51 protein-coding genes and 2 pseudogenes (2 of these 53 running past the window's edge) are annotated in these 56,538 nt (G+C 70.4%); 23 read left to right on the top strand and 30 right to left on the bottom strand.

The window, feature by feature from the left end:
- Both BIV24_RS20895 and BIV24_RS20890 read left to right on the top strand, forming a co-directional pair.
- A protein-coding gene (locus tag BIV24_RS20895) for a carbohydrate kinase family protein (RefSeq protein WP_071367930.1) crosses the window boundary here: on the top strand, nt 1-13 show its 3' end. It extends 899 nt beyond the left edge of the window; only the last 13 of its 912 coding nucleotides appear in the window; the start codon falls outside the window, past its left edge; its stop codon occupies nt 11-13.
- Between the two features lie 171 nt (nt 14-184).
- Nucleotides 185-757 (top strand): YceI family protein, encoded by a 573-nt coding sequence (locus BIV24_RS20890; RefSeq protein ID WP_071367898.1) that lies wholly within the window; start codon nt 185-187, stop codon nt 755-757.
- A gap of 82 nt (nt 758-839) precedes the next feature.
- On the opposite strand, the gene uvrA is transcribed toward BIV24_RS20890, so the two are convergent.
- Nucleotides 840-3,848, bottom strand: a complete 3,009-nt coding sequence (gene uvrA / locus BIV24_RS20885; protein ID WP_071367897.1) for an excinuclease ABC subunit UvrA — start codon at nt 3,846-3,848, stop codon at nt 840-842.
- A 222-nt stretch (nt 3,849-4,070) separates the two neighbouring features.
- Between uvrA and BIV24_RS20880 the strand changes: the two genes are divergently transcribed.
- Together BIV24_RS20880 and BIV24_RS20875 are read left to right on the top strand one after the other, a co-directional pair.
- Nucleotides 4,071-4,760, top strand: coding sequence for a maleylpyruvate isomerase family mycothiol-dependent enzyme (locus BIV24_RS20880; RefSeq protein WP_071367896.1), 690 nt, complete (start codon nt 4,071-4,073; stop codon nt 4,758-4,760).
- 45 nt (nt 4,761-4,805) lie between these two features.
- A complete protein-coding gene (locus BIV24_RS20875; protein WP_071367895.1) occupies nt 4,806-5,462 on the top strand; it encodes an MBL fold metallo-hydrolase in 657 nt (218 codons plus the stop codon).
- Between the two features lie 117 nt (nt 5,463-5,579).
- Here BIV24_RS20875 and aroQ read toward each other — a convergent pair whose 3' ends face one another.
- The 4 genes from aroQ to BIV24_RS20855 form a co-directional block, all read right to left on the bottom strand.
- On the bottom strand, nt 5,580-6,053 hold the full coding sequence (aroQ, locus tag BIV24_RS20870) for a type II 3-dehydroquinate dehydratase (protein WP_071367894.1): 474 nt from the start codon (nt 6,051-6,053) through the stop codon (nt 5,580-5,582).
- Between the two features lie 281 nt (nt 6,054-6,334).
- The gene (locus BIV24_RS20865; RefSeq protein WP_071367893.1) at nt 6,335-7,342 is read right to left on the bottom strand and encodes a recombinase family protein; all 1,008 of its coding nucleotides are present in this window, start codon (nt 7,340-7,342) and stop codon (nt 6,335-6,337) included.
- Between the two features lie 246 nt (nt 7,343-7,588).
- Complete coding sequence (locus BIV24_RS20860; RefSeq protein WP_218149323.1) at nt 7,589-8,266, bottom strand: response regulator transcription factor; 678 nt, start codon at nt 8,264-8,266, stop codon at nt 7,589-7,591.
- Nucleotides 8,263-9,516 (bottom strand): sensor histidine kinase, encoded by a 1,254-nt coding sequence (locus BIV24_RS20855; protein ID WP_177198773.1) that lies wholly within the window; start codon nt 9,514-9,516, stop codon nt 8,263-8,265. Before BIV24_RS20855 ends, BIV24_RS20860 begins: the two co-directional genes overlap by 4 nt.
- A 125-nt stretch (nt 9,517-9,641) precedes the next feature.
- Here BIV24_RS20855 and BIV24_RS20850 point away from each other — a divergent pair, with 125 nt between their 5' ends.
- Genes BIV24_RS20850 through BIV24_RS20840 form a run of 3 tightly spaced genes read left to right on the top strand, consistent with a single transcriptional unit; the run spans nt 9,642 to nt 12,981 of the window.
- Nucleotides 9,642-10,589 (top strand): ABC transporter ATP-binding protein, encoded by a 948-nt coding sequence (locus tag BIV24_RS20850; RefSeq protein ID WP_071367891.1) that lies wholly within the window; start codon nt 9,642-9,644, stop codon nt 10,587-10,589.
- Nucleotides 10,586-12,148 carry an ABC transporter permease subunit gene (locus tag BIV24_RS20845; protein ID WP_071367890.1) on the top strand — a complete coding sequence of 521 codons (1,563 nt, stop codon included), beginning with the start codon at nt 10,586-10,588 and terminating at the stop codon, nt 12,146-12,148. Before BIV24_RS20850 ends, BIV24_RS20845 begins: the two co-directional genes overlap by 4 nt.
- Nucleotides 12,145-12,981 carry an ABC transporter permease subunit gene (locus BIV24_RS20840; RefSeq protein WP_079168416.1) on the top strand — a complete coding sequence of 279 codons (837 nt, stop codon included), beginning with the start codon at nt 12,145-12,147 and terminating at the stop codon, nt 12,979-12,981. Before BIV24_RS20845 ends, BIV24_RS20840 begins: the two co-directional genes overlap by 4 nt.
- Before the next feature lie 108 nt (nt 12,982-13,089).
- Here the strand turns inward: BIV24_RS20840 and BIV24_RS20835 are convergent.
- Nucleotides 13,090-16,134, bottom strand: a pseudogene (locus BIV24_RS20835) (Tn3 family transposase).
- 217 nt (nt 16,135-16,351) lie between these two features.
- Between BIV24_RS20835 and BIV24_RS20830 the strand changes: the two are divergent.
- A complete protein-coding gene (locus BIV24_RS20830) occupies nt 16,352-17,629 on the top strand; it encodes an MFS transporter (protein ID WP_071367888.1) in 1,278 nt (425 codons plus the stop codon).
- Here the strand turns inward: BIV24_RS20830 and BIV24_RS20825 are convergent.
- The 5 genes from BIV24_RS20825 to BIV24_RS20805 all read right to left on the bottom strand — a co-directional run bounded on the left by BIV24_RS20825 (nt 17,619) and on the right by BIV24_RS20805 (nt 24,921).
- Nucleotides 17,619-18,719 (bottom strand): calcium:cation antiporter, encoded by a 1,101-nt coding sequence (locus BIV24_RS20825; protein WP_071367887.1) that lies wholly within the window; start codon nt 18,717-18,719, stop codon nt 17,619-17,621. The two genes, BIV24_RS20830 and BIV24_RS20825, sit on opposite strands and share 11 nt — an antisense overlap.
- 409 nt (nt 18,720-19,128) lie before the next feature.
- The gene (locus BIV24_RS20820) at nt 19,129-21,090 is read right to left on the bottom strand and encodes a TerD family protein (protein WP_071367886.1); all 1,962 of its coding nucleotides are present in this window, start codon (nt 21,088-21,090) and stop codon (nt 19,129-19,131) included.
- Between the two features lie 54 nt (nt 21,091-21,144).
- Nucleotides 21,145-21,723: a TerD family protein gene (locus BIV24_RS20815; protein WP_071367885.1), complete on the bottom strand. Its 579-nt coding sequence runs from the start codon at nt 21,721-21,723 to the stop codon at nt 21,145-21,147.
- Nucleotides 21,724-21,881: 158 nt separating this feature from the next.
- Nucleotides 21,882-24,014, bottom strand: a complete 2,133-nt coding sequence (gene uvrB / locus BIV24_RS20810) for an excinuclease ABC subunit UvrB (protein WP_071367884.1) — start codon at nt 24,012-24,014, stop codon at nt 21,882-21,884.
- A 40-nt stretch (nt 24,015-24,054) separates the two neighbouring features.
- Complete coding sequence (locus tag BIV24_RS20805; RefSeq protein WP_071367883.1) at nt 24,055-24,921, bottom strand: MHYT domain-containing protein; 867 nt, start codon at nt 24,919-24,921, stop codon at nt 24,055-24,057.
- Between the two features lie 285 nt (nt 24,922-25,206).
- On the opposite strand from BIV24_RS20805, the gene BIV24_RS20800 reads away from it, so the two are divergent.
- Both BIV24_RS20800 and BIV24_RS20795 read left to right on the top strand, forming a co-directional pair.
- A complete protein-coding gene (locus BIV24_RS20800) occupies nt 25,207-26,079 on the top strand; it encodes a glycerophosphodiester phosphodiesterase (RefSeq protein WP_071367882.1) in 873 nt (290 codons plus the stop codon).
- Nucleotides 26,080-26,161: 82 nt separating this feature from the next.
- A complete protein-coding gene (locus BIV24_RS20795) occupies nt 26,162-26,716 on the top strand; it encodes a methylated-DNA--[protein]-cysteine S-methyltransferase (protein ID WP_071367881.1) in 555 nt (184 codons plus the stop codon).
- Between the two features lie 24 nt (nt 26,717-26,740).
- Here the strand turns inward: BIV24_RS20795 and BIV24_RS20790 are convergent, their stop codons facing one another.
- Both BIV24_RS20790 and BIV24_RS20785 read right to left on the bottom strand, forming a co-directional pair.
- Entirely contained in the window at nt 26,741-27,103 is a 363-nt protein-coding gene (locus BIV24_RS20790) for a cupin domain-containing protein (protein WP_071367880.1), read from the bottom strand.
- A gap of 68 nt (nt 27,104-27,171) precedes the next feature.
- Complete coding sequence (locus BIV24_RS20785) at nt 27,172-27,606, bottom strand: VOC family protein (protein WP_071367879.1); 435 nt, start codon at nt 27,604-27,606, stop codon at nt 27,172-27,174.
- A gap of 134 nt (nt 27,607-27,740) precedes the next feature.
- Here BIV24_RS20785 and BIV24_RS20780 point away from each other — a divergent pair, with 134 nt between their 5' ends.
- On the top strand, nt 27,741-28,646 hold the full coding sequence (locus BIV24_RS20780; RefSeq protein ID WP_071367878.1) for a pseudouridine-5'-phosphate glycosidase: 906 nt from the start codon (nt 27,741-27,743) through the stop codon (nt 28,644-28,646).
- 32 nt (nt 28,647-28,678) lie between these two features.
- Here BIV24_RS20780 and BIV24_RS20775 read toward each other — a convergent pair whose 3' ends face one another.
- Nucleotides 28,679-29,473, bottom strand: a complete 795-nt coding sequence (locus BIV24_RS20775; RefSeq protein ID WP_071367877.1) for a methyltransferase — start codon at nt 29,471-29,473, stop codon at nt 28,679-28,681.
- A 233-nt stretch (nt 29,474-29,706) separates the two neighbouring features.
- Between BIV24_RS20775 and corA the strand changes: the two genes are divergently transcribed.
- Nucleotides 29,707-30,825 carry a magnesium/cobalt transporter CorA gene (gene corA, locus BIV24_RS20770; protein WP_071367876.1) on the top strand — a complete coding sequence of 373 codons (1,119 nt, stop codon included), beginning with the start codon at nt 29,707-29,709 and terminating at the stop codon, nt 30,823-30,825.
- Nucleotides 30,826-30,943: 118 nt separating this feature from the next.
- Here corA and BIV24_RS20765 read toward each other — a convergent pair whose 3' ends face one another.
- From BIV24_RS20765 to BIV24_RS20760, 3 genes are all read right to left on the bottom strand, one after another.
- Nucleotides 30,944-31,372: a CBS domain-containing protein gene (locus BIV24_RS20765; protein WP_071367875.1), complete on the bottom strand. Its 429-nt coding sequence runs from the start codon at nt 31,370-31,372 to the stop codon at nt 30,944-30,946.
- A gap of 174 nt (nt 31,373-31,546) precedes the next feature.
- Nucleotides 31,547-31,696, bottom strand: coding sequence for a hypothetical protein (locus BIV24_RS33455; protein ID WP_245766877.1), 150 nt, complete (start codon nt 31,694-31,696; stop codon nt 31,547-31,549).
- Nucleotides 31,697-31,726: 30 nt separating this feature from the next.
- Entirely contained in the window at nt 31,727-32,368 is a 642-nt protein-coding gene (locus tag BIV24_RS20760) for a nucleoside/nucleotide kinase family protein (protein WP_079168414.1), read from the bottom strand.
- 293 nt (nt 32,369-32,661) lie between these two features.
- Between BIV24_RS20760 and BIV24_RS20755 the strand changes: the two genes are divergently transcribed.
- On the top strand, nt 32,662-33,141 hold the full coding sequence (locus tag BIV24_RS20755; protein ID WP_071367873.1) for an anthrone oxygenase family protein: 480 nt from the start codon (nt 32,662-32,664) through the stop codon (nt 33,139-33,141).
- Between the two features lie 105 nt (nt 33,142-33,246).
- Entirely contained in the window at nt 33,247-34,737 is a 1,491-nt protein-coding gene (locus BIV24_RS20750) for a glutamate synthase subunit beta (protein WP_071367928.1), read from the top strand.
- 87 nt (nt 34,738-34,824) lie between these two features.
- Here the strand turns inward: BIV24_RS20750 and BIV24_RS20745 are convergent, their stop codons facing one another.
- A complete protein-coding gene (locus tag BIV24_RS20745) occupies nt 34,825-35,319 on the bottom strand; it encodes a carboxymuconolactone decarboxylase family protein (protein ID WP_071367927.1) in 495 nt (164 codons plus the stop codon).
- 47 nt (nt 35,320-35,366) lie between these two features.
- On the opposite strand from BIV24_RS20745, the pseudogene BIV24_RS20740 reads away from it, so the two are divergent.
- Nucleotides 35,367-35,698 (top strand): annotated as a pseudogene (locus BIV24_RS20740) (GntR family transcriptional regulator); the annotation flags it as partial.
- A gap of 255 nt (nt 35,699-35,953) precedes the next feature.
- Here BIV24_RS20740 and BIV24_RS20735 read toward each other — a convergent pair.
- Together BIV24_RS20735 and BIV24_RS20730 are read right to left on the bottom strand one after the other, a co-directional pair.
- Complete coding sequence (locus tag BIV24_RS20735; RefSeq protein ID WP_071367871.1) at nt 35,954-36,208, bottom strand: DUF397 domain-containing protein; 255 nt, start codon at nt 36,206-36,208, stop codon at nt 35,954-35,956.
- Nucleotides 36,209-37,069: a helix-turn-helix domain-containing protein gene (locus BIV24_RS20730; RefSeq protein WP_071367870.1), complete on the bottom strand. Its 861-nt coding sequence runs from the start codon at nt 37,067-37,069 to the stop codon at nt 36,209-36,211.
- A 279-nt stretch (nt 37,070-37,348) separates the two neighbouring features.
- On the opposite strand from BIV24_RS20730, the gene BIV24_RS20725 reads away from it, so the two are divergent.
- Together BIV24_RS20725 and BIV24_RS20720 are read left to right on the top strand one after the other, a co-directional pair.
- Nucleotides 37,349-38,023 carry an ATP-binding protein gene (locus BIV24_RS20725; protein ID WP_071367869.1) on the top strand — a complete coding sequence of 225 codons (675 nt, stop codon included), beginning with the start codon at nt 37,349-37,351 and terminating at the stop codon, nt 38,021-38,023.
- 5 nt (nt 38,024-38,028) lie between these two features.
- The gene (locus BIV24_RS20720) at nt 38,029-38,472 is read left to right on the top strand and encodes a hypothetical protein (RefSeq protein WP_071367868.1); all 444 of its coding nucleotides are present in this window, start codon (nt 38,029-38,031) and stop codon (nt 38,470-38,472) included.
- A 131-nt stretch (nt 38,473-38,603) separates the two neighbouring features.
- On the opposite strand, the gene BIV24_RS20715 is transcribed toward BIV24_RS20720, so the two are convergent.
- Nucleotides 38,604-39,374: a nucleotidyltransferase domain-containing protein gene (locus BIV24_RS20715; protein WP_071367926.1), complete on the bottom strand. Its 771-nt coding sequence runs from the start codon at nt 39,372-39,374 to the stop codon at nt 38,604-38,606.
- Nucleotides 39,375-39,388: 14 nt separating this feature from the next.
- Nucleotides 39,389-39,571, bottom strand: coding sequence for a hypothetical protein (locus BIV24_RS20710; RefSeq protein ID WP_071367867.1), 183 nt, complete (start codon nt 39,569-39,571; stop codon nt 39,389-39,391).
- A gap of 181 nt (nt 39,572-39,752) precedes the next feature.
- Here BIV24_RS20710 and BIV24_RS20705 point away from each other — a divergent pair, with 181 nt between their 5' ends.
- On the top strand, nt 39,753-40,169 hold the full coding sequence (locus tag BIV24_RS20705; RefSeq protein WP_071367866.1) for a RidA family protein: 417 nt from the start codon (nt 39,753-39,755) through the stop codon (nt 40,167-40,169).
- A 248-nt stretch (nt 40,170-40,417) separates the two neighbouring features.
- Complete coding sequence (locus tag BIV24_RS20700) at nt 40,418-41,113, top strand: RNA-binding S4 domain-containing protein (protein ID WP_079168413.1); 696 nt, start codon at nt 40,418-40,420, stop codon at nt 41,111-41,113.
- Nucleotides 41,114-41,188: 75 nt separating this feature from the next.
- Here the strand turns inward: BIV24_RS20700 and BIV24_RS20695 are convergent, their stop codons facing one another.
- Together BIV24_RS20695 and BIV24_RS20690 are read right to left on the bottom strand one after the other, a co-directional pair.
- A complete protein-coding gene (locus BIV24_RS20695; RefSeq protein WP_071367865.1) occupies nt 41,189-41,644 on the bottom strand; it encodes a DoxX family protein in 456 nt (151 codons plus the stop codon).
- Nucleotides 41,645-41,774: 130 nt separating this feature from the next.
- A complete protein-coding gene (locus BIV24_RS20690) occupies nt 41,775-42,467 on the bottom strand; it encodes a class I SAM-dependent methyltransferase (RefSeq protein WP_071367864.1) in 693 nt (230 codons plus the stop codon).
- A 299-nt stretch (nt 42,468-42,766) separates the two neighbouring features.
- Between BIV24_RS20690 and BIV24_RS20685 the strand changes: the two genes are divergently transcribed.
- Nucleotides 42,767-43,042, top strand: coding sequence for a DUF6343 family protein (locus BIV24_RS20685; RefSeq protein ID WP_071367863.1), 276 nt, complete (start codon nt 42,767-42,769; stop codon nt 43,040-43,042).
- A gap of 38 nt (nt 43,043-43,080) precedes the next feature.
- Here BIV24_RS20685 and BIV24_RS20680 read toward each other — a convergent pair whose 3' ends face one another.
- From BIV24_RS20680 to rpsA, 4 genes are all read right to left on the bottom strand, one after another.
- Complete coding sequence (locus tag BIV24_RS20680) at nt 43,081-43,461, bottom strand: tetratricopeptide repeat protein (protein WP_071367924.1); 381 nt, start codon at nt 43,459-43,461, stop codon at nt 43,081-43,083.
- A 50-nt stretch (nt 43,462-43,511) separates the two neighbouring features.
- The gene (gene coaE, locus BIV24_RS20675) at nt 43,512-44,120 is read right to left on the bottom strand and encodes a dephospho-CoA kinase (RefSeq protein ID WP_071367862.1); all 609 of its coding nucleotides are present in this window, start codon (nt 44,118-44,120) and stop codon (nt 43,512-43,514) included.
- A gap of 135 nt (nt 44,121-44,255) precedes the next feature.
- Nucleotides 44,256-45,194 carry a PAC2 family protein gene (locus BIV24_RS20670; RefSeq protein WP_071367861.1) on the bottom strand — a complete coding sequence of 313 codons (939 nt, stop codon included), beginning with the start codon at nt 45,192-45,194 and terminating at the stop codon, nt 44,256-44,258.
- A 311-nt stretch (nt 45,195-45,505) separates the two neighbouring features.
- Entirely contained in the window at nt 45,506-46,996 is a 1,491-nt protein-coding gene (gene rpsA / locus BIV24_RS20665) for a 30S ribosomal protein S1 (protein WP_071367860.1), read from the bottom strand.
- A 336-nt stretch (nt 46,997-47,332) separates the two neighbouring features.
- On the opposite strand from rpsA, the gene BIV24_RS20660 reads away from it, so the two are divergent.
- Both BIV24_RS20660 and hrpB read left to right on the top strand, forming a co-directional pair.
- Nucleotides 47,333-48,196 (top strand): class I SAM-dependent methyltransferase, encoded by an 864-nt coding sequence (locus BIV24_RS20660; protein ID WP_425442578.1) that lies wholly within the window; start codon nt 47,333-47,335, stop codon nt 48,194-48,196.
- 73 nt (nt 48,197-48,269) lie between these two features.
- On the top strand, nt 48,270-50,804 hold the full coding sequence (gene hrpB, locus BIV24_RS20655) for an ATP-dependent helicase HrpB (protein ID WP_071367922.1): 2,535 nt from the start codon (nt 48,270-48,272) through the stop codon (nt 50,802-50,804).
- A 96-nt stretch (nt 50,805-50,900) separates the two neighbouring features.
- Here hrpB and BIV24_RS20650 read toward each other — a convergent pair whose 3' ends face one another.
- Together BIV24_RS20650 and polA are read right to left on the bottom strand one after the other, a co-directional pair.
- Nucleotides 50,901-52,625, bottom strand: coding sequence for a lytic transglycosylase domain-containing protein (locus BIV24_RS20650; RefSeq protein WP_071367859.1), 1,725 nt, complete (start codon nt 52,623-52,625; stop codon nt 50,901-50,903).
- Between the two features lie 259 nt (nt 52,626-52,884).
- Nucleotides 52,885-55,611, bottom strand: a complete 2,727-nt coding sequence (polA, locus tag BIV24_RS20645) for a DNA polymerase I (protein WP_071367858.1) — start codon at nt 55,609-55,611, stop codon at nt 52,885-52,887.
- A 124-nt stretch (nt 55,612-55,735) separates the two neighbouring features.
- Here polA and BIV24_RS20640 point away from each other — a divergent pair, with 124 nt between their 5' ends.
- Nucleotides 55,736-56,538, top strand: the beginning of a protein-coding gene (locus BIV24_RS20640; RefSeq protein WP_071367857.1) for an FdhF/YdeP family oxidoreductase. It continues 1,492 nt past the right edge of the window; only the first 803 of its 2,295 coding nucleotides appear in the window; it begins with the start codon at nt 55,736-55,738; its stop codon lies off the right edge, out of view.

The following is a 56,538-nucleotide window of genomic DNA, read 5'->3' as shown; positions in this document are numbered from 1 at the left end:
GACGTTCCCGTGAGGCCACGCTCGGCCGCGTACCGCCCGCAGTGCCCGTCCGCCTGACCGGTCCAGGACCGTGGGCGTGGCCGCGATCGAACGTACCAACGCTCCGTCGGCTGAACGTGGCCCTGCCCCTGCCGCCACCGGCGTGGTCCCCGTTCCCGTCCTCCGGTTCCCGGAGTGTGGAGGCATGACTCAGGACACCTCCCCGGACACCACCACCGCTCCCGCCCTCCCGCTGGCCCCCGGACACTGGGCACTCGACCCCCTGTACTCGACCGTCGGCTTCACCGTTCGCCACCTCGGGATCGCCAAGGTGCGGGGCCGCTTCGCCGATGCGAGGGCGGATCTGTACATCGGCGAGACGGCCGCCGAGGTGACGGTGACCGCAGAGATCGCTCTCGCCTCCATCGACACCGGGAACACCGACCGTGACGCGCACACCCGCGGAGCCGGACTCCTCGATGTCGAGAGGCGTCCGACGATGACGTTCCGCTCGACCCGAATCTTCGGTGAGGGCGCGAACTGGGCGATGGAAGGGGACGTGACCATCGGGGACGTGACCCGCCCGGTGACGTTCGCCGTCGAGTTCGGCGGGGTGGTGGACTCCCCCGTGGACAGGCGGAAGCATGCCGGGTTCGAGGCGAGGGGCGAGATCCGGCGCGGCGACTTCGGGCTGGACTTCGGGGCCGGGCTCCTCGGTGACGTGGTCAAGGTCCAGCTGGACATGCAGTTCGTCGCGCCACAGGGACAGGGCCACTGACCGTACGACCAGCGGCGCCCCACGGGAAGTCCCGTGGGGCGCCGCATGACTTGTGCCGTGTCGGGCCGGGCCCTTCGGGCGGTCAGGCCTTGCGCGTCCGCGTGGTCTTCTTCGCGGCCGCCGCCTTCTTGGTCGCCGTGTTGTTGACGGTCTTCACCGTGGTCGTCTTCTTCGCCGTCGACGCGGCCGCGACCCGCTTCCGGGCCGTCGCCTTGCGCGGGGCCTTCACCGGGGCCGCGTCGCTGATGCGCTCGGCGCCGAGGACGTCGCGCAGGAACTTGCCGGTGTGGCTGGCCGAGATCGCGGCCACGTCCTCGGGCGTGCCCTCGGCGACCACGAGGCCGCCGCCCGCGCCGCCCTCGGGTCCCATGTCGACGATCCAGTCGGCGACCTTGATGACGTCGAGGTTGTGCTCGATGACGATGACCGTGTTGCCCTTGTCGACCAACCCGGCGAGCACCTTGAGCAGCTTGCTGATGTCCTCGAAGTGCAGGCCAGTGGTCGGCTCGTCCAGCACGTAGACCGTGCGTCCGGTGGAGCGCTTCTGCAGCTCGCTGGCGAGCTTCACGCGCTGGGCCTCACCACCGGACAGGGTGGTCGCGGACTGGCCGAGGCGGACGTAGCCGAGACCGACGTCGTTCAGCGTCCTGAGATGGCGGGCGATCGCCGGAACGGCCTCGAAGAAGTGCAGGGCCTCCTCGATCGGCATGTTCAGGACCTCGGCGATGGACTTGCCCTTGTAGTGGACCTCCAGGGTCTCCCGGTTGTAGCGGGCGCCGTGGCAGACCTCGCACGGGACGTACACGTCCGGGAGGAAGTTCATCTCGATCTTGATCGTGCCGTCGCCCGCGCAGTTCTCACAGCGTCCGCCCTTGACGTTGAACGAGAAGCGGCCGGGCAGGTAGCCCCGGACCTTCGCCTCGGTCGTCTCCGCGAACAGCCTGCGGACGTGGTCGAACACGCCGGTGTACGTCGCCGGGTTCGACCGCGGGGTGCGGCCGATGGGCGACTGGTCGACGTGCACCACCTTGTCGACGAGGTCGTCTCCGTCCACGCGCGTGTGCCGGCCGGGGACGTTCCTCGCACCGTTCAGCTCGCGGGCCAGGTGTGTGTACAGGATGTCGTTGACCAGCGTCGACTTGCCGGATCCGGAGACCCCCGTGACGGCGGTGAACACGCCCAGCGGGAAGGACACGTCGATGTCCTGGAGGTTGTTCTCCCGGGCGCCGTGCACCGTGAGCTGCCGTGACACATCACGCGGGCGCCGGATGTCGGGAAGCGGGATCGACTTCTTGCCCGACAGGTACTGGCCGGTCTGCGACTCGTCGTTGACGAGCAGCCCCTTCAGGGAGCCGCTGTGCACGACCTTGCCGCCGTGCTCGCCCGCGCCGGGGCCGATGTCGACGACCCAGTCGGCGACCTTGATGGTGTCCTCGTCGTGCTCGACGACGATGAGCGTGTTGCCCATGTCGCGCAGCCGGACCAGGGTCTCGATCAGCCGGTGGTTGTCACGCTGGTGCAGGCCGATGGACGGCTCGTCGAGGACGTAGAGGACACCGACGAGTCCCGAGCCGATCTGGGTGGCCAGGCGGATGCGCTGGGCCTCGCCGCCCGAGAGCGTGCCGGCCGCGCGGTTCAGCGACAGGTAGTCCAGGCCGACGTCGACCAGGAACCGCAGCCGTTCGTTGACCTCCTTCAGGACCCGCTCGGCGATCTTCTTGTCGCGGGCGTCGAGCTTCAGCCCGCGCAGGAAGTCCGCGCAGTCGCTGATCGACATCGCGGAGATCTCGGCGATCGACTTGTCCATGATCGTGACCGCGAGGACGATCGGCTTGAGGCGCGTGCCCTCACAGGTGGGGCACGGCACCTCGCGCATATAGCCCTCGAAGCGCTCGCGGCTGGCGTCGCTCTCGGCCTCGCCGTGCCGGCGCTTCACGAAGGGGACGGCGCCTTCGAAGGGCGTCGTGTAGACGCGCTCGCGCCCGTACCGGTTGCGGTAGCGGACCTCGATCTGTGTCTTGTGCCCGTGGAGCAGGGCCTTCTTGGCACGCTGCGGCAGGCCCGCGAAGGGAATGTCGGTGCGGAATCCCAGCGCGTCCGCGAGGGCGCCGACGAGGCGGCCGAAGTAGTCCTTGGTGTGACCGTGCGACCAGGGGTGGATGGCGCCCTCGTCGAGGGTCTTCTCCTCGTCCGGGACGATCAGCTCGGGGTCGACCTCCATACGCGTGCCGATGCCGGTGCACTCGGGGCAGGCGCCGAAGGGCGAGTTGAAGGAGAAGGAACGGGGCTCCAGCTCCTCGAAGGACAGGTCGTCGTACGGGCAGTACAGGTGCTCCGAGTACATGCGCTCGCGCTCGGGGTCGTCCTCGGGGAGGTCGACGAAGTCGAGCACGACCATGCCGCCGGAGAGGCCGAGCGCGGTCTCCACGGAGTCGGTGAGGCGGCGCTTGGCACTGTCCTTCACCGTGAGGCGGTCGACGACCACCTCGATGGTGTGCTTCTCCTGCTTCTTCAGGGTGGGCGGGTGGGAGAGCTGGATCGTCTCGCCGTCCACGCGCGCGCGGCTGTAGCCCTTGGTCTGGAGGTCGGCGAAGAGGTCGACGAACTCTCCCTTGCGCTCACGCACAAGCGGCGAGAGCACCTGGAAGCGACTCCCCTCCGGCAGCTCCAGCACCCTGTCGACAATGGCCTGCGGCGACTGACGCGAGATCGGGCGGCTGCACTCGGGGCAGTGCGGCTTGCCGATGCGTGCGAAGAGCAGACGCAGGTAGTCGTAGACCTCGGTGATCGTGCCGACCGTCGAGCGCGGGTTGCGCGAGGTCGACTTCTGGTCGATGGAGACCGCCGGCGAGAGGCCCTCGATGAAGTCGACGTCCGGCTTGTCCATCTGACCGAGGAACTGCCGGGCGTACGAGGACAGCGACTCCACGTAACGCCGCTGCCCTTCGGCGAAGATCGTGTCGAAGGCCAGCGAGGACTTGCCCGACCCCGACAGGCCCGTGAAGACGATGAGCGAGTCACGCGGCAGATCGAGCGAGACATTCTTCAGATTGTGCTCGCGCGCGCCACGGACGATGAGACGGTCGGCCACGCCGGTCCGCACCTTTCTTGAGAGAAGCGACAGGGGCGGGGCCCCCGTGTTCCTCAGAGTAGGGGGAGCCACTGACAACGCCGGTCGGATTCCTGGATTCACAACAATCCCCGGCCATCCAGCATGCCCGACGCCTGCCTCGACCATATAGCACGTGCATTCGATTTGCGGCTCCGATCCGCCTCCTTCACCCGAAGGAGTGGTGGAGCTAGGGTCGGCGCCATGATTGATCACGTGCGCGACCTGGCATCTGTACATGACGCGACCGAGCGACTGCTCATCGCAGTCGCCAAACTGGACAACGCCGCGCTGGCCGAACCGTCACGGCTGCCCGGCTGGACCCGCGGCCACATCCTCGCCCACCTCGCCCGCAATGCGGACGCGCTCGTGAACGCCCTTCAGGGACGTCCCATGTACGCCTCCGCGCAGGCCCGGGACACCGACATCGAGCGGGACGCCCCGCGCCCCCTGGACTCCCAGCTCGCCGACCTGCGCGAGAGCGCGGCCCGCTTCCAGACGGCAGGGGCCGCACCCGCGGACTGGTCGCGCACGGTGGAGCTGCGCAACGGCGTCACCGACTCGGCGGCCCGGGTGCCGTTCCGGCGTTGGGTCGAGGTGGCGCTGCACCATGTGGATCTCGGGATCGGGTACGAGCTGGAGGATCTCCCGGAGGAGTTCGTCCTACGGGAGATCGACTTTCTGGTGGAGCGGTTCGGCGGGCACAAGGACCTGCCCTCGACGGGGCTGGCCACCACCGACGACCGGGTCTGGACGACCGGCGGTGGCGCCGAGGGCGGACCGGTCGCCGTGCGCGGTACCGCGCCCGATCTGCTCGGCTGGCTCGCGGGCCGCCGCGACGGATCCACGCTGAGGGTCGGGGGCGGACCGCTGCCGACGCTGCCCCCGCTGTAGCCCACCGGCGCTCCTCGGTCCCGTCCCCCGCTATAGGCTGCCGTCATGACGTACAGCGGAGCGGTGAAGGTCGGCGGCCCCGCCGATGTGCACGAGCTGCAGGACCTGATGATCACGAAGATCGCGGTCGGCCCGATGGACAACAACGCCTATCTGCTGCGCTGCCGGGCCACCGACGAGCAGTTGCTGATCGACGCGGCCAACGACGCGGGGACGCTGCTCGGCATGATCGGTGACGACGGCATCGCGTCCGTCGTCACCACCCATCGGCACGGCGACCACTGGCAGGCGCTCGCCGAGGTCGTGGCGTCCACGCGCGCGCGTACGTACGCGGGACGCGACGACGCCCAGGGCATCCCCGTACCGACCGACGTCCTGGTCGACGACGGCGACACGATCCGCGTGGGGCACGTGGAGCTCATCGCGCGCCATCTGGTGGGCCACACACCGGGCTCGGTCGCCCTCGTCTACGACGACCCGCACGGACACCCGCACGTGTTCACCGGGGACTGCCTCTTCCCGGGCGGTGTGGGCAACACGCACAAGGACCCGAAGGCCTTCGCCAGCCTGATCCACGACGTCGAGACGAAGATCTTCGACGTGCTTCCGGACGAGACCTGGGTCTACCCCGGTCACGGCAACGACACCACGCTGGGCGCCGAGCGGCCGCATCTGCCGGAGTGGCACGCGCGGGGGTGGTGAGCGCCGTCGCACCCCCGACGCGCCGGGTGTGGAGGGCACACGCACACACCCTGTGTGAACGCGTCGCACACGCCGGTACCCCGCGCGGGCGACTGGAAACAGCCCCGCGCGCGATGCTCACGCCTCCGTCTGGGCCGCACCCGCCAGCGTCGCGACCCGCTCCACCGCGAACGCGTACCCCTGCACCCCGCACCCGGCGATGACCCCGTCTGCTCGCAGGGAGACGTACGAATGGTGCCGGAACTGCTCGCGCTGGTGGATGTTGGAGATGTGGACCTCCACGACCGGCAGCCCGTCACAGGTGTTGAGCGCGTCCAGGATCGCGACGGAGGTGTGCGAGTAGGCGGCCGGGTTGATCACGATCCCGGCGTGGTTCAGCCGCGCCTCCTGGATCCACTCCACCAGTTCACCCTCGTGGTTGGACTGCCGGAAGTCCACCGTGCCCCCGTACGCGGCCGCCGCCTTCGCGCACAGGACCTTGATGTCCGCGAGCGTGGCGGAACCGTAGATCTCCGGCTGGCGCTGCCCGAGGAGGTTCAGGTTGGGGCCGTTGAGGATCATGATCGGGGCGTCGGCGAGGGTGCGGGGCACGGTTCCTCCGGTCCGTTCAGGTCTGCCGGCCCTGGGAGGACCGCTGCTCGGCCCCCGGTCTATCACGAGGCGCCGCAGGGGCGGACGGCCCGTGCCTTCCGGAACGCAGACCCGGGGAGGCACTGTACGCGTGTGTGGACGGCTCCGCCCGGCGTATCACCGTGACCTACTGATCCGGGCGCACGCCCGCCCACCCGTATCCCTGCGCCGAGCCCCCGCACGCCCCCGTAACGGCCCTGTTCTCCCGGAGCTACGGCGAAGTGACAAGTAGCTCTCTGTAATCAGCGTGACGCGCGGTCAGGGATAGCGGGGCGGGGTCCGGGGACCTCGCCGACCTGGAGGGCGGCGAAGTCGGCGTGGGCCTGTTCGACGGCTTCGGGGTACGCCTCGCGCTTGGCGTGTTCGGCGAGCGCCCGGTAGATGCTGGCGACGGAGGGGTTCTGTCCCTTGCGCTTGCCGGTGGGGATGATCAGGTCGGGCTGGATCTGCTCGACGGACTCGCCGCCCGCGCGGCGCCGGAGCACGGTGTGGAGCATGTCGTCGGTGATAACCGGGGGTCGGCCGCCGTGCTTGCCTTTTCGGGCCGCGGTGTCGAGCCCTTCGAGCGTGGACTCGCGGATGTTCTCCCGCTCGGTCTCCGCCATCGCTGCGAAGAACGCGAACAGCAGCTTCCCGGGGCCGGTGGGGTCGTAGATGCCGGGCAGGGGTCCGGCGAGCATCTCCAGGACCAAGCCGTGGGCGGTGAGGTGGTCGGCGAGGGCGGTGAGTTCGGCGGCGTCGCGGCCGAGCCGTTTCATCTCGTACACGGTGAAGATGACCCGGCAGTGCGGGGCGTGCGCCTTGACCTTCCGCGCCGTCCTCAGCGCCTCCTCGAACTTCGGGCGGACCCGCACCCGGGTGCTGATCTTCTCGCTGAAGATCTTGTCCCTCGGGATGCCGTGCTTGGCGAGCGCATCGAGCTGGGAGTCGAGTTCCTGCCCGAGGGTCGAACAGCGGGCGTAGCCGATGCGGATGTCCGCGCTCGGCAGGTCCGGGTCGATCGGCGTCGGCGGCGGGGTGCCCGGCCGCCACGGCTGGCCCGGTCCGCGGTCGGCCGGGGTCGGGACCCGCAGCGCCTTCTTCAGCCGGGGCACCATGGTGAAGCGGCGGGTGTGATAAGCGGAGGCGACCGCGCCGCCGCGCGAGCGGCAGGGCGAGCCGGGCTGTGCGTCACACTTCGGACAGGTGTGCTGTTCGACGTCGTCCGCGTCCGACCGGTCGGTTGGGGAAGGCTGCTGAGTGGCCGTCATGGGCCCGGATTTTCGCACAATGCAAGTCTCAGAAGGGGGTCCAGCCCACTTTTGAGTGAGAACGGGTTCTGAGAACGAATCCGAGTCCCCGGGGGTCCGGCGGCCCGTGATTGATCTTGCTCGCGCAAAGGAACGTTTGTGAGAGTAACCGCGTGTGTCAGTCTCCGAAGTCGGCTGCGCAGATGACTGGAGTCGGGTGCACTGGGCACCGCCTCCGCTCGCGGGTCGCCGGCCCCTGGTGGCTGCTCAGTCTGGTGGGACGGCTGGGTCGATGATCCGATACCCCACGCCGGGTGTGGTGGCGATGACCGGGGGGGCGCCGAGTTTGCGGCGCAGGCGGCTGATGGTCACCGTGACGGTGTTGGTGAACGGGTCGGCGTGTTCGTCCCAGACCTGTTCGAGGAGGTTCTCCGTGCTGAGGAAGGCGGGGCTCGCGTTCAGGAGGGCTTCGAGTACCGCGAATTCCTTGATGGAGAGGTCGAGTTGGTGGCCGTCGCGGCTGGCGGTGCGGCGCATCGGGTCGAGTTCGATGCCCGCCGTGCTCAGGGTGCGGGACCGGGCGGCGGGCCGGCGGCGGGCCAGGGCGCGGATGCGCAGGATGAGTTCGGGAAAGTGGAAAGGCTTGGCGAGGTAGTCGTCGGCGCCCAGGGTCAGGCCGCTGACGCGGTCGCCGGGTGAGTCGGCGGCGGTCAGCATCAGGACCATCACGCGGCCGTCCCGCTCGGTGATCATCTGGCAGAGGGTGTCGCCGTGGATGCCTGGCAGGTCGCGGTCGAGCACGACGACGTCGTACGCGTTGACGTCCAGTTTGGCCGCGGCGTCGAGCCCGTCGTGGGCCACGTCCACGGCCATGCCCTGGTCGCGCAGTCCCTCGGCAATGACTTCGGCGAGGGGGCGGGCGTCCTCGACCACCAGGACTCTCAACGCGCCACGCCGCTCTCTGTGTTGGGAACTTCCGCCGTCGCCCTGCCGTCCGTACGGGGGAGGGTGACGGTGACGCGCAGGCCGCCGTCGGGGCGGGCGCGCAGGTCCAGGGTGCCATGGTGGGCCTGGGTGATGGCCGCGACGATGGAGAGGCCGAGGCCGCTGCCCTGGCCGGTGCCGGTCCGGTCGGCGCCAAGGCGGCGGAAGGGCTGCACGAGGTCCGCCACCCGCCGCTGGTCGAGGACCGGTCCGCTGGACTCGACGACGAGGGACACTGCGCCTGCGCCGTCTCCTTCGGCCCCTACCGCGACACTGATCCAGCCCCCGGGGTCGTTGTGCGCGATCGCGTTGTCGACCACGTTGTCGACCGCGCGGCGCAGCAGCGTCTCGCTGCCCCACACCCACGCGGAGCCGTCGATCCGGTTTTCACGCACGGTCAGGCCCTTGGCCGCAATGTCCTTTGCCCGTCCGGTCAGGGCAGTCAGCGCGAGTTGGCCGAGGGTGAGGCGCGCCGAGTCGGTGAACTCGCTGTGCTGGGTGCGAGCCAGGACGAGGAAACTCTCCAGCAGCCGGTCCACCTGGTCGAGTTCGGCGCGCATCCGGGCGGCCAGCGTGGCCGTGGTCTCGGGTACTGGGCCCGGCTTGGCGAGGGCCACGTCCAGGGAGGCCCGCATCGTGGTGAGCGGGGTGCGCAGCTCGTGGGAGGCGTTGGCGACGAAGAGTCGCTGGGCGTCGAAGGAGCCCTCCAGGCGGCCGAGGAGGTCGTCGATGGTGTCGGCGAGGTCCTTCACCTCGTCGCCGGGGCCGCCGATGGCCAGGCGTTCGTGCAGGCTGTCGGCGGTGATCCGGCGCGTGGCCGCTGTCATCACGCGCAGCGGGCGCAGCACCCGGCCGGCGACGAACCAGCCGAGGCCGACCGAGATCACCGCCATGACGCCGAGGGCGATGGCGGAGCCGAGCAGGATCTGCCTGGACTGGGTGTCGTGCGCCTGGGCCAGCTGCTGCTCCAGATCGTCGATGCGGCCCTGGGCCTGTGCCGCCGTGGCTCGCTGATCGGTGCCACCATCGGGGGCGGTCTGGCTGGAGCGCGATCCGCCGGATGCCACCAGGGCCGCGATGGCGAGCAGCGCCGTTCCCGACAGCAGGAACAGAGTCACGTACAAGGCGGTGAAGCGGGTGCGGGCAGTGCCACGGCGCAGGCCGAGCCGGGCAGTCAGGCCCGCGAGTCGTCGGGGCGGACCCCATTTCATCCGCATGCTCCCCTCTCGCCACTGCACCAGGACACGTACCGGGCCAGGCTAAGCCGAGGCGCCTAACAGCGAGATGACAGTGGCCGTTCGGCCCCTGTAACTCGCTCCGTCACAGGGTGGGGCTCATGAGTGATGAGAGTACGAAGGCGACGATCGAGGTCATGGGTTTGCGTAAACGCTTCGGACCACAGCTGGCTCTGGACGGGATGACGTTTACCGTGCGGCCCGGACGGGTGACCGGCTTCGTCGGCCCGAACGGCGCGGGCAAGTCCACCACCATGCGCGTGATCCTGGGTCTTGACGCAGCTGAGGAGGGAAAGGCCCTGGTCGGCGGGGTGCCGTACCGCACCCTGCGTCGCCCGCTTCGGCATCTGGGGGCACTGCTCGACGCCTCCGCGCTGCAGCCGAGCCGCACTGCCCGTAACCACCTGCTGTGGCTGGCCCACTCACAGGGCGTGCCGCCCCGGCGCGTGGACGAGGTCATCGAACAGGCCGGCCTGGGCACGGCGGCCCGGCGCAAGGCCGGCGGCTTCTCGCTGGGCATGCGCCAGCGCCTGGGGATCGCGGCGGCGGTGCTCGGTGACCCGCCGGTCGTCATGCTGGACGAGCCGTTCAACGGCCTCGACCCCGACGGCATCGTGTGGATGCGCGGCTTCCTGGCGGAGCTGGCCCGGCAGGGCCGCGCCGTCCTGGTCTCCAGTCACCTGATGAGCGAACTCGAAGACACCGCGGACCATCTCGTGGTGATCGGCCGCGGCCGGGTCGTCGCGGACACCAGCGTGTCCGAGCTGCTCGCCGAGGCGTCCGGCGGCCGGGTCACCCTGCGTACCTCCGCGCCTCCGCGAGCCGCCCAGGTCCTGCACGGCGCGGGCGCCACCGTTCTCGCCACCGGCCCCGACACCCTCGGCGTCACGGGCCTGCCCGACGAGGAGATCGTTGCCCTGCTCGCCCGGAACGGGGTGCCGTTCTCCCAGGTGTCCGCGCACCGGGCGACGCTCGAAGAGGCGTACATGGAGCTCACCCGGGACGCGGTGGAATACCGGGGCATCCCAACGGGGGAGGCCACGCGATGACCGCCACCCTCGCCCCTCGCCCCCCGGCCACGAGGCGCGCTGAGCGGGGCGGGTTCCTCAGGACGCTGCACGCCGAGTGGACGAAGTTCCGTACGGTACGCGGCTGGGTCCTCGCCATGGCCGGGGCGCTCCTGGCGACGATCGTGGTCGGACTGCTCGGCACGGCCGCCCCCGCCCCCGGTGGTCGCGGCGCCGACTCCGCCTCATATCCGAAGGGCCCCGGCGGCGAGGCCGTCAACGACAGCTTCTACTTCGTCCACAAGACGCTCACCGGCGACGGCACCCTCACCGTTCCCCTGCGGTCCCTGACCGGTGTGGCCGACACCGGGACCGGCAAGACGGCCCAGGGCGCCCAGCCCTGGGCGAAAGCAGGGATCATCGTGAAGGAAAGCCTCACCCAGGGATCCCCGTACGCGGCGGTCATGGCCACCGGCGGTCACGGCGTGCGCATGCAGTACGACTACACGCACGACACGGCGGGCCCTTCCGGCAAGGTCACCCAGGAGTCCCCGCGCTGGCTGCGGCTGGTCCGCTCCGGTGACAGCCTCACCGGTTACGCCTCTACCGACGGCTCCCACTGGACCAAGGTCGGCTATGCGAAGCTGCCTGGGCTTGCGCGCACCGTGCAGGCCGGGCTCTTCGCCACGTCACCGGAGGCGAAGCAGGACACCGCGGCGGGCACGGGCTTCAGCCCCGCCGTGGCCACCGGCACCTTCGGCCGTCCCGGCCTCACCGGTGGCTGGTCCCAGAGTGCGTGGAGCGGCACACAGGTGGGCGGCGACGCGGGCACCTCCGGCAGCTACACGAACACCACTAAGGGCGGCTTCACTCAGACCGACGGCGGCGGGTTCACCGTGACCGGGGCCGGTGACATCGCACCGGTCGTCGGCGGGCCCGTCATGGGCGTCGGCTTCTCCGTCGAGAACTTCCTCGTCGGCACCTTCGCCGGGCTGATCGTGGTGATCGCCGTGGGCACGGTGTTCATCACCGGCGAGTATCGGCGTGGTCTGCTGCGTACGACCATGGCGGCAACTCCCCTGCGGGGCCGGGTGCTTGGTGCCAAGGCGCTGGTGGCCGGGGGCGTCGCGTTCGCCATCGGCCTGGTGGCCGCCGCGATCACCGTTCCCATCGGGGAACACAGCGCGCGCGGCAGGGGCTTCCATGTCTTCCCCGTCACATCGGCGACCGAAGCGCGCGTCATGGTCGGAACCGGCCTGCTCTGCGCAGCCGCCACCGTGCTCGCTCTCGGCGTCGGTGCCCTGCTGCGGCGCAGCGGCACGGCGGTCGCCCTGGTCATCGCGTCGATCGTGCTGCCCTTCCTGCTTGCCACCTCCGGCGTACTGCCCCCGGGCGTCTCGGAGTGGCTGCTGCGGGTGACCCCGGCTGCGGGCTTCGCCGTCCAGCAGACCCTGCCGCAGTACGCGCAGGTGCTCAGCGTGTACGAACCGTCGACCGGCTACTACCCGCTGGCGCCATGGGCCGGCCTCGCCGTGCCGTGCGGATACGCCGCGCTCGCCTTCGGCCTGGCCGTGGTGCGGCTGCGCGGGAGGGACGTATGAGTCTCCTGAGCGGTGCACGACTCGCGAGCACGGCGGACGGCGCGTGGCGAGGGGACTTCGGCCGTGCCTTGTGCGCGGAGTGGACAAAGCTGCGCACCGCAGGGGAAATGGGCAGGTTGCTTCTGCTCGCCGTCGCGCTGACCGTGGCCGTCGGCTGCGGCACCGCCAAGGCCGTGAAGTGCCCGGACGCGGGGTGCAGCCAGGACGCCGTCAAGCTCGCCCTGACCGGCGTCACCGTCGGGCAGGCGGTCATCGCCGTCCTCGCGGTGCTGGCCGTCAGCGGCGAGTACGGCACCGGGATGATCCGCACCACGCTCATGGCAGTGCCGAACCGGATCACCGTACTCACCGCCAAGGCGACGATCCTCACCACGGTCGTCCTCGCCTCCGGGACGGCTGCCGTCCTGGCCTCCCTCCTCGCCGGCCGCTACATCCTGCCCGGCAACGGATTCACCGAGGCGCACGGCTATGCCCCGCTCTCCCTGGCCGACGGCCCGACCCTGCGCGCGGCCGTGGGCTCGGTCCTCTACCTCGTCCTGATCGCCCTGCTCGGCCTCGGCGTGGCGACGGCGGTACGGGAGGCGGCGACCGCCATCGGGATCGTGCTCGGGCTGCTCTACCTCTTCCCGGTCGTCACCCAGGTGGTCAACGACCCGGAGTGGCAGCGCCACCTCCAGCAGATCTCGCCCATGACCGCCGGACTCGCGGTCCAAGCCACCATCCATCTGCACGAGCTGCCCATCGGCCCATGGGCCGGCCTGGGCGTGCTCGCGGCGTGGGCCGCGGCCGCGCTGCTGGTCGGCAGCCTGCTGCTGCACAGGCGCGACGCGTAGCCGAATCGAGCCGCCCGCGAGCACGGTGGCTTCGGGCCCCTCCCCGGCCCGGCGCCTCACCCGGTCAACGATCCAGCCGACCGGGAGCGACGCCGGGCGGGCGGGTCTTCAGGATGCCGACCTGGACCCACCGTCCGCCGCCGATCGGGCGGCTTCCGCTTCGGGCACGGTGCGGGGGCCGGGCACCATGGACGCCGTGGCGGCGAGGGCGAGGTGTGAGTTCATGTCCAGCTCGAACCGACCGTAGGGGTTCACGTGGGTCCAGAACAGCGGGGACAGGGCCCGCCGGTCGGCGTCGGTGAGTCGCTTCTGCCACTTCTCCTCGCTCAGGATGTCCTGGAGGAGCAGGGTGTTGACGTGCACCAGAGCGGACTGGAGCAGGTGCAGGGCGAGCATGGAGACCTCCTGGGACTCCTTGTCGGAGCCGGTCAGGTCGCCGTCCTTGCCGTAGAACAGGTCGTGGTTGGCGGAGTTCCAGTTCTCCACGACCTGGAGGCCGTCGTTGATCTCGCGGCGCAGGTCGGCGTCGGCGAGGTAGTCACAGATGAACGCCGTACGCACCGCCCGCCCGAGTTCCTCGATCGCGCGGTAGGTGGGGTGCTTGGGCCCACCGCGGGTGAAGCGGCGCAGGACCTGCTCGGCCTCGGCAGTGCCCAGGCGCAGGGCGGTGGTGTACTTCACGATCTGGTCATACTGCTGGCGGATCAGGTCCCAGTCGATCGTTTTGGTCGACAGCACCGGCGCCAGGTTCGGCCACGTCTCGTCCTGACCGGCCGCCGGCCGGTACAGCCGCGCCGAGCCGACGTTCTTCAACCGTGGGAGCAGGTTGAAGCCGAGCATGTGGGCGAAGGCGAACCCGACGATGGAAGCGCCGTGCGTGTCGGTGTACTGCCGGTCGATCTCCACGTCCGTGCAGTGCCGCAGCACCCCCTCGATCATCGCGGCGACCTCGGAGGCCGAGCAGGATTTGAGCTGGCTGTAGACGCACAGCGACTTCTTCTCGACGTGCCAGTAGATCATCACCCCGGGCCCGCGGTACCGCTGGTGCCACTCGGTCATGAAGTTGCTGGACCAGGAGCCGAACTTCTTGGAATCGCTCGCGCACGCGGTGCCCTCGCCCCACTACGCCGCATCCCGGGCGGCGAAGGTGGCGTTGACCAGCCGCACCAGCGCCGCACGCAGGTTAGTCCGGTTGACGAACAGGTGCCGTACCCGGCGCAGGACGGCCTCGCTCTCGCCGTGCTTGCCGGTGACCGCGACCCGCTTGATGCCCATGTTCGTACCCAGCGCGAACAGCACCAGCAGCAGCCGACGCCGCAGCACCGCCTTCGGGACCGCCTCCCTGGTGGCGACCGAGGTGAACTCGCCGGTGAAGCCGGTGGCGAACTCGGCCTCCTTGAGGATGTCGATCAGGTCGATGGTGCCCCAGCGGCGTTCGATCTCCGCCTTCAGCGCGACGAGGTTCTCCGGTTCCTCCTGCTTGCCCAGCGGCGAGACCTTGATCCACGGCTCACCGTGCCGACGGACGATGTCCACCCCGCCCGTGGTGCCCAGCTCCAGCGCGGTGTCGAAGCGGGTCAGGGCCTCGCGCAGCCGCTTCTGCAGGGCCTCGATGAACGCTTGCGGGTCCTGTGGCTGGCGGATCGCGTCGTAGTGCACATCGCGGTTGTCCTCGAAGTCCGGCGGCAGATCGTCCTCCGGGTTCCGCCACCGGTTCGCGCCCGGCACCCAGATCTCCCGCCGCCGCAGTGCGTCCCGCAGGCTGACCAGCACGCACAGCTCGTACGGGATGCGCTCGACCCGGCCGCGCTCGTCCACGACCGCCTTGCGCCACTCCTCGCGCACCACCCCGCCCAGCGGGATCTTCTCCGCCTCGTCGAAGAACGCTCCCTCCTTCGCGATGGGCTGGTCCAGATACCGCTTGAGCAGGTCGATGGCGTCCATCACCGGCCGGTAGGCGGTGTTGTTGCACTTCAGCTCCAGCGCGTTCAGCAGCGGCGAAAGCATCCGCCGCCAGTGGTTGGAGTACGACGAGCGCAGCACCGTACGCACCCGGGCCCGGTAGCGGGCCTCGTTCGCCGCGGCCTCCGCGGCCAGGGCCTTCAGCGTGGACTCCCCGGCCACTGGATAGATCACCTTGCGGACCGTGCTGCCCGGCTCCGCGACCGCCGCCTCCGCCAGCCGCAGCAGGATGCCCTCCTTGCCGCGGACCCGCCTGAGCTCCCTGTGGAACTCGCCCTCGACCTTCTTTTCCGCGCGCGTGTTGATCTTCTGCACGAGCTGGATGAACAGCTCCACCAGCGAGTCGGTGATCTCCGTCTCCCGCACGTGGCACAGCGTCGACAGCAGCGTGTACCGCACCGGCCCAGCCGCCGCCCGAAGATCCGAGGGGTACTCCTTCGCCGCCCGCGCCCGCCAGGCCGCCACCAGCTTCTCCGACACGTCCGCGAACAGCTCCGGCGGCAGCTGGAGCCCACGCACACGCTGGAGCTTGTTCACCTCCGCCAGCAGGCTGTCCAGCCCCAGCGCGCCCGGGTCCGCCTTCAGCTCGGTGAAGAAGGTGCCCCCGCCGCCCGCGCTCTCCTCGTCCGCGCCGACGTCCTCGGCGATCAGGTCGTCCAGCCGGGACCTGGTCGCCGCCGACAGCCGGCCCACGGCGGCCGCGCAGAACCGCTCCTCGAAGGTGCTGACCGCCTTGCCCACCAGCCGGGCGATCTGTCCTGGGGCCGGCGGCTCCAGCCGGTCCTTGCGGCAGCGGGCCACCACGGCCTCCGCGAGCCGGTCCCGGTTCAGCTCCACCCCGCACAGCTCGACCGCCAGCCACTCGGCGAGCTGCGCCTGGTCCTCCTCGGAGCACTCACGGAAGCCGAACGCGCCCCGGATCTCCATCCGGTGCCGCTTGATCGCCCGCCCCGACCAGTCGTACGCGGCCCACTCCTCCGCGGGCACCTTCACCTGCTGGGCGACGTACGACACCGCCGGCGTCGGGATCTCCCCGGCGTCCTCCGGGAACCGGGCCTCCACCTCGAAGAACTTCAGTAACAGCGCGAACCCCAACCGGTTCGCCCCCGACTTGTTCCGCAGCCCCTCCTGGTCCTCCTCCAGCAGCGTCCAGACCTCGATCAGGTCCTCCGGCTCCCATTCCTGCCGCACCCCGCGCTCCCTCCGGTCGTCATGACCGGACCAACCTCGCCGAGCACGGCCCCCGATGAGTCCAGAAGATCAAAAACGCCGACAAGCACACCCCAGATCCGCTACAGAGAGCTACTTGTCACTCCGCCGTAGCTTCGGGAGAACAGGGCCGTAACGGGCGATCACCGTGGGTAGTTGACGCGGCATGCACGATGTACGCACTGTAAGGGCTCCTTCCATGCTCCGGCTCGCGGCTGCCTCGCTCGCCGGGACGGCCGTCGAGTTCTACGACTTCTTCGTCTACGGGACCGCGGCCGCCCTGGTCCTGGGACCGCTGTTCTTCCCGACGTTCTCTCCGGCGGCAGGCACGCTGGCGGCATTCGGGACCTTCGGAATCGGCTTCGTGGCGCGTCCGCTCGGCTCGGTGCTGTTCGGGCACATCGGGGACCGGCGGGGGCGACGACCGGTTCTCGTCGCCTCCTTGTTGCTGACCGGAGCCTCAACGGTGGCGGTCGGCTGCGTGCCGACGTACGACACGATCGGTACGGCCGCTCCCGTCCTCCTTCTCGCGCTGCGTTTTCTGCAGGGGCTCGGGCTCGGCGGCGAGTGGGGCGGTGCGGTGCTGCTGACCGCGGAGCACGCACCACCCGGACGGCGCGGGTTGTGGTCGAGCTTTCCGCAGGTCGGACCGTCACTGGGCTTCATGCTGGCCAATGGCGTGATGCTGGGGCTGTCGACGACGCTGTCGGAGGCGCAGTTCGCCTCCTGGGGGTGGCGCATTCCGTTCTGGGGGGCGGGCCTGCTCGCGGCGGCGGGTCTGTGGCTGCGCGGTTCGCTCGCGGAGAGCCCGCGCTTCCTGGAGATCGACGACCACGCGCGCGTGCCGCTCGCCGAGGTCGTGCGCGGCCACTGGCGGCTCGTCCTGCTGACAGCAGGTGCGCTCGCGGCCGGGTACGCGGTCTTCTACGCCGTGACGACCTGGTCCCTGGCGTATGCGACGGAGCGGCTCGGCGTGAGCCGTCCGGTCATGCTGGGCTGTGTCATGGCCACCGTCGTGGTGCAGGGAGCACTGACCCCGCTGCTGGCGCTCCTGGGCGACCGCTGGGGACGGCGGCCCCTGTGTCTGACCGGCTGTGCCGGCGTCGCCCTGTGGATGTTCCCGATGGTCGCACTCCTCGCGACGGGCGAGCCCCTGCTGATGTTCCTGGGCTTCCTCGGCGCGAGTCTCGCCTTCATCACGATGTTCGCCGTGATCGCCGCGTATCTGCCGGAGCTGTACGAGCCTCGGGTGCGCTGCACGGGCGCGGCCGTGGGCTACAACCTCGGCGGAGTACTCGGCGGTGCCCTCACCCCGATCGTGGCCACCGCCCTGGCCGAGCACGGCGGCCGGGTGCCCTGGGGCGTCGGCGCCTATCTGACGGCTTTGGCCCTGCTCAGCCTGGGGTGCTTCGCGCTGCTGCCGGAGACCCGCCCCACTGCCGTCACGGTGCCGGAAGCCACGCCGTCTACGGGTTGACGGCCAGTTCCAGGTACGCCGCGAACAGCACCATGTGGACACCGCCCTGAAGCGGAGTGGCACGCCCGGGCACCACCGTCAGAGAGCTCACGACGACGGTCAGGGCGAGCAGCACCATATGGAGGGGGCCGAGGCCCAGCACGAGCGGTCCGGGGAGCCACAGGGACGCCAGGGCGACGGCGGGGATGGTCAGACCGATGCTGGCCATCGCGGAGCCGAGGGCGAGGTTGAGGCTCGTCTGGACCCGGTCGCGGCGCGCCGCCCGCCACGCGGCGATCGTCTCGGGCAGCAGCACCAGCAGCGCGATGATCACACCGACCACGGCCGGCGGCATGCCGGCCGCCGTCACGCCGGACTCGATGGTGGGCGACACACCCTTGGCCAGTCCGACGACACCTATGAGGGCGAAGCCGAGCAGGACCAGGCTGATGACCGTGGTGCGGGTGGACGGCGCGTCGGCGTGGTCGTCCGCGTGGATCACTTCGCCCTGCCGGGTGACCGGGAGGAAGTAGTCACGGTGACGCACGGTCTGGGTCGTCACGAAGAGGACGTACAGCACCAGTGAGGCAAGGGCTGCGAAGGTGAGCTGCGCCGTGGAGAACTCCGGGCCGGGCTTGCTCGTGGTGAAGGTCGGCAGCACCAGGCTGAGAGAGGCCAGCGTCGCGACGGTGGCGAGGGCGGCGCCGGTGCCCTCGGGGTTGAAGACCGCGGTTTTGTGACGCAGGGAGGCAACGAGGAGGCTGAAGCCCACGACGCCGTTGAGGGTGATCATCACGGCCGCGAAGACGGTGTCGCGGGCCAGGGTCGCGCTCTTGTCGCCACCGTCCACCATGAGGGTGACGATGAGCGCGACCTCGATGATCGTGACGGCGATGGCGAGAACGAGCGAGCCGAAGGGCTCACCGACCCGGTGCGCGACCACTTCGGCGTGGTGAACCGCCGCCAGCACAGCCCCGGCGAGGACCAGTGTCACCACGGCGACGACCGCGCCCGGCAGATGGCGCCCCCAGGTGAAGGCCAGCACGACGACCGCGGCCACCGGCACCACGGCCGTCCACCGCGAGGCGAGTGACCGAAGCCCGACGATCATGTTGCGATCCTGGCAGACAGGCACAGAGACCGCACTCCAGAACTGTTCGCCGCGGCTGTCGTTCCCGTGATGGCCGTTCCTCCGTACTGCGTGGTCATACATCCCTTCCGAGCGCTTCCGGTCGCCGCCTGCGCCTCCGGCGGTACATCACGGCCATGGTCGGCGTCGTCACTACCGGAGGTCGCTTCCATCTGCGAAGTCCGAGAGCGCATGACGCACCTGGCGCCCGCGGGCCGCCCCAGGATCTGACTGATCCGCACTGAGGGGTGCGTCGCAGCGGGGCAGGACTACTCCCCTCCGCGCGTCAGAGAGTATCCGAATCACCAAGGGACGGTAAAGAACTTAAAGGTCGAGTCAACCTCCCTGCTCACGCAGGCTTTACTCGCCCTTGGTCAAGCTCTCGCCCGGGTCAGCGGTTCCAGGAGCGGCGGGCCTCTGCGATCTGGGTGAGCACCCGCTCCAGCACCTGGCTGCCCCGCGGGATGTGTGGCGGCTCGTAGGTCCAGGCATGGCCGACCCAGGGATCCGCGAGGTGGTCGTCGGGCACGGGGGTGAGCCGCAGCAGTGAGCGCCATAGAGGGTCGAGCAGCGGCCCGTAGGCAGCGGCGTCCTCCCGGTCGGCGACCATCATCAGATGGACGCCGACCGCCGGGCCCTCGTCCGCGAGGTAGCGCAGCCGGGTCACGGCCCGGTCGTCGAAGCCGTGCGGGAAGTCGTTGACGATCAGCAGCTGTTCCGCTGTGTCGAGGCCGGGTGGCAGGGAGTCGGGCGCGCCGCCGCGCACCGCCATCTGCACCAGGTCGACGCGCTGGGTGAGGCGGCACAGCAGGTCGGCCACACCCGCGGCGCCGACGGCGGGCGCAGCAGCGAGCACACCGGACTGCACCAGGGGTGCGAGTGCCGGGGCTCCGGAACCGGCCGGGTCGATGACGTGCACCGAGAACTCACCGGGCGGGTGGACAGCGAGCAGCCGTGCCGCATGCGTCACCGCTGTGACCATGGCCAGGCGGCGCAGTTCGTCGGAGTCGGCGAGCGTGTCGGAGGCTCCGGAGCGCCCGCTGTCGATCCACAGCCCGCGCTCCAGTGGCAGTCTGACCAGCATGGGGATGCGCAGGCTCTCGCTCTCGGGCAGGTGCAGATCACCGAGACGCACGGCCATGGGGATCTCCATCGGCACCCGGTAGCCGTGCCAGACCGGGTTGTCCCAGCGCGCGAACGCCGAGGGCAGTGCGGGCTCGACGACATCGGACTCGGCGATCAGCTGGGTGAGGTCCCGGTCGAGCGCGGCCCTGGCCTGGTTGACGAGCTGGGCGTGCCTGGTCTGGGCCGTCTCGCGGGCGGTGGCGCCCTGCCCGCCGACGCGACTGCGCGGGTCGGACAGGAGCTTGTCCAGCTCCTGCTCTCTGCGTGAGTCGGCGAAGTCGACCGCGCTGCGGTACGCCGCCGCTGTGCGCGCCAGATCCTCGAACATGCCCCACACCTGGTTGTAGAGCCGCTCCTCCATGGACCAGCCGGTCGCATCGCCCGCGACGGGCTGCGCGGGCTCTCCGGGCGGAGCCGGGGCCGCGGTCGGCGGGGGTGGCGGTGGCGCGCTCTGCCGACCGGGGTGGTGGTAGTTGATCGGGCCGCCGGAGGCGGGTGACGTGCCGGGGTCCCGCGCGCCGGTGACGTCGTACGGGGATCCCTGCTGCGGCGCGACGGGCGGTCTCTGGTGCGGCGGTACGGGGCCGGAGGTGCCCTGGGGTGCCGCGGGGGCGGTCGTCTGCCGTGTGCGGTCGGACTCCGGCAGGCGCGGCGGGGGCGGGGCAACCGAGCGGGCCAGGCCCTGGATCACCGCTTCGTTGATGCTGTCCGCGAGTTGCCGGGCCTCGGACAGGCCCTGGTCGGTGAGGAGTGCGGCGAGGCCGCCCGCGTACCCCTGGCCGACGGCGCGCACTTTCCATGCGCCCTGTCTGCGGTAGAGCTCCAGCGCGACGACGGCGGACTCCGAGTCCAGGCCGGTGATGGTGTAGCTGGCGACCTCGGAGCCGTCCAGGCCGGTGACCACGACGAAGGGAGCGGCGACGGCGCCGAACCGCACCGGACCGCCGGTCCCCGTCGGCAGGGCGAGCAGCACATTGACCCGGTGCACGCTCTCCGGCAGGGCGTCCAGGTCGAACGCGAGGCGGTGATCGGCCGCCGCCTGTCTGGAGACCTCCAGGCCCGGCAATGTGGGCGTACCCGGGTGGGCCACCCAATCGACGCCGCACACCTTGCCCTGTTCGTCGCTGAGCGTGGCCCCGGCCACGATCGGTTTGCCGGCGGAGACCCGAACCTCGAGTCGGACCTGGGGAAGCGGATGGTTCTGTCCCCGGACCAGCTCGGCCGTCATCGTCTCGTCCCCCTGTGTCGCTCGGTGCGCTCCGTGTCCAGGCCTCCTGTAGCTCTACAGATGGGGCAGGATCGCCGGCATCAGGTCCTGGAAGGTGCGCCCGTTGGCCGGTGTGCCCAAGGCCGTCATGCTCCATCCCGCGCCCGTGCGGTGCACCTTGGCCATGATCTGCGCCGTGTACGGGCCGCCGCCCGCCAGCGTGTAGCGGGCCAGCTCCTGACCGTTGGTCTCGTCGACGAGGCGGCAGAACGCGTTCTGCACCTCCTGGAATGTCTGGCCGGTGAACGAGTTCACGGTGAAGATGATCTGGTCGATGTGGACCGGGACGCGCTGCAGGTCGACGAGGATCGCCTCGTCGTCGCCGCCCTGGCCCACACCGCCGACGAGGTTGTCCCCGGTGTGCCGCACGGAGCCGTCGTCGCTGACGAGGTGGCGGAAGAAGACCACGTCCACGGGCTGCTTGTCCGCGAACAGCACGGCGGACGCGTCGAGGTCGATCTCCCGGGTGCGCGAGCCGAACAGCCCGCGCCGGGGGGCGGCCTGCCAGCCGAGCCCCATGCGCACAGCGGTCAGCGAGCCTCCGTCGTTCTTCTGCAGACTGATGGCCTGACCCTTGGTCAAGTTGACGGTCACGCGCTGTTCCCCTCTCGAGCAGACCCTGTCGGCCGCGGCCTTTGCGGATACCAGAACCCTACGCAGCGGCACTGACAGTGCCGAACCCCGGCTCGCGCTTTGTGTCGGTCTTGCAACACACCGCGCGTGTCCGGGGTCCTGCATGGGCGGCAAGGACGTCAGGCCAACCCCGCCTCCCTCATCTGGCGCAGTTCCTTCTTCATCTCGGAGACCTCGTCGCGCAGCCGTGCCGCGATCTCGAACTGCAGGTCTGCGGCGGCTGCGCGCATCCGTTCCGTCAGCTCCTCGATCTGCTCGGCGAGTTCGGCCGCGGGGCGGTCGGTCGGGACCGCCTCCTTGGCCTTCGCGGCCTTGCCGCCCTTGGCCGCCTTGCCGCTGAGCGAGGGCACGGGGGCCTTGGCGCCTTTGCCGTCCTTCGTCTTGCGGTAGCCCGTGCCGAGCAGCTGCTCCGTGTCGACGTCCTCGCGGGCGATCTGCGCCACGATGTCGTTGATCTTCTTGCGGAGCGGCTGCGGGTCGATGCCGTTCGCGGTGTTGTACGCGACCTGCTTCTCGCGGCGGCGGTTGGTCTCCTCGATGGCCTTCTCCATCGCCGGGGTGATCTTGTCGGCGTACATGTGGACCTGGCCGGAGACGTTGCGCGCGGCCCGGCCGATGGTCTGGATGAGCGAGGTGCCCGAGCGCAGGAAGCCTTCCTTGTCGGCGTCGAGAATCGCCACGAGGGAGACCTCGGGCAGGTCGAGGCCCTCTCGGAGGAGGTTGATGCCGACCAGGACGTCGAACTCGCCGGAGCGCAGCTCGCGCAGCAGCTCCACACGGCGCAGGGTGTCCACATCGCTGTGCAGATAGCGCACCTGGATGCCCAGTTCGAGGAAGTAGTCGGTGAGGTCCTCGGCCATCTTCTTGGTGAGGGTGGTGACCAGGACGCGCTCGTCCTTCTCGGTGCGCTTGCGGATCTCGTGCACCAGGTCGTCGATCTGACCTTCGGTGGGCTTGACCACGACCTCGGGGTCGATGAGACCGGTGGGGCGGATGATCTGCTCGACCTGGCTGTCCGAACGCGAGAGCTCGTACTGCCCGGGGGTCGCCGACAGGTACACCGTCTGGCCGATGCGCTCCTGGAACTCCTCCCACTTCAAGGGACGGTTGTCCAGGGCGGATGGCAGCCGGAAGCCGTGCTCCACGAGGGTGCGCTTACGGGAGGCGTCGCCCTCGTACATCGCGCCGATCTGGGGCACTGTGACGTGCGACTCGTCGATGACGAGCAGGAAGTCGTCCGGGAAGTAGTCCAGCAGCGTGTTCGGCGGGGAGCCGGGCGCCCGGTCGTCGAAGTGCATCGAGTAGTTCTCCACGCCGGAGCAGGTGCCGATCTGGCGAAGCATCTCGATGTCGTACGTCGTGCGCATCCTGAGGCGCTGCTCCTCCAGGAGCTTGTTCTGCTTCCTCAGCTCGGCCAGGCGCTCGTCCAGCTCCTGTTCGATGCCCCTGACGGCCCGCTCCATGCGCTCGGGTCCCGCGATGTAGTGGGAGGCCGGGAAGACGTACAGCTGCTGGTCGTCGCTGATGACCTCGCCGGTGAGCGGGTGGAGGGTGGACAGGGCCTCGATCTCGTCACCGAACATCTCGATGCGGACGGCCAGCTCCTCGTAGACCGGGAAGATCTCGATGGTGTCGCCGCGCACCCGGAAGGTTCCGCGCGCGAACGCCACGTCGTTGCGCGTGTACTGGATGTCGACGAAGCGGCGCAGCAGTTCGTCGCGGTCGATCTCGTCGCCGACGTTGAGGCTGACCATGCGGTCCACGTACTCCTGGGGAGTACCGAGGCCGTAGATGCAGGAGACCGAGGCGACCACGACGACGTCGCGGCGGGTGAGCAGCGAATTGGTCGCGGAGTGGCGCAGGCGCTCCACCTCCTCGTTGATCGAGGAGTCTTTCTCGATGTACGTGTCCGACTGCGGGACGTATGCCTCGGGCTGGTAGTAGTCGTAGTACGAGACGAAGTACTCGACCGCGTTGTTCGGCAGCAGCTCGCGGAACTCATTGGCCAGTTGGGCGGCCAGCGTCTTGTTCGGTGCCATCACCAGGGTGGGGCGCTGAAGCTTCTCGATCATCCACGCGGTGGTGGCGGACTTGCCGGTGCCGGTCGCGCCGAGCAGCACCACGTCCTTCTCACCTGCGCGGATGCGCTTCTCCAGTTCGGCGATGGCCGAGGGCTGGTCGCCGCTCGGCTGGTAGGGGCTGACGACCTCGAAGGGCGCCACCGTGCGTTCGATCTGTGAAACGGGCCGCATGCAGTCCACCGTACGACCCCGCACTGACAACGGGGACGGATCACCTGTTCTGCGGGGTGCGGGAGCCCCGGTGCCCGGCGCGCTGGCCCGAGCGGGAGAGCGGGCGCCGTCCGATGTGGGCGGCCTCGGGATGGGCCGGAACGCCGGGCTTGCGCTCCACGGGGGTCCAGTCGGGTTTGCCCATGACCATCAGAGGATCGAACAGTACGATGACGCCGGCCAGGCACAGGAAGGTGAGCGGGCCGATCATCAGCGGGGCGAGCAGGACGGCGGGCGAGTCACCGCCGGGGGCACCGGTGGAAGGGTGCAGATGGACGCTGAGGGCGGCCATGCCCGTGTAGTGCATACCGCTGACGGCGAGCCCCATGATGAGGCTCGCGCCGACACTCCACAGGAATCCGCGGATCTGTCCGGCCGCCCAGAGGGCGGCGGTGGCGGCGACGACCGCTATGCCGACGGACACGGCGACGGTGGCGGTGTTGTACTCGAGCACGCCGTTCAGGCGCATCCCGGCCATGCCCAGGTAGTGCATCGAGGCGATGCCCAGTCCGGTGATGGTGCCGCCGGTGAAGAGCGCCACTCCGGTCGCCCCCCGGTAGCCGACGATGAAGACGCCGATGCCGACCATGACGATGGCGACGCCGAGACTGGCGAACGTGATCGCCTTGTCGTAGTGGATGGGGGTCTGCTCGACGGTGAACCCCATCATGGCGACGAAGTGCATGGTCCATATGCCGGACCCGATCGTGGCCGAGCCGAGGGCGAGCCAGCCGACCCGCCAGGAGTGGGTGACCAGCATCGATCTGGTGGTGCAGCGCAGACCGAGCGCGCCGCCGAGGCAGGCCATGAGATACGCCACCACCGGTGTGACGAGGCCGTAACTGAAGCCGTCGACCGTGCCTTGCATGCGCGGCGCCCTTCCCACCCTGATGCGTCCCTGAATTCCGGAATTCCGGAAATGCCCCCATCCCCAGGACCGTGACGACGGTCAGGGTTGTGGCAGAGAGTATGACTCTCACCGGAACGGTCGAATGATTTTCCGGCAAAGAATCACCGCGCTGCCCCATTTGTGCTGCGCTTGTGCGTAGTTTCGAGTTACTCCGGTCAATTCCGTGACCGCTCCTTTCCCGCACCTTTTACTCTCTGCTGTCACCCTGGTGCCGTACGCCATCGCCTGACGCAAGGAGAACGCATGCACGCGCGCGCTGCCGCCGTCGCGGCCATCGCAGTCTTCGGGCTCAGCGTCGTCATACTGCCCACGCCCCACGCCGGTGCCACTGGTGGTGACGCTCTGGTCGTCGTCGCCCACCGCGGCGCCTCCGCGTACGCGCCCGAGAACACCCTGGCTGCCATCGACCGGGCCGCAGCCATGGGTTTCGGCTGGGTCGAGAACGATGTGCAGCGCACCAAGGACGGCCGGCTCGTCGTCATCCACGACGACACGCTGGACCGCACCACCGACGCCAAGCGCCTGTTCCCGCACCGGGCGCCCTGGAGGGTGAAGGATTTCACCGCCGCGGAGATCGCACGCCTGGACGCCGGCAGCTGGTTCGGCACCCGGTACGCGGGCACGCACATCCCGACGCTGCGGCAGTACATGGAGCGGGTGTCGCACAACCACCAGAAGCTGGTCCTGGAGATCAAGGCCCCCGAGCTGTACCCGGGCATCGAGCGCGAGATCCTCAAGCTGCTGGCCGACGAAGGCTGGCTCGACCCCGAGCACCTCAAAAACCGGCTGATCGTCCAGAGTTTCAGCGCGGACAGCGTGCGGACGGTCCACGACCTTCGGCCGGGCATCAGGACCGCGTTCCTGGGCACGCCCCGGGTAACGCAGCTGCCTGCGTACGCCCGGTTCGCCGACCAGATCAACTCGGGGGAGACGAAGCTCTCGGCCGGCTACGTCTCCGCGGTGCACGCGGTCAAAGGTCCGCACGACAAGCCGCTGAAGGTCTTCACCTGGACCGTCAACAGCGCGAACGACGCCCGCCGGGTGGCCGGGTTCGGCGTGGACGGCATCATCACGAACGCCCCCGACGTGGTCCGCAGGGCGGTCAGCTCCTCCTGAGTCGGCGCGTGCGCCGGGGCGCGAAGGCCCGTCTCTGCTCGCGCCCCCGGGCATTGTCGGTGCCGCGCCGTACGGTGGGCACATGGACAGTCATGGGCATTACGAGCAGCAGGTGGTGTGGACCGTCGCCGTCACGGACATCGGTCCGCTGCTGTTGGCCGCCACGCGCGACGGGCTGGTGAACGTGGTGTTCCACGCGACGGACGCCGTGCGCGACAGAGCGCTGGAGCGGCTGGCGTCCCGTCTCGGCGCGGAACTCGTGGAGGACCCCGGCTCCCCGCTCCTGGCCGAGGCGATACGCCAGATGGCTGCCTACTTCGCGGGTGAGCGCCGGGACTTCGAGCTGCCCCTGGACTGGTCTTTGATCACCGGGTTCAACCGCCAGGTGCTGCGCGAACTGGCATCCACCGTGCCCTGCGGCACGGTGGTGGGGTACGGCGACCTGGCCGGCCGGGTCGGCCAGCCGGGGGCAGCCCAGGCCGTGGGCATGGCGATGGGCTCGAACCCGCTACCGGTGGTGGTGCCCTGCCACCGGGTCGTCGAGAGCGACGGTGGCATCGGCGGATTCGGAGGCGGGCTGGAGACCAAGCGGAAGCTGCTGGCGTTGGAAGGAGTGCTCCCGGAGCCGTTGTTCTGAGTCGACAGCCCGCGGGCGGGGGCCTCAGAGACTGATGTGGTACGCCTTGCGGAGCGTCTCGTGGACCGTCCAGGTCGTACGGTCGCCCTCACGCAGGACCGCCGCGTCGCCCGGGCCGACCTCGATGACGTCACCGCCCTCGACCTCGATGATGGCGCGGCCGCTGACCACCACGAAGAGTTCGTTCGCCTCGGTGTCGGTGACGACCCCGGGCGTGATCTGCCAGATGCCGCGCACCTGCTTGCCGTCGGCGGACTCCCACAGCACCTTGCCGGTCACGACGGGGTCCCCGGAGACGATCTGGGCCGGGTCGAGCGGCTCCGGTTCCAGTTCGGCATCGGGGATGTGCACGGCGAAGGACGGGGTGGTCTGAGTGTGTGTCGTCATGGCCGGTCACCCTAACCGCAGGTCCTCCCCGCTCTCCGCCCGGGTACGGCCGACGCCCCGTGGGGACGCTACTCGTAGTGGCGTGCCTCGAAGATGTTCCCGTCCGGGTCGCGGAAGTAGAAGCCGCGGCGGGCCGGACCACGGGCACCGAAGGAGCCGTGCGAGAAGTCCGAGACGGGGACGGCCCGGTCCTCCAGGCGTGCCCTCAGGGCCTCGAAATCGTCCCCGTTCAGGGACAGACACACATGGTTGACCGGATGTCCGGCGCTCGCGTCGGCCCCGGGGACCATCTTCATGCGCTCCGCGAGAGAGAGCGGGGCAAGGTCGAGGATGGTCTCCTCATTGACCCGGACGGAGGGGAACGACACCTTGCCCGCGGCGAATTCGTCGACCCTGAGGGGCTCGAGGCCGACCGCCTCTTCGTAGAAACCTGCGGCGGCGACCGGGTCCCGCACCCACAGAACAACATGATCGAGAACGAGGCGTGGCGTTGCGTTTGTCATCTCCCCAGGCTGGAGGCCTTTCCCCCGGCTCGCAAGGGTTTGGCCGGACGCGCCGCCCGCCAAGGATGAGGGAGAACCGGTGAGACCAGAAGAGAGCCGAGATGAGGGAGAACCGGAAGGCAGGAGGCAGGCGCGTGCTGGTGATGTCCGAAGAGGTGCGGGAGGCGCTCGCCGCGCATCGTCCGGTGGTGGCTCTGGAGTCGACGATCATCGCGCACGGGCTGCCCCGTCCGCGTAATCTCCAGGTCGCGCTGGAACTGGAGGACGTCGTCAGGCAGGAGGGCGCCGTACCGGCGACGATCGCGGTGCTGGACGGTCGGGCCCATGTCGGCCTGGACAAGCGGCAGGTGGAGCGGATCGCGAACGAGGAGGGGATCCGCAAGCTGGGGCATCGCGATCTGCCCCTCGCGGTGGCGGCGGGAGTGAGCGGGGCGACGACCGTGTCCGCTACGGCGCTGCTGGCCTCCCTCGCGGGCGTGCGGGTGTTCGCGACGGGCGGGCTCGGCGGGGTCCACCGGGAATGGACGGTGACCCAGGACGAGTCCGCCGACCTCGGTCTGCTGGCGCGGACCAGGATCACGGTGGTGTGCGCGGGCGTGAAGTCGATCCTGGACGTGCCGGCGACGCTGCAACGCCTGGAGACACTGGGCGTGGCGGTGGCCGGCTACCGCACGACGCACTTCCCGGGCTTCTACCTCTCCGACTCCGGGCATCCGGTCGACTGGACAGTGGAGTCCCCGGTGCAGGTGGCGGAGGTCATGCGTGCGCAGGACACGCTCGGCGGCCCGGAATCGGCGCTCGTCGTCGCTCATCCGGTGCCGGAGGACGAGCAACTCGATCCCGAGCTCCACGCGCGTGTGCTGGCCGACGCGTTGCACGCATGCGAGGAGGAGGGCGTCATCGGTCAGGCGGTCACGCCGTTCCTGCTGGACTATCTGGTGCGGCACACCGGCGGTGCCTCGCTGAGCGCCAATCTGGCGGCGGTGCGCGGCAACGTACGGCTCGCGGCGCGGATCGCGGCGGCCTGGGCGGGGGCGTGAGCGGGGGAACCGCTGGTCGCGACGTCCTCCGGCTACTCCTTGCGCCCCCACGCCGAGATCATCGGCGCCGTTGCCAAATCCATCGTTCCGGAGGCGACATGGGACAGATGCCGGTCGATCTCTTCGTCCGTGGCGAGGCCCGCGGTGACGAGCCGGTCCCGGATCTGACGGAACGTGGCGGCTTCGAGGGCCGAACAGGCCGGCGAGGCGATGGGGAAGTACGCGTCGGCCTCCACGCGGTGCAGGCCCGCCTCGCGGAGCAGGCGCGGGAGTCTGCGGCCATAGGAAAGGTCGGCGCCCCGTTCGGCGAGGAGCGTGCGGAAGCCGTTGCGCAGGCGGTTGGCGAGGCGCTGCTCCGGGCCGTGCTCGTCCGGGCAGCTGAGCGGCTGGAGTGCCGGGTCGGCGTCCTCGACCAGCAGCCGTCCGCCGGGCCGCAGCGCCTTGATCATCGATCGCAGCGCCCGCTCCCGGTCCGGTACATGGACAAGGACGAGTCGGGCGTGTACGAGGTCGAAGCCCTCCCCGGGCGGTTCCTCCGCTCCCACGTCGTGGGTGCGGATCTCGACGGGGGGATGTGCGGCGGCGACGGCCCACGAGGTGTCGATGTCGGTCGCGAGTACCTTGCCGGTCGGCCCGACCTTCTCGGCGAGCCAGGAGGTGACGGAGGTGCCGCCGGCGCCGACCTCCCAGCAGCGCCAGCCGGGTCCGATGCCGAGGTCCTCGATGTGGCGGAACGTCGTGGCGTCGAAGAGTGCGGACAGTGCATCGAAGCGCCGGCCCGCCTCGGTCTGCCGGTTGTCGAGGAGATACCCGTCGGATGGCGTCATAGGGGAATCATCCCAGGTCACCTGCCGGCCCATGGGAGGGGGATGCTCCCCGCGACCCGCGACGCCGCGGGCAGCCTCCCGGCTCGCACCCTCCGGACAGGCGCCCACGACGACCGCGCATCGAAGTGGAATGTTCCGTTTCCACAGGCTTTTCCGGTGATCGAGACGGACTGGCAGACTGGCTTGCGACGGCGTCCAGTGCGACGCGAGGAGATCCACGCAAGGAGATCCAGATGTCCATGGCAGGGAATCTGCGGAAGGTCGCAGGCCTCGGTGGCCTCCGCAAGGTGGCACGGTTGGCGCGGCGTCGTACGCGCGTCGACCTGAGCCACCCCGCCCGGTCACCGCTGGGCTCCGCGGTGGTCAACTGCGTGACGTACCAGGGCGGCGTGCGCGTCCCCGACTGCGGCGATCTGGTCGAAGCCGTCGAGCGGGTCCGCAAGAGCGACGACGGCTTCGTCTGGCTCGGGCTGAGCGAGCCGACGCAGCAGGAGTTCGCGGGCATCGCCGAACTCTTCGACCTGCATCCGCTGGCGGTCGAGGACACAGTGAAGGCCCACCAGCGCCCGAAGCTGGAGCGGTACGGGGACACACTGTTCGCGGTCTTCAAGACCGTCTACTACGTGGAACACAAGGAGTTGACGGCGACGAGCGAACTGGTGGACACCGGCGAGATCATGGTGTTCATCGGTCCGCACTTCGTCGTCACGGTGCGGCACGGTCGGCACGGCTCGCTCGGCCCCCTGCGCGAGGAGCTGGAGGCCGACCCGCGGCAGCTCGCCAAGGGGCCCGCCGCGGTGCTGCACGCGATAGCGGACCATGTGGTGGACGAGTATCTGAATGTCACGGACGCGGTGCAGGAGGACATCGACCAGGTCGAGACGGACGTGTTCACGGAGAACGGCGCGCGGCTGGATCCGGGGCGCATCTACCAGCTCAAGCGTGAACTCCTGGAGATGAAGCGGGCGGTGGCGCCGTTGGACCGTCCCATCCAGGAGCTGGCCACCCGTCCGACCCGGGGGATCGCCCCGGAGATACAGGCGTACTTCCGGGACGTCTCCGACCATCTGCAGCGGGCCACCGAGCAGATAGCCGCCTTCGATGAACTGCTCAACTCGATTCTGCAGGCGCATCTCGCGCAGGTGAGTGTCGCGCAGAACGAGGACATGCGGAAGATCACGGCTTGGGCCGCGCTGGTCGCGGTGCCGACCATGGTCACCGGCATGTACGGCATGAACTTCGACCACATGCCGGAGCTGCACTGGAGGTTCGGCTACCCGCTGGTCCTGATCGTGATAACCGCCGCCTGCCTCGCCCTGTACCGAGGGTTCAAGCGCAATGGCTGGTTGTGACTGCGCGCGCCCCTCGCGGGGGTGCGCTTCGTTCCCGGCCCGCGATGCTCAACGGCTGCCGGCCGGGCGGGCGGGCGCACGTCCGGCCGGTCGAGGCGCGGTCGATGAGTGGACCGGGTCAGCGCGTCGAGCTCTTCGCGTAGACGCTCTCGACCCACGTGGCGAGCTGCCCCTCTGTCAGGTGCTCGGCCAGGTCCGATTCGCTGATCATGCCGACAAGGCGCTTGTTCTCGATGACGGGAAGTCTGCGGATCTGGTGCCCTCCCATCTCCGCGAGCACTTCGCCGATGTCGGCGCCGGAGTCGATCCAGCGCGGTGTGCCCTTGGCCATCTCGCCCGCGGTCACGCGCGAGGGGTCGTGGCCCATGGCCACACAGCCCACCACGATGTCGCGGTCGGTGAGGATGCCGCAGAGCCGTTCGTTCTCGTCACTGATGGGCAGCGCACCGACGTTGAGTTCGCGCATCAACTGGGCGGCGCGGTCCAGGGTCTCGTGGGCCGGGATCCACTGGGCGCCACGGTGCATGATTTCTCCGGCGGTGGTCATGAAGTACCTCCTGGAACCGGAAAGCCGGCGCGGCACGGGACGCACCGCATGTCCCGGCGCCCCTTCATTCTCGCCGTGCCATGAGGGAAACGCACCCGGAACGCTCCGGGCCACGGCGGTGCGTCGGCTGCGGCGCGGGTGCGGGGCACCCGAGCGCGGCGACGGCGTCCACGCTCAGGCTGAGCAGTCCACGATCTTCCGCGGGACGACACGGATGATCACGCGGACCTCATCGCCCTTCTCGCCCGCAATGCCGATGCCGAGGTACTTGTGCGACAGCTCGTGGGCGGGCGTCCTGGAAACACTGCTTACATGCGCGCGCATGTAAAGAGGCTGCGCTGGGTCCTCGCGTTCTCAGCCGTTCCAGGCCGGGTGGCGCGGGTCGTCCGCGCGGATCAGCACGTCGGCGGCGGCGCCCGGGTCCGTCTCCGCCTCGTAGCGCTCAAAGGCCGAGAGGGTCCAGTGCTCGGACTCGGAGGTGCGACGGCGCAGGGCGCTGGGCGAGAGGAGTACATGGACGCTCAGATCGAAGGGAAACCAGTGCCGCAGCAGGAGCGGACCGTGGAGCAACAGAAAGCCGCCGGACGGTAGTTGGACGTAGGGGCTGCGGGTGGCGCGGTCGGTGACCGGGTCCCACAGGTCGGGCAGGACGCGGCCGTCGCCGCCTGGTTCGAGCGGGCCGAAGACCTCACGCCACAGAGCGCCGGTGTCGAGCCAGCCATCGAAGTAGGAGTCCGGGTCCCGACGGCCGTGCTCGAAGCGGAGGGACGCCGGCCGCAGGAAACCTTCTGCGCCGACGACGAGGCAGGACCGGCCACGTATCCGCAGCGCCTCGGACACACGCCGGGCAAGGTCGCCGGGGCGCGCGACCGGGGCCCCGTCGAAGGCGATGCGCGGCCAGAGGCTGCCGTCGCGGGGCTTCAGATCGAGCAGCCGGTCGGCGAGGAGGTCACCGAGCCGTTCCCAGGTGATCGCTTCGAGACGCACACGGCCCATGATGCCGCGCCGCGACGGCGAACCCCGGCGCGGCCGGTGCGGACGCAGGCGAAGCGGAGCCGATGCACCACGGAGCGGGCGAGCCGGTGGGGCCGTCACGACCGCCATGCGGGACCGGGTGGATGCAGCCCATGGCCGTCCTGTCGCAGGGGGCAGTCAGGAGCGCGACAAGGCGTGATCGGCCGAGCACACGCGTTCGGCCACTCCCAGCCGAGAAGGTGACTTGTGGTGACGCGCCGGGGCGGGAAAGATCTCGGGGATCGAGGGGTCGAAGGACCGAAGCGGGGGTTGACATGATCGATGGGCCGTATTTCGCACTGACCATGCTGGGGGCGCTCGGGACCGGACTGGTGGCGGGGGTGTTCTGCGGGTTCTCCACGTTCGTGATGAAGGGGCTCGGTTCGTTGCCGCCGGCCCAGGGAGTCGCGGCGATGAACGCGATCAACAGGGCCGCGACGACACCGGCGTTCATGATCGTGTTCATGGGGTCGGCGGTGCTGTGCGCCATGCTCGCCGTGGTGACGTTCGTGCTGTGGCCCGAGGGCGCCACGGTGGAGCTGCTCACGGGAAGCGCTCTGTATCTGATAGGCGCCTTCGGAGTCACCGTCGTGGCGAACGTACCCCGTAACACCTCGCTGCTCAGGATGGACCCGGATTCTCAGGAAACGGCCGTGTACTGGCGTACGTACCTGAGCGAGTGGACGATATGGAACCACGTCCGCATGGTCGCGTCGGCCGGCGCGACGCTGTCCTACGTCCTCGCCCTCGCCTGAGCCCCGGGGCGCCGTCACAATGGCCTCGCCGCCGGGGAGCGGACGGTGCGGTGGCGTCGTATGGTGGCACGCAAAGACCCGGTACGCATACGCAAGGGGAAGGCCATGGCCGATCCCAAGGGTTTTCTGACCACACCCCGTGAGGAATGGCCGCGCCGGCCCGTCGAGGAGCGGGTGCGCGACTGGAACGAGGTGTACGTCCCGGGTGCGCTACTGCCGATCATCAGCCGTCAGGCGAACCGGTGCATGGACTGCGGCGTCCCCTTCTGCCACGACGCCTGCCCGCTCGGAAATCTGATCCCCGAGTGGAACGGCCTCGTCTCGCGCGAGGACTGGCGGGCGGCGAGCGACCGGCTGCACGCCACGAACAACTTCCCGGAGTTCACGGGGCGGTTGTGCCCGGCGCCATGCGAGGCGGGGTGCGTGCTCGCCATCAACCAGCCGGCGGTCACCATCAAGAACGTGGAGGTCGCGATCGCCGACCGGGCCTGGGAGGAGGGATTCGCGCCGCCGCGTGCGCCGGAGCGGCTGTCGGGACGGACCGTCGCCGTCGTCGGGTCAGGGCCGGCGGGACTCGCGGCGGCCCAGCAACTCACGCGCGCCGGGCACACGGTGGCCGTGTACGAGCGCGCGGACCGGATCGGGGGGCTGCTGCGCTACGGCATACCGGCGTTCAAAATGGAGAAGCGGCATCTCGACCGGCGACTGGAGCAGATGCGCGCCGAGGGGACGAGGTTCCGCACCTCGACGACCGTGGGAAAGGATGTCGGGGCCGAGGAGCTGCGTGCGCGGCACGACGCCATGGTGATCGCGACGGGCGCCACGGCATGGCGCGAACTGGACGTTCCCGGGCGGGGGTTGGCCGGCATTCAGCAGGCGATGGAGTATCTGCCGCTGGCCGACCGGGTGTGTGAAGGGGACCTGGAGGTCTCCCCGTTGTCGGCGGCCGGCAAGCACGTCGTGATCGTGGGGGGCGGGGACACCGGCGCGGACTGTCTGGGGACCGCGGTGCGCGAAGGTGCGGCGTCCGTGACCCAGCTCGACATCTATCCGCAGCCTGAGGCGGAGCGGGACGCGGACTCCGAGCCCTGGCCGACGTATCCGAAGATCTACCGGCTCTCCGCCGCGCACGAGGAGGCCCGCGATCTGCGGACGGCGCCCGCGGCGGACGCGGACGCGCGGCTCTTCGCGGCGTCCACGCTCCGCTTCACGGGGGACGCGAACGGGCATGTGCGGGCGCTACACCTGGTCGAGGTGGACGAGCGGCGCCGACCGCTGCCGGACTCCGGGCGGACGCTGCCCGCCGACCTTGTGCTGCTCGCGCTCGGGTTCTCCGGGCCCGACCGCGCGGACGGCCTGATCAACCAGCTCGGGCTCGCGCTCGATGCACGCGGAACGATCGCGCGGGACGAGGGCTTCGCGACGAACGTCCCCGGTGTGTACGCCGCAGGGGACGCCGCACGCGGACAGTCGCTGATCGTCTGGGCGATCGCGGAGGGGCGGTCCGTGGCGGCGGCGGTGGACCGCCGGTTGACGGGTGGCGCGTCGCGTCTGCCTGCACCGATCGGGCCGTACGACCGGCCGATGAAGGTGTAGCGCGGCGCCGCGGTCGCCCATCGGAGGACCACGGCCGCCACCGGACCGGTTCCTCCCCCACTTCCTCATACGCGAGGAACAGCCCCGTCAGCGCTCGTCCGTGCCCGCCCTCTTCCCCGTCGACAGGGCGATGCGGTTCCACGTGTTGATGGTGAGGATCAGGGCGAGGACATGGGCCAGCTCCTCGTCCGTGAAGTGGTCGGCCGCCTGCGCGTAGACCTCGGCGGGGACGCCCGCGTCGGCCACCAGGGTCACTGCCTCCGTGAGCGCCAGGGCCGCCTGTTCCCTCGGGGTGAAGAAGTGGCGCGCCTCCCGCCACACCGCCACCATGTGCAGCCGGTCCTCGCTCTCGCCCGCCTTTCGCGCGTCGTTCGTGTGCATATGGAGGCAGTACGCGCAGTGGTTGAGGTGGGAGGCCCGGATCTGGATCAGTTCCACCAGGGCCGGATCAAGGCCCTCGCGGGTCGCGGCGTCGAAGCCGATGAGGGCACGGAAGGCCCTCGGAGCGGCCTTCGCGAAGTTGATGCGCGGCGTCTCCGTGAGGTCCGCCGTCACCGGGGTCACTGTCGTCTGCGTCGTCATGACCACAAACCTAGAGCCCTCAAAGACCTACCCTATGGTTCATTTCCATGGAGGAATCGTGGGTCAATTCCGCCCGGTGCCTCGGTACTGATCTGCGTCTTGAACTGTCCGATCCAGGCGGTCGCCGAGCCGCGCTGATCCGGACACTGCGCGAGGCCGTGCACAACGGTCGGCTCGCCCCGGGTACACGCCTGCCGCCGTACCGTTCACTCGTCGCCGGCCTCGACGTCACCCGCAACACGGTCGCGTACGCGGAGCTCGTCGCGGAGGGCCGGCCCACCACCCGTCAATGCACGGGGACGCGGGTCGCCGAGTGCACCGGCCTCTGCACAGCCACGCGCGCGTACCGGTAAAGGAACCCCCACACGCGTGCGGCCCGTTTCGAGCGGCGCGCGCTGCCGCCGGAGTGAGCGACGCGGGCCGGGCCGAGGCCCGGCCCGTGTACCGCGCACCCTCCGCTACCAGTCATACGTCCGTGCGGGGTGCGCCTTGCTCGTGTCGATGACGACGGCGTCCTGGGCGTCATCCTGCCCGGTCATAAGGAACTCCGTAAGTCTCTGAGGAAGTCGGTGATCAAGTGAAGTGAAGGCCATGGTGGTGGTGCGGATAACAAGGTCGATGAGCAGCAAGAAAGCTACGAGAGAAGGAAGTCGGCCTCCCCCGCCTTGGCCCCCTGGATGAACGCGGTCATCTCGGCGGAGGTGTAGATCAGCGCGGGCCCGTCCGGGTCGGTGGACTGGCGGACGGCGATCCGTCCGTCGGCGAGCTTCATCGCCTCCAGGCAGTTGCCGCCGTTGCCCCCGCTCCACGGCTTGTGCCAGCCCTCACTGCCCAGTTCACCGGCGGGCATGCCGTTGTAGACGCGCTTGCGCGACGTAATGCGATCCATTCACAGCTCCTTGCGGAGATCCTCCAGGATCTCCTTCGTGCGTTGTGCCGTAGCGGCCTGGGCCGCCATGCGGTCCATGACCTCGAGGTGGGTCGCCACCTCGGCGCGCGCGTCCAGGTAGACCGCGCCGGTCAGGTACTCGCTGTAGACCATGTCCGGCAGTTCTGACATGGCAAATCGGAACAGTACGAAAGGCCCGTAGGTGCCTGGATGCGGGCCCGAGGAGAACTCGAGCACCTGCAGCGTCACATGGGGTAGCTGCGTGACCTCCAGCAGCCTTTCGACCTGGGCGCGCATGACCTGCGGGCCGGCGACCGGGCGGCGCAGCACGGTCTCGTCCATCACCGCCCAGATGCGGGGCGCGTCCTCACGCGTGAGCAGCTCCTGACGCTGCATACGCAGCGCCACATGGCGCTCGATGTCCTCGGGCCTGGTCTGCCCGATGGCACCCGATTCCAGGACACCCCGGGCGTATTCGTCGGTCTGCATGATCCCGGGTACGAAGTGGGGCTCGTACTGACGGATGAGCGCGGCCGCACCCTCCAGGCTGACGTACATCGAGAACCAACCCGGCAGGATGTCGTGGAAACGCTGCCACCAGCCCGGCTTGTTGGCCTCCTCGGCCAGTTGGACGAAGGCCTCGGCCTCCTCGTCGCTCACCCCGTACGACTTCAGCAGGAGCTGGAGGTACGGGATCTTCAGTGCGACCTCGGCCATCTCCATACGGCGGACGGTGGCGGGGGCGACGCGCAGGACACGCGCGGCCTCCTCGCGCTTGAGACCCGCACGTTCGCGCAGGTCCAGCAGGCGTCGACCGAGAACGACCTGACCGACCGTCGGCGCCGACCGCGGCTCACTCATCTTGCGCCTCCTCCCATCCCCCGGTGCCCTGACCGTCCTTCGGTGCCCAGAAAGCCCAGACGGCGCCGTTCGAAACCCTTCCGCACCGTTCCGCGCCCGTGTTCGCAGGTGTCCGGTGAACTCCTGGCATGGGCGCCGGACTCGAGGTCCGTGCATCAGATCCCAACTGGCGCCGTTCGGCGTGCTGTTGCGAGCAGTGTGCCACGCCGACCCCCGGAGTCATACTTCACTCTGCAATTTTCAGAGTGACTCTTGCCAAGTGTTCACGACGGGGCGATAGTGGCAAGCGTGATTCCGCCCGCGCCGTTAGAAGCAGATGCCGCCGCAGACCGGTTCGACCCGGGCGGCGCCACAGCGCTGCGCCTCAGCGCAGCCGAGCGCCGATTCCGCTTCGAGCTGGCCGCGCACCCGAGCTCCGTCGCACGGGCACGGCATCTGACGCGTGCCCGGCTGACCGGATGGGCGGTGGGCGAGGACACGTGCGACACGGCCGCCCTGGTCGTGTCCGAACTGGTGACCAACGCGATCGTGCACACCGCCGGTGAGTTCGTCGTCTGTGAGTTGCACGACGAGGGCGACCTGGTGCGCATAGCCGTACGCGACGAAGGGTGCGCTCCGGGTGATCCGCACCCCTCTGCGCAGCGGCCCGAGGAGGAGCACGGTCGCGGACTGCTTCTCGTCGCCGCCCTGTGCCAGGCCTGGGGAGCCCAGGAGGCGGGGCCCGGGCTGCTGGTCTGGGCCGAGCTGGAACGGGCGACCGAGCAGCCGGCAACCGGCGGGCACTCCCTCCCGGCGCAGCCGTCCCGGGACCTGTCGTGTTCCGGCGACAGGTCCCGGGCGACCGAGGACACCACGGCACGGTGCGACCTCGGTTGGAGTGCGAAGAAACCCCCGTCGGACGGCCGGGACTCCGGGGCGGAGGCGTCCCGGGGGGCGGGGGCCGCATGGGTGTGAGGGATATGCGGAGCGCCACAGGCCCTGGGACCTCGGCCCTGGCCCTGGACTCGCTGGTCCGCCTCGGCCGGGCGCGGCAGGCATCCGAACCGGTGTCGAGGCGGCTTGCCCTGCCCGAGGGTATGACGGTTCCGCTCGGTTGCGACGCGGTGGCCGTGCCCGCCGACTACGGACCGTTGCTGCTGCCCCGACTGCCGCGAGTGGGATGTGTGTACGCCGACCGGGCCGAGTGGTGGTGGATCGTGCCGTCCGACTCGGACGTCGCCCTGGACTGGCCCGCGCCGGCGCGCTACGCCGCGGGCGCCCTCGTCCCGGACTCGCCGACCGTGCCCGGGCTCATCCACCGGCCGCACGACACCGTGCCGTACACCCCGCCGATCCCGCTCTATCTCGCCCTGTGCCGGCTCACGGGCACACCGCCGGTGTGGTCGCGCCCGCTCAGCGCGTGACCGTACGGCACGTATGGGCGCATGATGGCGCGCCCGGCCACCAGGCGTTCAACGCCCGCCACTCGGTCCTTGATGAATGACGGTCAGGTGCGGAGGAACGTGGGCTTGACGCCCGTCTCGACTGCGAAGGCCTACCGGCCGACGGAGCCTTTCGTGGACGACAGGACGTTCTCGAAGAGTTCCTCCGCCGACACGAGAGCCCGCGCGAGCACGTCGGGACCGGCCGTCAGCCCCGTCACGATCCCGTCGACGCCCCGCAGCCCCGCCCGCTCCAGCAGACACTTCTCGTTGGTCACCCACTCCCCTCGCTCGGCGAGCACGGCGTGGGAAGTCTGGGCCGCGGCTGTGGCGAGGGCGCCTGCGACCTCGGTGAGACGGCCTTTCGGGGCGTGGTTGGCCTTCGCGTACCCGAGCGTGGCGCGGGCTGTGCCGTACCAGCGTTCGGCGGCGGAGGCGCGCAGCTTCTCGGGATACGTTTCCGGGCGCGGGAGTGTGCCCCGCAGCACGCGGTTGTCGGCGAGTTCCGCGACCACCAGGTAGCTGGGGATGCCGGCGAGATGGAAGAGCAGCGGCTCCACGTGGAAGCGGCCCTCCTCCGCCTCAGCCAACTGGTGCTCCACGACGTCGAGATCGCGATAGTGGATGTCGACGCGACGGCCCTCGATGGTCAGCCAGGCGCCGCCGTTGAAGACTCCGCCACCCCAGCCGCCGATCTCCGAGACCTCTCCGGGCCAGCCGACAGCACGCAGGTCGGCGGGGTCGAAGTCCGGGCCCCGGTAGTAGACGGCCAGGTCCCAGTCGCTGTCCGGGCCGTGGGTGCCCTGGGCCCGGGAGCCGCCGAGGGCGACGGCGCGCACCCCTGGAAGGGCGGCGAGGCGGTCCGTGACGCCGCCCAGGAACATCTCGTCGTCCGTGGTCACCGGCGGGTGTCCCCGATGGTCGGGGCGCCCATCGTGTGGGCCTGGGCAACCGTGCCGTGCCGCACACCACCGCCGATGGCCTTCGTGACGGCCGCCCCGGCCCCAGCGCGGGAACCGGGCGCCCTCCGCGTCATGGGGGCGGTCGCTCCCGCCACCGCCCGTTCCGTCAGCCTGTCCACCGGTCCCCCTTCGTCGCGGCTACGACGCCTACGGTACGTCGCCCCGGTCGGGGGCGAGTCGTTCTTGTGCGGGCGCGGTCGAATTCAGGTGCGGGCACAGTCCCGAACGTGCATCATCGGCAGGCCGTCGTCCGGCCGGCGCACGGTCGGCCGAACCGAATGCCGTTCCGGGAGGTACTCCATGCTCGAGCGCGTCACCGTTCCCAGCCTCTTCCCTCCGCCCCGCTATGCGCACGCGTCCGTCGTAGAGGCGGGGACCCGGCTCGCTTTCCTCGCCGGGTCCGTGCCTCTCGATGCCGACGGCAAGCTCGTCGGTGAGGGCGATCCGGTGCGGCAGGCCCGGCAGGTGCTCGCCAACCTCGGCGAGCAGTTGCGTGCGGTCGGCAGCGACATGGCGCATGTCGTGTCGACGGATGTGTACGTGGTGAGCGGCGAGCCCGCGGTGCTCTCGGCGGTCTGGGACGTCGTCGAGACCTCGGGGCTCAGTACCGGGCCGCACTCCTCGACGCTCATCGGGGTGGCCTGCCTCGGGTACACCGGGCAGCTTGTGGAGATCACCGCGACGGCCGTCGTTCCCGCGGGTGCCGAGGACGCCTAGTACCCCGGCAGGCAACGTTTGCCCGTCAAGGAGCGGCGTCATGGGGGCACCTCCCGCTCTGGGGGTCCCCCCGCTCGAGCGGAGCCGAGAGTGGGGGAGAAGCCGAGAGTGGGGGAGCGTGCTCTGGGGGTCCCTCTGCTCGAACCATGCTTCCACCGTAGGGCGGGCCGTGGGGGGCCGGGCCTGGCGCCCACAGCCCGTACGGAAATGCCGTCGGATCCGCACGCTCAGGGAGCTAAGGTCGGACCATGGCTTTCGAAGGTGCGGACGACGACAGGGCGGACGGGTCCGAGCAGATCCGTGCGACCGCGACGGGCCGGGAATCCGAGGCTCGCCGGGACCCTGAGGCGGACGAGCGGGGCTCCGGAACGGACGGGGAGGGCCGGGTGACCGGCGCAGGAGGTTCCGCCGGCCCGACGGCGGTCGACGCGAAGACCGCCGCCGTGGCGGCCGCCGAGGCGGCCGGACCATCGAACGGCGAGACCGTGCGCATCGACAGCTGGATCTGGTCCGTGCGACTTGTGAAAACCCGCTCGACCGGCGCCGCCGCCTGCCGGGGCGGGCATGTGCGGGTGAACGGCGAGCGGGTCAAACCCGCGCACTCCGTGCGCGTGGGCGACGAGGTACGTATGCGGCACGAGGGCCGGGAGCGGATCGTCGTCGTCAAGCGTCTGATCCGCAAGCGGGTGGGCGCCCCGGTGGCCGTGCAGTGCTACATCGACAACAGCCCGCCCCCGCCGCCCCGCGAGGCGATCGCCCCGGCAGGCATCCGCGACCGCGGCACGGGCCGCCCCACCAAACGCGACCGCCGCGACATGGAACGTCTGCGCGGCCTGGGCGCGCCCCCGGGCGGCGGCTTCAGCGCCGAGGGCCGGTCCGGGGGCCGGGGCAGCTCCGGCGGCCAGGGCCGACCCCATGGTCGAAGCGGCGCCGGCGGGCTCTGAGTGCGGGGCGGCCGGGCCCGGCGACACCCCGCCCCGCCCGGAAAGCCCTCCGAGGAGCCTTCGGGACCGCGTGCGTCAGGCCCGGCGGCGTACCAGGCGCAGCAGCTCCGCCGTCCGGTTCCGGCGGGCCCAGGCGATCAGGATCAACGGGACCATCAGGATCAGCGGCGTCGCGGCATTCTCACCGTCGAAGGCGGTGAGCTGCGCGATGAACGCGCCCACCATCAGCGCGGAGAGCGCCACCGCCGCGACCGATGACAGCACCGGTATCAACAGCGCCACCGCACCGGCCAGTTCGAGCGCGCCGATGGTGTACATCCCCCCGCTCCCCCAGCCCATCCTGTCGAAGGACTCGACGGCCGACGGATGCGCGATCAGCTTGGGCAGCGCGCTCGCGATCCCGTAGAAGAGCGCGAGCGCGATCTGCAGAGCGCGCAGGGAGACCTCGGCACGACGGCTCCTGCCGTGGCCGAGGCTCCCCGAAGGGGCGGCGGAAGCGGCAGGGGTGACGGAAGCGGTGGTCTCGGACATGGGGTTCTCCTACGGGAAGCAATGTGCGCGGTGCTGTCACAGAGGTAGACCGGCCCACGCCCTGCAACTCACCGCCACCCGACCGGATTTCTCACGCTGGACCGCCTCCCCGATCACCCCGCCCCGCCGCCTACTTCACCGGCACCGCCCTCACCCAGACTCCGTCCTCCGTCAGATACTGGTCCACTTCCAACCCGGCCTCCCCGAGCGCCTCCTCGAACTGTTCCCTGGTCAGCGACCGGGCCAGGAACGTCTGCGTCCAGGTGGCGTCGGGGAACTCGTACTCCGCGCGCACCGAGCGGACGCCGTCTCCCACTGGCTCCGAGGACACGATCCGTAGCGTGAAACCGCTGGGGTCGACCCGTTCGCGCGGCACGTTCGTGTGATAGTCCGCCCCCTCGCGCTGGATCAGCACGCAGCCGCCGTCCGCCACATGCCGTACGCACGCCCGCAGCAGTCCCCGCCGCACCTCGGCGTCCCCCGCGTGCACGAGGAACGACGCGAGCATCACCACGTCGAACGTCTCACCCAGGTCGATGTCCTCGATCGGGCCGCATATCGTGCGCGCCCCGTGCACTCGCTCCAGCATCTCCGGCGACTCGTCCACCGCCGTGACCGTGAAGCCGCGCTCCAGCAGCGGATGGGTCACCCGCCCGACCCCACTGCCCAGTTCCAGGATGTGCGCGCCCGCGGGCACCGCCGCGGCGATGATGTCCGGCTCGTCCTTGGCCGGCAGCCGCGTGTACAACTCGACCGCGCAGCCGTCGGGTGTGATCGCACCGGGGCCCGTTCCCTCGTATCCATCCCGCATGTTCAGCTCCATACCGGCTCAACGGGCAGCCTGCGGCGCCCAGTTCCAGCCTTCCCATCACCCGATCGAGTGAAGTGTTCGATGGTGGAACTCCTGCTCGACTCTGCTCGACCGCGGGACCGACGCCGACACAGCACCCGCCATCCGCTCCCCCGCCGACGGTGTCATCGCCCCAGCGGCCTGCCCGAGCCGGACGCGCGGGCGCCCCGCTCCCCCTGGCTCCGGCAGCGCTTCGGGCGACCCTCTGGATCCGGCCGACGTCCCGTGGTGAACCTGCACCACAAGGGGTACCCCACAGAGAGAAGCAGGTGATGGCGATGCGTACGGGCAGTGAACCGACGACAGCACGCAGTGCCTTGCGGGTGCGCCTCTGGCTGAGCGTGTGGGGTCTGGTCTGGACGAGCTTCGGAACGGTGGCGTTCGCACTCGTCGGGCGGCCCGGCTGGGCGATCGCATGCGGCGTCCTGTTGCTGATCGTCACCGCGGACATGGCCATGATCGTGCGGCACATCCGCCAGGGGCCTCACTGGCAGCCGGGCCGCAACGTCCCGCCCTACCTGCCCCCGGAGCACCGTCGCCGCCGGTAGAGAAATCCCGGTGCCGGCCGGTGCCGCGCGGCACCCGCCTACGAGTCGAAGCGCGCCGCCTTCAGGTACACGGGATTCGGGTCCAGTGCGGCCGCCAGCCGGAAGTGGCGCTTGGCCTGCTCCGGGCGCGCCAGGCGCTCGTAGGTGCGGGCCAGCGCGAAGTGCGCGAACGCGTTGTCCGGCTCGCGCTCCAGCACAATGCTGAACTCCAGCTCGGCGGGCCGCAGTTGTGCCGCGGCAAAGAAGGCACGCGCACGCAGCAGCCGCGCGGCCGTGTTCTCGGGGTGCGCGGCTATCACACCGTCGAGCAGCTTCACCGCGCCCCGCGGGTCCCGGGCGGCGAGCAGTTGCTCCGCGGCGCGGAAGTCGATGACGTGCGTCTCGGGAGTACGTCCGGTCGGATCGCTGGTCTCGGGCACGTCGGAGTCCTTCCCTCGCTGCACCGGTTCAACGCCCCCGGCGGCGGTCGCTATTCCTGCGAGCGCCGCGCCCTGCGCCCGAGTTCCACCCATACGTCCCTGACGCGCTGCCGCAACTGATCCAGCGGGACGTCGTTGTCGATGACGATGTCCGCGATCTCCAGGCGCTTCTCGCGCGTCGCCTGCGCGGCCATGCGCGCGCGTGCGTCCTCCTCGGTCATGCCGCGCAGACGGACGAGGCGGTCGAGCTGCGTGTCGGGGCCGGCGTCGACGACGACCACGACGTCGTAGAGCGGGGCGAGGCCGTTCTCGGCGAGGAGGGGCACGTCGTGGACGACCACGGCGTCCTCGGTGGCGGCGGTCTCCAGTGCGCGGGACCGGGCGCCCACCAGGGGATGCACGATCGAGTTGAGGACGGCGAGCTTCTCCGGGTCGGCGAAGACGATGGCACCCAGTCTGGGACGGTCCAGGCTGCCGTCCGGCGCGAGGACGCTCGGCCCGAAGGCCTCGACAACCGCCGCGAGCCCCCGAGTTCCGGGCGCGACGACCTCGCGCGCGATGCGGTCCGCGTCGATCAGCACGGCCCCGCACTCCACGAGCAGCCGCGACACCTCGCTCTTGCCGGCACCGATCCCGCCGGTCAGGCCCACGGACAGCATGGCCGCGCCTCCACGTCACGAACCCCCGCCGACGCGGGGACAACTTGCCGACTCCGATACCGCCGGTCAGGCCCACCGGATCGCCTCCGCGTCAGCGGACAGTGGTGGGGCGCGGTCACCCGGCAGCCTATCGGATCAGTTGTCTTGCTCCCGCTCCGCCAGGAAGCGCTCGAATTCCTGTCCGATCTCGTCCGCGGACGGGATCTCGACGGGCTCGGCGAGCATGTTGCCGCGCGTCTCGGCGCCCGCGGCGGCGTCGTACTGGTGCTCAAGGCCCTGTACGAGGGCGACGAGCTCCTCGTCGCCCTCCTGGATCTGCCGGTCGATCTCCGTCTGCGTACGGTACGCGTCCGTGCGCAGGGAGTGCGCGATGTCCGGCAGGACGAGTCCCGTCGCGGCCGTGATGGCCTCGATGACGGTCAACGCGGCATCCGGGTACGCGGAGCGAGCGATGTAGTGCGGGACGTGCGCGGCGACACCGAGGACGTCATGTCCGGCCTCCATGAGCCGGTACTCGACCAGCGACGCGGCACTGCCGGGGACCTGCGCCTCCTCGAAGGGGCTGCGGTGACCCGGCACGAGGTCGGTGCGGCTGCCGTGCGGGGTGAGGCCCACGGGCCGGGTGTGCGGCACGCCCATGGGAATGCCGTGGAAGTTCACCGACAGACGGACGCCGAGCCGCTCCACGACCTGCCGGACAGCCGCGGCGAAGCACTCCCACTCCACGTCCGGCTCGGGTCCGGACATCAGCAGGAACGGCGCCCCGGTGGTGTCCTGGACGAGACGTACCTCGATGCTGGGCACCTCGTAGCCGGTCCAGCGGTCTCGCTGGAAGGTGAGCAGCGGGCGGCGGGCCCGGTAGTCCACGAGCCGGTCGTGATCGAAACGCGCCACAACCTGGTGGGGCAGCGAATCGAGGAGCCGGTCGACGATCTGGTCGCCGGTCTCGCCCGCGTCGATGTAACCGTCGAAGTGGTAGAGCATGACCAGTCCGGCCGACTCCTGGGCGAGCGCCATGTCGACAACGGCCAGGCCCTTCGGCTCCCATGCGTACAAACCCTGCGGATCAAGCACTGTAGACCGCCCCTCCTCGTGTTCGTACTGCACAACGTGGTTCGGAACGTGGTCATTCCCGTCCCGTGCCCGCGGCGTCACTCGGTCGCCGTGCCCCCGGCCCTTCTGGACGGGGAAGCCCGCCCATGGAAGGTTACGGCCCATCAGACGGAGGCCGCCTCACGCGGAGCCCGCCGGCCGACGGCCCGCCCCCTCGGCCTCGCCGGCTCCACCGCGGCGTACCGGGCGAGCGGGGCCGCAAACACGACTGTGAGCCCGCCCCCACAGGGGGACGGGCCCACAGTTATCGGCTAAGCCTCAGCGGCTGGAGCTCAGCTCTGGCCGCCGGCCAGCTTCTCGCGCAGGGCCGCCAGGGCCTCGTCCGAGGCCAGCGCACCGGAGGTGTCGCCACCCTCGGAGGAGTACGAACCGCCGGACGCGGCCGGAGCAGCGGCCTCGCCACCCTCGGCGGCCGCAGCGGCGTCCGCCTCGCGGGACTTGACGACCTGCTGCTGGTGCTGCTCGAAGCGGGACTGCGCCTCGGCGTACTGGCGCTCCCACTCCTCGCGCTGCTTCTCGTAGCCCTCGAGCCAGTCGTTGGTCTCGGGGTCGAAGCCCTCGGGGTAGATGTAGTTGCCCTGGTCGTCGTAGGACGCGGCCATGCCGTACAGGGTCGGGTCGAACTCGACCGCCATCGGGTCGGCACCGAAGGACTCGTTGGCCTGCTTGAGGGACAGCGAGATCCGGCGACGCTCCAGGTCGATGTCGATGACCTTGACGAAGATCGCGTCGTTGACCTGGACGACCTGCTCCGGGATCTCCACGTGGCGCTCGGCCAGCTCGGAGATGTGGACCAGACCCTCGATGCCCTCGTCCACGCGGACGAACGCACCGAACGGAACCAGCTTCGTGACCTTACCGGGCACGACCTGGCCGATCTGGTGGGTGCGGGCGAACTGCTGCCACGGGTCTTCCTGGGTCGCCTTCAGCGACAGGGAGACACGCTCGCGGTCCATGTCGACGTCGAGAACCTCGACGGTGACCTCCTGGCCGACCTCGACAACCTCGGACGGGTGGTCGATGTGCTTCCAGGACAGCTCGGACACGTGGACCAGACCGTCGACGCCACCCAGGTCCACGAAGGCACCGAAGTTGACGATCGAGGAGACCACACCGGAGCGGACCTGACCCTTCTGCAGGGTCGTGAGGAACGTCTGGCGGACCTCGGACTGGGTCTGCTCGAGCCAGGCACGGCGGGACAGGACCACGTTGTTGCGGTTCTTGTCCAGCTCGATGATCTTGGCCTCGAGCTCCTTGCCGACGTACGGCTGAAGGTCGCGGACGCGGCGCATCTCGACCAGGGAGGCCGGGAGGAAGCCACGAAGGCCGATGTCGAGGATGAGACCACCCTTGACGACCTCGATGACGGTACCGGTGACGATGCCGTCCTCTTCCTTGATCTTCTCGATCGTGCCCCAGGCACGCTCGTACTGGGCGCGCTTCTTCGAGAGGATCAGGCGGCCTTCCTTGTCCTCCTTCTGGAGGACGAGGGCCTCGATCTCGTCGCCCACGGCGACGACCTCGTTCGGGTCGACATCGTGCTTGATCGAGAGCTCGCGGCTCGGGATGACACCTTCGGTCTTGTAACCGATGTCGAGCAGGACCTCGTCCCGGTCGACCTTCACGATGACGCCGTCGACGATGTCGCCGTCGTTGAAGTACTTGATCGTCTCGTCGATCGCTGCGAGGAAGGCTTCCTCGTTACCGATGTCGTTGACCGCTACCTGCGGGGTGGTGGCGGTGGTCTCGGTGCTGCTCGTCATGTGGGAAAGGGCTCCGGTACGGACATTGAAGTCGTAGGCACTGCTTACGCCGGGAGCCCGTTTCGCTCTGCAGAAGCCGGACAGCCAAGGAAGCGTCACAAAAAACACTGGTGACGCCTCGAGAACCGAGGGGACATACAACAGATGCGAGCGCAGCCTGCTACGTCTGAGGTGCGCAGGCCCGCAGCGCAACTTGTAGCATACGGGGGCAGCCGGGCAGGGTCAATGCGCGAAGCGCACACCCAGGGCGGATCGCCCCATATCCGGCACAAACACCGTGCTGAGCCTGCCGCCTGTCGAGTGATACGACAGGCCGCACAGGCCTGGGACAGCCTCTTGCGTGACACCGCCGAAGCGGATGGACGGAAGAGTACGACGAGGGAGCCGATCATCCAAGAGCCCGAACCGTTCGAGCCCGAAGCCGCCCGCCGCGCGGCGGGCGGCGCGGAGAGTTCCCGCGCCAACCGGGGCTGGTGGGACCGGAACGCGGACGAGTACCAGACCGAGCACGGCGCGTTCCTCGGCGACGACCGCTTCGTATGGGGTCCCGAGGGGCTCGACGAGGCGGAGGCGGAGCTGCTCGGCCCGTCGGAGGACCTCACGGGTCGGGACGTCCTGGAGATCGGCGCCGGCGCGGCCCAGTGCGCGCGCTGGCTGGCCGCCCAGGGCGCACGGCCGGTGGCTCTGGACCTCTCCCACCGCCAGCTGCAGCACGCCCTCCGCATCGGCGGGGCCTTCCCTCTCGTCCAGGCCGACGCGGGTGCCCTGCCCTTCCGGGACGCTTCCTTCGACCTGGCGTGCTCCGCGTACGGGGCGCTGCCCTTCGTCGCCGACCCGGTCCTGGTCCTGCGTGAGGTGCGCCGGGTGCTGCGTCCCGGCGGCCGCTTCGTCTTCTCGGTGACACACCCCGTCCGCTGGGCGTTCCCGGACGAGCCGGGGTCCGAGGGCCTTTCGGTGTCAGGCTCGTACTTCGACCGCACGCCGTACGTCGAGCAGGACGAGCGGGGCCGGGCGGTGTACGTCGAGCACCACCGGACCCTCGGCGACCGCGTCCGGGACATCGTGGCGTCCGGCTTCCGGCTCGTCGACCTGGTCGAGCCGGAGTGGCCCGCCTGGAACACGACGGAGTGGGGTGGGTGGTCGCCGCTGCGCGGCAGCCTGATCCCGGGGACGGCGATCTTCGTGTGCGAGAGGGACTGAGGCGACCGGGGGCCGGTCCGCCCGGGGTGCGTGCACGGACACCACCTGGGTGGCCGCCTGGAACACTGGTGCGGTGATCCACCACGACGCCCTCGACCGTCTTCCCGTCCGTTCCGCCGTCCCCGCACTTCAGGGCGCGTTGGACGAGCATGGTGTCGCGGTGCTGTGCGCGCCGCCCGGTACCGGCAAGACCACGCTCGTGCCGCTGGTCCTCGCGGGGCTCGTCGGCGGCGGCCCCGCGCGCCGCGTGGTCGTCGCCGAGCCGCGGAGGATCGCGGCGCGGGCCGCGGCACGGCGGATGGCATGGCTGCTCGGGCAGAAGCCCGGCGAGAGCGTGGGGTACACGGTGCGCGGGGAGCGCGTGGTGGGGCGCCACACGCGCGTGGAGGTCGTCACGACCGGTGTGCTGCTCCAGCGGCTGCAGCGGGACCAGGAGCTGGCGGGCGTCGACGTGGTCGTGCTCGACGAGTGCCATGAGCGGCATCTGGACGCCGACACGGTCGCGGCGTTCCTGCTGGACGTACAGGAGGCCCTGCGGCCCGGGCTGCAACTGGTGGCGGCCTCCGCGACGACGGACGCGCAGGGCTGGTCCCGGCTGCTGGGCGGGGCGCCGGTCGTCGAGGCGCAGGGCGTGTCGTATCCCGTCGAGGTGGTGTGGGCTCCGCCCGCGCGTCCCGTCCGGCCGCCGCACGGGATGCGCGTGGATCCGGCCCTGCTGACGCATGTGGCGTCGGTGGTGCGGCGGGCGCTCGTGGAGTGCGCGGGGGACGTCCTGTGCTTCCTGCCCGGCGTCGGGGAGATCGCACGCGTGGCGGAACGGCTGGGGGACCTCGGGGACGTCGAGGTGCTCCAGGTGCACGGACGGGCGCCCGCGGCCGTGCAGGACGCGGTGCTGTCGGCCGGTACCGGGAGGCGGGTGGTGCTGACGACGGCCGTGGCGGAGTCGTCGCTGACCGTGCCGGGAGTGCGGGTGGTCGTCGACTCCGGGCTGGCCCGGGAGCCGCGGGTGGATCATGCGCGTGGGCTGAGCGCGCTGACGACAGTGCGGGCCTCGCAGGCGGCGGGGCGGCAGCGCGCGGGCCGGGCGGGGCGCGAGGGGCCGGGCCGGGTCTATCGCTGCTGGTCCGAGGCGGAGGACGCGCGGCTGCCCCGTTTCCCGGCGCCGGAGATCAGGCTCGCCGATCTGACGGCGTTCGCGTTGCAGGCTGCGTGCTGGGGCGACCCGGACGCGTCGGGACTGGCGCTCCTGGACGCGCCCCCGGGCGGGGCGATGGCGGCGGCGCGGTCGGTGCTGGCGGCGATCGGCGCGGTGGATCCGGCCGGACGGGCCACGCGGCGGGGGGTGGAGATGTCCCGGCTCGGTCTGCATCCGCGGCTGGCGCGGTCGCTGCTGGACGCTGCCCCGCAGATCGGCGCGGAGCGGGCCGCCGAGGTGGTCGCCCTGCTGAGCGAGGAGCCGCCGCGGGAGTACGGCGACGACCTGGCGGCGGCGTGGCGGACGGCCCGGCGCGGAGGCGACGCCTATGCGGCCCGCTGGCGGGACGAGACACGCCGGCTGCGCGCCTCGGTGAATGGCCCGTCCCAGGGGCCTTCCCGGGCCCTTTCCCGCGACGCGGGAGGTGCGGCCGGGGCCCGGGACGATGAGGCGGCCGGTCTCGTCGCCGCCCTCGCCTTCCCCGAGCGGCTCGCACGGGCCGACGGCGGTTCGTATCTCATGGTGAACGGCACCCGCGCGGAACCGCGGGACGGGTCGGGGCTACGCGGTGCCCCGTGGCTCGCCGTCGCCGTCGCCGACCGGCCCGTCGGCGCGGGGCACGCGCGTGTGGGGCTCGCCGCGGCGGTCCACGAGGACGTGGCACTGCGGGCCGCGGGCGCCCTGCATGCCGAGGGGGATGAGGTCCACTGGGCCGACGGGGATGTGGTGGCCCGGAGCGTCGAACGGCTCGGGGCTGTCGAGCTGACGGTGCGGCCGCTGCGGGACCCCGCCCCCGCCCTCGTACGGGGAGCCCTCCTGGAAGGGCTGCGGGACGAGGGGGTCGGTCTGCTGCGGTGGTCCCCGGAGGCCCGCGTCCTGCGGCAGCGGCTCGCCTTTCTGCGACTGCACCTGGGGGATCCCTGGCCGGACGTCCGCGACGACGCGCTCCACGCGCGCGTGGACGAGTGGCTGGAGCCCGAGCTGGGCCGTGCCCGGCGGCGTGCCGACCTTGCGCGGATCGACGCGGGTCAGGCTCTCGCCCGGCTGCTGCCCTGGTCGACCGGGGAGGCCTCCCGCCTCGACGAGCTGGCCCCCGAGCGGATCGCCGTACCGAGCGGGTCCAGGATCCGGATCGACTATGCCGACCCCGAGCGGCCCGTCCTCGCCGTCAAGCTGCAGGAGATGTTCGGGCTCCAGGAGTCGCCTTCGCTCGCGGGCGTGCCCGTCCTCGTGCATCTGCTCTCCCCCGCCGGGCGGCCCGCCGCCGTCACCGCCGATCTCGCCTCCTTCTGGCGGGAGGGCTACAAGGCGGTACGGGCCGAGTTGCGGGGCCGCTACCCCAAGCACCCCTGGCCCGAGGACCCGGCCGGCGCGGAACCGACCCGGCACACCAACGCGCGGATCAGGCACTGACCGGCCCGGGTTCCACGGCCTCGGCGGGCGCCGGGTCGCTGCACGCAAGACGGCGCCCCTCCGCCAGGGGAGGGGCGCCGCCGACGTTCGTGGAACTCAGGAGGTGGCCGCTGCGACCTTCAGTTCGACCGTGAGGGTCGCGCCGCCCGCGGTGCCGATGCGGAGCAGGAACGTGCCGGTCGTGTTGTCGGCGTACAGCTTCGGGAGCTTGAGCAGGCCGTTCGCGTCGGTCTTGAGGCCGGTGAGGGCGCGTACCGGCTTGCCGTCCGCGTCCTTGAAGAAGGGGCCCTTGTCGTTCTCGGCCGGGTCGGAAGAGGACGTGATGAGGGTGGCGGTGGCTGCGACACCGTCCGCGACGGCGCCCTTGTACGTCGCCTTCACCTCGACCTGGTTCGCGAACTCGCCGCCCGGAGTGCAGGTCAACTCGGTGTCGCCGGTGCGGGCGAGGGTGTCGGCCTCCCGCTCGGTGACGGTGGCCGTGTAGTCGAGGCCGGTGACCGAGCGGCCCACGAGGAGGGCGCGGACCTTGAAGGTGCCGGTCTTCTCTCCGGCGACGAGCGCGGGCGCGGTGGCCTTGCCCGAGCTGTCGGTGGCGACGGTCGCGACGGTCTCGCCGCCGGTGAACGTGGCGTCCGTGTCGCCGATGATCGTGAACCGCACGCGGACCTTCGGCACGGCCTTGCCCGCCTTGGTCACGGCCTCGACCGCGACCTTCCGGTCGAATGTGTCGCCCGCCATGGCCGAGAGCCTGCCGGTGCCGCGGTCCGCCAGGTGGTCCACGGTGTCGGTCGGCGTGGGCGTGGGCGTGGGCTTCGAGGGCGGCGTGGGCTTCGAGGGCGGCGTGGGCTTCGGACTCGGCGTGGGGGTGCGGTCGGCGGGCGGCGACGGGGTGGAGCCGGTGGAGCCGCCGCCGCTGGGCTTGTGGGTACTGGGCTTCCGGGTCTTCGGCGGCGTGGGGGTGGGGCTCGCGCCGGAGTTGTCGTCGCTACGGCGCGAGGGCAGCGGGCCCGTGCCGTCCGGGATGGAGTGGGTGCCCTTGCTGTAGTAGGCGTACCAGGACAGGACGGTGTTCAGGTAGTCCCGCGAGTTGTTGTAGCTCAGGATCGCCGCGTTCATCTCCGCCTGGACCGACATGTCGCGGTCGACACGGCAGAGGTAGTGGGCGGCGGCGAGGGCGGCGTCGTAGATGTTGTTGGGGTCCTTGACGCCGTCGCCGTTGCCGTCACGGCCCGCCCAGTCCCAGGTGGTGGAGAGGAACTGCATGGGGCCGATGGCGCGGGCGTAGGTGCCGTCGGAGTTCAGGATCCGCGCGAAACCGCTGCTTCCGTCGAGCTTGGGACCGAGGATCGGCGAGAGGGTCGTGCCTTGGGCATCGACCCGGCCGCCGCGTGCATGGCCGGACTCCACCTTGCCGATGGCGGCGAGCAGTTGCCAGGGCATGTTGCAGCCCGACTTGGACGTCCGGGCCTCGGCCGCCGCCTTCTTGTAGGCGTCGAGAACGGTGGCCGGTATGCCGGCCTCGGAGCCGCCGGTGGAACCGGGGCCGATGGTGGGGTCGGTGGTGGGATCAAGGCCCGGGCCGGGTGACTCGGTGGGGCTGCTGAGGGGCGGCAGGTCGGTGTAATAGCGGCCGTTGCCGGTGGCCGTGCCGCCGGCGTCGCCGCCCGCGTCTTGCGTCGCCTGCGTGCCGCTGGTCGGTCTGCCCTGGTTGTCGGTGGTCGCTCCCGGCCCCTGGGACGCCGCGAGAGCCGCGACCGCGACCGCGGCCACAGCCGTGTTGGCCGCGCCCTTGCGCAGCCTGTTGCCGAAATGCGCCGCCAAAATGACCCCTCCCGTCGACGACCGCATGTGCTGTCGTGCTGTTGCCTGTGCGCGACCACGCCCCCGACGCGGCAACCAAGTGACCCTACGACAACTTCAGTCATTCGGGCACCTGTTGGTGCCCCAATTTCCCCTTTGGTCATGCACGCTTTACCAGGCGCGCAAGCCGGCCGGGCTCACCTCACCTTTTCATCGGCCCCGCATACCGGACATCGTTGATCGCCGGGCGGTTACGCCCGGCGATCCTCTGACGCGACGCCTAGTGCGCCGCCGACTCCCAGTCGACCCCTTCGCCCACCGAGACGTCCAGGGGTGCCCTCAGGCGTACCGCGCCCGCCATCTCGCGGCGGACCAGCTCCTCGGTGCTCCCACGCTCACCCGGGGCGACTTCCAGGACGATTTCGTCGTGGACCTGCAGAAGCATGCGGGACTTGAGGCCGGACTCGCGCAGGGCCCGGTCCACGTTCAGCATGGCCATCTTGACGATGTCCGCGGCCGTGCCCTGGATCGGCGCGTTCAACGCCATGCGTTCCGCCATCTCCCGGCGCTGGCGGTTGTCGCTGTTCAGGTCCGGCAGATAGCGGCGGCGGCCGAAGAGCGTCTCCGTGTAGCCGGTGGCCCGCGCCTCGTCCACCACGCGGCGCAGATAGTCCCGCACTCCGCCGAAGCGCTCGAAGTACGTGTCCATGAGGGAACGGGCCTCCGCCGCCTCGATGTTCAGCTGCTGGGACAGACCGAACGCCGACAGGCCGTACGCCAGGCCGTACGACATCGCCTTGATCTTGCGCCGCATCTCGGCATCCACCGCCGAGCGGCCGACCCCGAACACCTGGGAGGCGACCGTGGTGTGCAGGTCCTCGCCGGAGGTGAACGCCTCGATCAGGCCCTCGTCCTCGGACAGATGGGCCATCACGCGCAGTTCGATCTGACTGTAGTCCGCCGTCATCAGGGACTCGAAGCCCTCACCGACCACGAAGCCACGGCGGATCGCCCTGCCCTCGTCCGTCCGCACCGGGATGTTCTGCAGGTTCGGGTCCGTCGAGGACAGACGGCCCGTCGCCGCGACCGTCTGGTTGAACGTCGTGTGGATCCGGCCGTCCGCCGCGATCGTCTTGATCAGGCCCTCGACCGTCACCCGCAGCTTCGCCTGCTCACGGTGGCGCAGCATGACCACCGGCAGTTCGTTGTCCGTCTGGGTGGCGAGCCACGCCAGCGCATCCGCGTCCGTCGTGTAACCCGTCTTGGTCTTCTTGGTCTTGGGCAGGCCCAGCTCACCGAAGAGGACCTCCTGAAGCTGCTTGGGCGAGCCCAGGTTGAACTCGTGCCCCGCCGCCGCGTGCGCCTCCTTCACCGCCTGCTGCACGGCGCCCGCGAACATCTGCTCCATCGCCTGAAGATGCGTGCGGTCCGCGGCGATACCGTGCCGCTCCATGCGGGCCAGCAGCGCGGAGACGGGCAGCTCCATGTCGCGCAGCAGGTCCGCCGCACCGACCTCCCGCAGCTTCTCCTCGAACGCCTGGCCGAGGTCGAGGATCGCGCGGGCCTGGATCATCAGCGCCTCGGCCTCGGCGCCCTCGTCCGCCCCGAACGCGAGCTGACCGTCCGCCGCGGCCGCCGGTTCCAGCTCCCGCCCGAGGTACTCCAGCGACAGCGCGTCCAGTGCGAAGGAACGCCGGCCCGGCTTGACCAGATACGCCGCGAGCGCCGTGTCCATGGTCACACCGTCGAGGGACCAACCGTGCTCGGGCAGGACCCGCATCGCGCCCTTGGCGTTGTGCAGCACCTTGGGCCTGGCCGGGTCGGCGAGCCACTGCGCGAACGCCTGCTCATCGGCCTCGTCCAGCTGCGCCGGGTCGAACCACACCGCCGCCCCGTCGGCCGCGGCCAGCGCGATCTCGGCCACCGCGCCCGCGCCCAGCGCCCACGCGTCGACGGTGGCCACACCCAGGGGCTGCTCGCCGTGCTCGGCGAGCCACGGCTTCAGCTCGCCCGCCCCGAGCACCGCACCGTCCAGCTCGACGCCGTCCGCCGCGACCGGTGTCGTCTCGGCCTCCTCGGCGCCGGGGTCGACGGCGAAGAGCCGCTCACGCAGCGAGGGGTTCCTGATCTCCAGCGTGTCCAGAACCATGGCGACGCCCTTGCGGTCGTACGCCGCCCGCTCCAGGTCCGCGACCGCCTTCGACAGCTCCACGCGCCGCTCCAGCTCCGTGAGCCGGCGGTTCAGCTTCACCGACTCCAGGTGGTCGCGCAGGTTCTGCCCCGCCTTGCCCTTGACCTCGTCGACACGCTCGACCAGCTCCGCGAACGAACCGAACTGGTTGATCCACTTCGCGGCCGTCTTCTCGCCGACGCCCGGGATGCCCGGCAGGTTGTCCGACGGGTCGCCGCGCAGCGCAGCGAAGTCCGGGTACTGCGCCGGCGTCAGCCCGTACTTCTCGAACACCTTCTCCGGGGTGAACCGGGTCAGCTCGGACACACCCCTCGTCGGGTACAGCACCGTCGTGTTCTCGGTGACCAGCTGGAAGGAGTCGCGGTCGCCGGTGACGATCAGCACCTCGAAGCCCGCGGCCTCGGCCTGCGTGGCGAGCGTGGCGATGACGTCGTCCGCCTCGAAGCCCTCGACCGCGAAACGCGGGGCGTGCATCGCGTCCAGCAGCTCGCCGATCAGCTCGACCTGGCCCTTGAACTCGTCCGGCGTCTTCGAACGGTTCGCCTTGTACTCCGCGAACTCCTCGGAGCGCCACGTCTTGCGGGAGACATCGAACGCCACCGCGAAATGCGTGGGCATCTCGTCACGCAAAGTGTTCGCCAGCATCGACGCGAAGCCGTAGATCGCGTTCGTCGGCTGGCCGGTCGCGGTCGTGAAATTCTCCACGGGCAGCGCGAAGAACGCGCGGTACGCGAGGGAGTGCCCGTCCATGAGCATCAGCCGCGGACGGCCGCCGCCGGAGGTCTTCTCGGTCTTCTTCGATGCTGTCTCTGCCACGCCCTCGATCCTGCCACGCCCCACTGACAGCGAAAGCCGTCCGGTCCCGGGCTGCGGCCGCGCCACCGCCGCGTGCGAGGATCGGAGACATACCTCACACGGGTAAGCGAAGGGGAGAGCCGAGATGGCCAGCAAGCCGCCCAAGGGTGACCCGGTTCAGGACGCGCCGCAGGTCGCCGAGCCGAAGCACGCCGCCGCGGGGCTGCCCGCCCTCAAGCACACCCTGCGCATAGCCCAGCAGCAGATGGGTGTGCGGCGCACGGCGCTGACGCTGCTGCGGGTCAACCAGAAGGACGGCTTCGACTGCCCGGGCTGCGCCTGGCCCGAGCCCGACCACCGGCACACGGCGGAGTTCTGCGAGAACGGCGCGAAGGCGGTCGCCGAGGAGGCCACCCTGCGCCGGGTCACCCCGGAGTTCTTCGCCGCCCACCCGGTGACCGACCTCGCCGGCCGCAGCGGCTACTGGCTGGGCCAGCAGGGACGCCTGACGCATCCCGTGTACCTCCCCGAAGGCGGAGATCGCTACGAGCCGGTCAGCTGGGAGCGCGCCTTCGACATCATCGCCGAGGAGATCACCGCGCTCTCCTCCCCCGACGAGGCCGTCTTCTACACCTCGGGCCGCACCAGCAACGAGGCCGCGTTCCTCTACCAGCTCTTCGCCCGCGAACTGGGCACCAACAACCTGCCCGACTGCTCGAACATGTGCCACGAGTCGTCCGGCTCCGCGCTCTCCGAGACCATCGGCATCGGCAAGGGCAGCGTCCTGCTGGAGGACCTCTACAAGGCGGACCTGATCATCGTCGCCGGACAGAACCCCGGCACGAACCACCCGCGCATGCTCTCCGCCCTGGAGAAGGCCAAGGCGAACGGCGCGACGATCATCAGCGTCAACCCGCTGCCCGAGGCGGGCCTGGAGCGCTTCAAGAA

This window comes from Streptomyces colonosanans (assembly GCF_001866645.1).
GTDB classification, from domain to species: Bacteria; Actinomycetota; Actinomycetes; order Streptomycetales; family Streptomycetaceae; genus Streptomyces; species Streptomyces colonosanans.
Note: the sequence above shows the minus strand (reverse complement) of the source record. Positions and strands in the feature narration are given on the sequence as shown.

Coding starts and splice junctions, on each gene's coding strand:
- BIV24_RS20890 (WP_071367898.1), top strand. CDS start 185: ATGACTCAGGACACCTCCCCGGACACCACCACCGCTCCCGCCCTCCCG.
- BIV24_RS20880 (WP_071367896.1), top strand. CDS start 4,071: ATGATTGATCACGTGCGCGACCTGGCATCTGTACATGACGCGACCGAG.
- BIV24_RS20875 (WP_071367895.1), top strand. CDS start 4,806: ATGACGTACAGCGGAGCGGTGAAGGTCGGCGGCCCCGCCGATGTGCAC.
- BIV24_RS20865 (WP_071367893.1), bottom strand. CDS start 7,342: ATGACGGCCACTCAGCAGCCTTCCCCAACCGACCGGTCGGACGCGGAC.
- BIV24_RS20855 (WP_177198773.1), bottom strand. CDS start 9,516: ATGAAATGGGGTCCGCCCCGACGACTCGCGGGCCTGACTGCCCGGCTC.
- BIV24_RS20850 (WP_071367891.1), top strand. CDS start 9,642: ATGAGTGATGAGAGTACGAAGGCGACGATCGAGGTCATGGGTTTGCGT.
- BIV24_RS20845 (WP_071367890.1), top strand. CDS start 10,586: ATGACCGCCACCCTCGCCCCTCGCCCCCCGGCCACGAGGCGCGCTGAG.
- BIV24_RS20840 (WP_079168416.1), top strand. CDS start 12,145: ATGAGTCTCCTGAGCGGTGCACGACTCGCGAGCACGGCGGACGGCGCG.
- BIV24_RS20830 (WP_071367888.1), top strand. CDS start 16,352: ATGCTCCGGCTCGCGGCTGCCTCGCTCGCCGGGACGGCCGTCGAGTTC.
- BIV24_RS20825 (WP_071367887.1), bottom strand. CDS start 18,719: ATGATCGTCGGGCTTCGGTCACTCGCCTCGCGGTGGACGGCCGTGGTG.
- BIV24_RS20820 (WP_071367886.1), bottom strand. CDS start 21,090: ATGACGGCCGAGCTGGTCCGGGGACAGAACCATCCGCTTCCCCAGGTC.
- uvrB (WP_071367884.1), bottom strand. CDS start 24,014: ATGCGGCCCGTTTCACAGATCGAACGCACGGTGGCGCCCTTCGAGGTC.
- BIV24_RS20805 (WP_071367883.1), bottom strand. CDS start 24,921: ATGCAAGGCACGGTCGACGGCTTCAGTTACGGCCTCGTCACACCGGTG.
- BIV24_RS20800 (WP_071367882.1), top strand. CDS start 25,207: ATGCACGCGCGCGCTGCCGCCGTCGCGGCCATCGCAGTCTTCGGGCTC.
- BIV24_RS20795 (WP_071367881.1), top strand. CDS start 26,162: ATGGACAGTCATGGGCATTACGAGCAGCAGGTGGTGTGGACCGTCGCC.
- BIV24_RS20790 (WP_071367880.1), bottom strand. CDS start 27,103: ATGACGACACACACTCAGACCACCCCGTCCTTCGCCGTGCACATCCCC.
- BIV24_RS20785 (WP_071367879.1), bottom strand. CDS start 27,606: ATGACAAACGCAACGCCACGCCTCGTTCTCGATCATGTTGTTCTGTGG.
- BIV24_RS20775 (WP_071367877.1), bottom strand. CDS start 29,473: ATGACGCCATCCGACGGGTATCTCCTCGACAACCGGCAGACCGAGGCG.
- corA (WP_071367876.1), top strand. CDS start 29,707: ATGTCCATGGCAGGGAATCTGCGGAAGGTCGCAGGCCTCGGTGGCCTC.
- BIV24_RS20765 (WP_071367875.1), bottom strand. CDS start 31,372: ATGACCACCGCCGGAGAAATCATGCACCGTGGCGCCCAGTGGATCCCG.
- BIV24_RS33455 (WP_245766877.1), bottom strand. CDS start 31,696: ATGCGCGCGCATGTAAGCAGTGTTTCCAGGACGCCCGCCCACGAGCTG.
- BIV24_RS20760 (WP_079168414.1), bottom strand. CDS start 32,368: ATGGGCCGTGTGCGTCTCGAAGCGATCACCTGGGAACGGCTCGGTGAC.
- BIV24_RS20755 (WP_071367873.1), top strand. CDS start 32,662: ATGATCGATGGGCCGTATTTCGCACTGACCATGCTGGGGGCGCTCGGG.
- BIV24_RS20750 (WP_071367928.1), top strand. CDS start 33,247: ATGGCCGATCCCAAGGGTTTTCTGACCACACCCCGTGAGGAATGGCCG.
- BIV24_RS20745 (WP_071367927.1), bottom strand. CDS start 35,319: ATGACGACGCAGACGACAGTGACCCCGGTGACGGCGGACCTCACGGAG.
- BIV24_RS20735 (WP_071367871.1), bottom strand. CDS start 36,208: ATGGATCGCATTACGTCGCGCAAGCGCGTCTACAACGGCATGCCCGCC.
- BIV24_RS20730 (WP_071367870.1), bottom strand. CDS start 37,069: ATGAGTGAGCCGCGGTCGGCGCCGACGGTCGGTCAGGTCGTTCTCGGT.
- BIV24_RS20720 (WP_071367868.1), top strand. CDS start 38,029: ATGCGGAGCGCCACAGGCCCTGGGACCTCGGCCCTGGCCCTGGACTCG.
- BIV24_RS20715 (WP_071367926.1), bottom strand. CDS start 39,374: ATGTTCCTGGGCGGCGTCACGGACCGCCTCGCCGCCCTTCCAGGGGTG.
- BIV24_RS20705 (WP_071367866.1), top strand. CDS start 39,753: ATGCTCGAGCGCGTCACCGTTCCCAGCCTCTTCCCTCCGCCCCGCTAT.
- BIV24_RS20700 (WP_079168413.1), top strand. CDS start 40,418: ATGGCTTTCGAAGGTGCGGACGACGACAGGGCGGACGGGTCCGAGCAG.
- BIV24_RS20695 (WP_071367865.1), bottom strand. CDS start 41,644: ATGTCCGAGACCACCGCTTCCGTCACCCCTGCCGCTTCCGCCGCCCCT.
- BIV24_RS20690 (WP_071367864.1), bottom strand. CDS start 42,467: ATGGAGCTGAACATGCGGGATGGATACGAGGGAACGGGCCCCGGTGCG.
- BIV24_RS20685 (WP_071367863.1), top strand. CDS start 42,767: ATGGCGATGCGTACGGGCAGTGAACCGACGACAGCACGCAGTGCCTTG.
- coaE (WP_071367862.1), bottom strand. CDS start 44,120: ATGCTGTCCGTGGGCCTGACCGGCGGGATCGGTGCCGGCAAGAGCGAG.
- rpsA (WP_071367860.1), bottom strand. CDS start 46,996: ATGACGAGCAGCACCGAGACCACCGCCACCACCCCGCAGGTAGCGGTC.